This window comes from Neobacillus sp. FW104-15D2 (genome assembly GCF_058790155.1).
Genome location: NZ_JBYTCJ010000003.1, coordinates 57,672 through 114,707 on the forward strand (window position 1 = coordinate 57,672; position 57,036 = coordinate 114,707).

The window sequence follows — 57,036 nt, forward strand, 5'->3', positions numbered from 1 at the left end:
TTATTCCTGTCCCCTTTACCTTCAGTTACCCCTATGGGTATATTTTTATTTAAAAAAATAAAACAATCTAACACGCTTTATACCTTACAGGGTATATATTATATAATCATCATTAAACTGTCAACACCCATAATTTCACAACCGCAACTTTTAATGCCTGCTTAAAATCAGCATTCACTTTCGAGGCAGGAAAAACCTGTTACCCTAAATCCCCGTTTACTTAAAAATCTAACTCCCATGTTTTTCTCGATAGTGTTGGATACAACCAAATGAATAGAGTACTTCGGAATTTCCTGCACATATCTGTTTAAATAGGGAAGCGGAAGATTAATTGCGCCGTTTACTTGATTTTTATAAGAAATGTTATAATCTCTTATATCCAGAAGAACAGTATTTTTAATGGTGATATGGTTTTCTAAATTAACACAAGGAACCTTCACAGGAGCATATCTCTTATATAGTGAAACTGCAATAACTGCGATTATAATTACAGCGAATATCATATTTATCACCCTTGCTCTAAATTTTTTGCTTCACCATGAAAGGCAGCCGATTATTTAAAGCCTTTGTCTTTACATTGCAGTATTTATGATCAAATTTTTTGAAGCCACAAAACATCATAATACCCTTAGTGGTATATCGTCAATAAAAAAATCTGGATGTTTATTTGGAATTCAAAAATGAAAACCCTATCAAATATAAAAATGATAATTATTCACAATAGAATCGATGGTATAAGCATATGGATTATTTAAATTATGGACGTTTTACTATTCCCGCAACTCTTATTTCTTCAATATTGACCTTGCTTTTCAGTGGTTTCATATTTTCTGGAATAAGGAAGATAAAGCCGGGTGAGTGGTATACTAATGCATATCTTCTGTTTTTCTTGCTTTATAAATTAAGCTATATTGTTTTTAACTTTTCATTATTTGTGAAATTTCCTTTTTCCCTTCTTTATTTTAACGGTGGTACAAAAGGGCAAATTATAGCAGCTGGATTTACTGCTTTTTATCTTTTTAGACTGTATAAAAAGACACCTTCCCTTTTAAATAGAGAAATGGTTCCTTTGTATTTTCTCAATTTTGTTGGTTTCCAGGCTGCAGAGGGTTTTTTAGTTGGGGTTTATCATGCGGGTATAGTACAGCTGGCTCTTTTTTTAGTATTAGCTTTCTGTTTGTATAGGACAAGTAGTAAAGTAAATAGCCAAGTGTTTTTGTTTATATTTCTAATTGAACTTTTGATTTTAAGTTTATTTGAGAAAACTTTTATGACGTATAATATTTCTTTTATATTAATTGGGCTTTTCCTTGTTTGGATTCTTTACACAATAAAGGAGGAAAAAAGAAATTGAAGAAGAACAGGCTTTTATCGTATGCCATTATTGCACTTGTGATTGTAATTGTGGCAGTGAACATATGGAATACAGCAGCAAAAAAGGAAAGGGCAGAAGAAGCAAATTCAAAGGAAGCAGCAGCTTTCGAAAATATTCCAGGCACAAAAATCACATCGCTGGATGTAGGTACAAAAGCACCGGATTTTAAGTTATCCGCCATGACAGGTGAAAAAGTTAAGCTTTCTGACTATCGGGGAAAAAAGGTTATTCTTAATTTTTGGGCAACATGGTGCCCTCCGTGCAAAGCCGAAATGCCTCATATGGAAAGCTTCTACAAAGCAAACAAGGATAAAGGAATTACCATTCTGGCTGTGAATCTTACCAGCATGGATAAGGGCAAAGACGAAGTTCAAAAGTTTTTAAATGATAATGGTCTAACTTTCCCCATTCTGCTTGATGAAACAGGAATGATCGGAACTAAGTACCAGGCATTTACTATCCCTACTAGTTATATTATTGATACAAAAGGGGTTATCCAGAAGAAAATGGTCGGTCCCATGGATGAAGCTACAATGAAAGGATTTACAGATAGTATTAATTAATTCTAGGAATGCATCGCTTATTAAAATGAAAGACCTGAATTCTTATGAATTCAGGTCTTTATTAATTCCCACGCAAATAGGAAATAGACGGCAAAAACAAAAAATATAATGATTAAGGATACGGATAAATAGATAACCATCCTCTTTGAAAAACGAAATGTCTGACTATTAATATCTCTTCCTTTTGCAAAATACCTGATTGTTGTGAGGATAATGGTTAAAATTCCGGATAAAATTGATGCAATACCTATTATTTTAGCAAGCACATCACTGATCTCAATCTTTGTAGTCATTGTTGAAAAATGCAGATTAGTAATTAAGAAGCCCACTCCAATAATCGTTATACTTGTCCTAATCCAGGCCAAATAGGTACGTTCATTAGCCAAATGCTGCTGGATATACTTTGAATCAATTGTTTGTTTTTGTTCCTCGTTCATAAAATCTTTATACCTCTTTATTTGTAAGATATCTCTCTGCAGATAACCCTCTTATTCTTCTCAAGATTAACAACAAAATACTGACAATTATAGTGACTATAGAAACCACTTGTGCTATACGCAAATGAGAGGTTAGCATGAGGCTGTCGGTTCTCATTCCTTCAATAAAAAAGCGGCCGATTGAATACCAGATTAAGTAAGTAATAAAGAGTTCACCTTTGCGGAGATTTACCTTTCTTAATGAAATCAAAATGATTACACCAACAAAACTCCAAATGGATTCATACAAAAAGGTAGGGTGATAATATACACCATTAATATTCATTTGATTAATAATAAAAACCGGAAGATGCAAACCTTCAAGGAATGCCCTTGAAACGGGTCCGCCATGGGCTTCCTGATTCATAAAGTTCCCCCATCTGCCTATCGCCTGTCCAAGCAAAATGCTTGGCGCTGTTATATCTGCGAGTTTCCAGAAGGAGATATTTCTTTTTCTTGTAAAAATAATAGCAGTAACTATAGCTCCAATTAAGCCTCCATGAATAGCGATTCCGCCATGCCAGATAGCAGGTATTTCACTTGGATGAGTTTTAAAATAATTCCATTCAAATAAAACATAATAAATTCTTGCACTTATAATAGCTACCGGTAATGCGATTGTAATCAAATCTATAAGAGCATCAGGAGAAACACCTCTCCTTGTGCATTCTCTTGTTGCTAAATACAGGCCCATCAATGCTCCGCACCCAATAATAATTCCATACCAGTGTACGTCTATAGGTCCTAAGTGAAAGGCAATGGGATTTAAAGGACTTATATTATTTTTCATCAGATACCTCTCTCATGTGTTTTTTAATTCTATTATACCATTTTGTAATAGCAGAAACCCCCTTCTTAAACATCCCCTATATATAACCCTTAAATATTATGATGCATTTCAAAAAAGAAAGTTCCTAAAAAATATAGAAAACTTGTCACATTACCAATGACTCTGAATGCAGAATTAGAGTTAGAATTACCATATAGGGTATAAAGGAGGTGTGATCATGAAGAGATTAGTATCCGGTATCTTTGCAGCGCTTCTTTTGTTAGGCTTAGGCACGGGTGTTATGGCAAAAAGTAATGACATTGCCTGTGCTGTAAAGGACTTTAAGGACATGCTGCCGTTTATGCAGGAGAAGCACCCAGAGATGTCTGAAAAGCAGCTAAAAGAAATGCATAAGGATTGCGCGACTGCGGTAAAAAAGGAAAACGCCATGCCTGATTGTTTACTAAATAAATAATTTTGTGGAAAGCGAGTCTTCGGGCCCGCTTTTTTTATGGTTATTATTAGTGAAGTTTTGTTATAGTGATAAGGAAGAGGTGAATTCCAGTGTACCTTACATTAAAAGAAACAGCAGAATACTTATCAGTACCCGAATCCCAGGTGGAAAAATTAATCCGCCAAAAAAGGATCAGGGCTCTTTTTGATGGGGATCAACACCTTGTTTACAAGGATCAGTTCAATACACATTTTCAGCAGCTTGAAAAATATATGAGACTAGTTGAGGAACTTAAAAACGAACCTATTCCAGAAGATATTGATGTGAAGGACGAGGACTAATAACAGAGGCTGTTCCAATAAGATTTGGCAGCCTCTTTTTTTTTGAAACAACCATGACAGATTTCCCATTATTTTGAAGGCTTTATTTCTTCATTTTTTTGGATTTTTCTTGTAAAGTATTAAATTGTGAACCCTTTGGTTCTGAACAATGGACTTCAGCTAGAAAGGATCCTATATATGTCTAAACTTTCACCTTCTACATTGACCCTTGCGTCTCTGCAATGGCTGTTTTTTATCTTTGCTAATACTCTTGTGGTGCCATTATCTGTGGGAGCAGCCTTTCATCTATCTGCAGCGGAAACGGCTATGGCTCTAAGAGCATCTTTTGTTTTCATTGGGGCAGCCTCTATGGTACAGGCTTTATGGGGACATCGGTTCTCATTAATGGAAGGCCACTCGGGGCTTTGGTGGGGATTAATTCTAAGCTTGTGCACATCTGCTTCCGCATCGGGCATGAGTTTAACACGGCTGGGTGGGGCTCTTGCAACAGGAATAATCCTGGCCGGTATTGTGGCAGTCCTGGTTGGCTGGCTGAACCTTATACCTTTGCTTCAAAAATTGTTTACCCCCGTCGTTATGTCTGTTTATTTATTTTTACTGTCATTTCAGCTCATACTGATTTTCTTTAAAGGCATGCTGAAATTAACTCCAAATGGGCATATAAACATACCGGTTAGCCTTTTTTCAATCGGTCTTGTTATTTTAACAACCATTATCAGTGTGAAAGGCAAAGGTCTGGTAAGCAATTTTGCCGTCCTTATTGGAATTATTGTTGGCTGGGTTTTATATACCATTCTTTTTCCTGGTTCTCAACAGCCGATTGCCGCCGGCGATATCAAACTTACATTTTTCCCATGGGGCAAACCCAACCTGGAGATTGGTATCGTATTAACTGCATTTATTACCGGACTAATGAACCTTACAAATAATATTTCCGGACCCAAGGCATCTGAAGGACTGTACGGAAGAGAAATAAGCAAAGGTGAATTTAAGAAATCATTTATTATTTCAGGACTTTTTTCCATCCTATCTCCAGTTTTAGGACTTGTACCTAATACACCCTTTACATCTTCACTTGGGCTGCTTGAAAGCACTAGGATTCTGGATAGGAAACCGCTTATCATTGGCAGTGTACTGTTTGCGCTGCTCGGTTTAATTCCGGCACTCGGTTCTCTTTTCACCACTCTTCCGGCAACAGTCGGTAATGCTGTTCTTTTTGTTGCCTATATGCAGCTGTTTGGAACAGCACTGAAAAGCGTTAAACCGCATAGTTTTGATTCAAGGAGTATCTTCCGGTTTGCTTTTCCTTTGCTGGCCGGAGTTTCAATCATGAATCTATCTCCGGATGTATTGCTAACTGTGCCCTTGCTTATCCGTCCTTTAATCAGCAATGGACTTTTAATGGGGCTTCTGATTGCGATTGTTTTTGAACTTACCGTAAAGTGGGAAAAACTTGATCCTTCTGCTGTAAAATAAAAATAGCCGCCTCCCAGGTCGGGAGCGGCTATTTTTATACTTCTAAAGACTTTCCATCTTCAACAATATGGAATAGCAAGTGGGCCAGATGGTGAACTGGTCCATATTCGTCGTCTTCTTCATTGATTTCTTCATTAAATTCCAAATCATTTAAATATAAAGCCATAAACTCATAAAAATCCTTCATGGCAAATGAATAACAAGCAGTTGGATCCTCATTATCCTCTTCATATTGCAGCATCAGGTAGGACACTACTCCGTCTGCATCCTCCGCATCAAAAAACACAAAAAAGCCAATATTGGTATCAAGTTCAAATAAATGCCTTGTCCCGCCTTCAGAGGCCTTTTCAAAGTCTTCCTCACTTAATTTCTGAACCTGCATAGCATCAACATTATCCTGCTGGTGGAATCCTACTACAAATGACTTCATCCTATCACTCCTCACTTTGTTTTGGCCATCACTGTATACCATTTTACCCAAAATCAGCAATAATAGTCCTGATTATGACCAGCACAAAGCTCCTGAAAGCTGTTTTCCAATAGGAATTACTCTAATCCTACAGCAGTACCAAGGTCCTTTGCAGCCTGAAGCGGTGAAGCAGCCATGCTGATTGCGGTTATAACAGAGACTCCATCCGCACCTGCTTTTACTACAGCACCTGCATTAACTGCTGTAATGCCGCCTATGCCAACAATAGGGATATCCATTCCTACGGCTCTAATTTGTTCAATAAGGGCAGTGCCGCTCTCTTCCTTCGCATCTTCCTTTGTAGAGGTTTGATAAATGGGACCAATTCCTAAATAATCAGCCCCTTCCGAGACAGCCTTTTTGGCTTCCTCGAGGGTATGAACTGACACTCCAAGAATTTTTTCGCCAATCTTGCCGCGAACAATAGAAGCAGGTTCATCTTCCTGCCCAATATGGACACCATCCGCCCCCAGAGCAATGGCTAACTCGATATCATCATTTATTAGAAACGGAACACCATATTCTTTGCATAATGATTTAATATTACTTGCCAGTTCAGCCTTTTCTTCACCCTTTAAAGCGCCGGTTCCTTTTTCACGAAACTGAAATAGAGTAACTCCGCCCTTTAAGGCAGCTTCGACTATTTCTAGTGGATTAACCAGGCAATTATTGCTGCCCATAATAAAATATACCTTTAGTAAATCACGGATTTCTCTTTTGGTCATGCCTTTTCACCCTCTATATTACTTTCAAGCCTGTATGCCCAGTGGTTGGTAGGACCATGCCCATTGCCAATTCCTAAGTCATAGCGGATAGCAGCTTCTATAAACCTTTTTGCCACCTGAACAGCATCATTTACTGATGTTCCTTTTGCCAGCTCCGCTGTGATGGCAGCAGCAAAGGTGCACCCTGTTCCATGAGTATTTTTAGTTTCAAGCCTAGTACTTGTGAAATAGGAGAATTCCTTGCCATCTAATAATAAATCGACCGCTTCCTCTTCTTCACCATGTCCGCCTTTAATAACTACATTCTTTGCACCCATGGAGATGATCATTTCCGCTGCCTGCTTTCGGTCTTCCAGATTACGAATTTCAAGACCGGTAAGGACCTCTGCTTCGGGGATATTAGGTGTTACTACTACTGCAAGCGGCAGCAGATATTTCTTAAGAGCTTTCACCGCTTCATTTTGTAAAAGAGAAGCGCCGCCCTTTGCAATCATGACCGGATCGACAACAAGGTTTGACCAGCCGTACTCTTTGATTTTTCCTGCAGCAGCTTCAATAATTTCACTGCTGAAAAGCATTCCTGTCTTTACTGCATCCGCTCCAAGGTCAGAACCAATTGAATCAATTTGCTGAATAACGGCTTCCACCGACATGGGATAAACACCTTGAACACCTAATGTATTTTGTGCGGTAACCGCAGTCAGAGCAGACATTCCGAATACGCCAAGCTCTTGAAATGTTTTTAAATCCGCCTGAATCCCTGCACCGCCGCCGCTATCTGATCCCGCAATGGTTAAAGCCTTAAACACCTTTTTCATGCTATTAGCCTCCTTACAAAGTTTCAATCTTTCCATGCTTTCTTACATCTTCACTTGTCATGCTGGATAACTGATTTAAAAACTCAATTTGGAAGCTTCCAGGACCTTCTTCAATAGTTTTTTGTGCCGCTTTTTCTGCTGCAACTCCATAGCTCATAAGGGCAGAAGCCGCTGCTTCTGGAAGATTTTTCTCAACAGCTGCAAATGCCCCAATTACTGAAGTCAGAAGGCAGCCGGTACCTGTTACCTTGGTTAAGATAGGATGTCCATTTTTAATAACAAACGTGTTTTCACCGTCTGTTACTACATCTTCTTTGCCCGTTATAGCAACGACTGTACCAAATTGCAAAGCAGATTTCTTGGCAAGGGCGACTACATCCCCGTTTCCTTCTCCTGCGTCTACTCCCTTAATCGCCCAGGCTTCCCCAATTGTATTGGCTATTTCAGCAGCATTCCCTCGAATAATTGAAACCTTTACCTCTTTCATAATCCTCCGGGATGTTTCTGTACGGAAAGAAGTAGCTCCTGCTCCAACCGGGTCAAAAATAACCGGCACTCCCGCTTCATTTGCGGCTTGTCCAGCAAGGATCATGGATTCAACTGTTTCAGAATTTAATGTACCTATATTAAGAACAAGTGCCCCAGCTATTTTTGCCATTTCAGCAACCTCTTCTCTTGCATATGCCATAACAGGTGATGCCCCTAATGCAAGCAGACCGTTAGCCGTAAAATTGGTAACTACCACGTTTGTTATATTATGTACGAGTGGGTTTGCCTTTCGTACAAGTTCTAATAAATTTGCTAATTTAGTATTTTGCATGTCATCTTTCTCCTTTAAATGTTTTATTTCATCACAAGGCCGCCATCAACATATAAGGTTTGACCTGTCATGAATCCGCTCCAGTCCGAAGCTAAAAATAGGACTGGCCCTGCCACGTCTTCAGGTGATGCAATCCGCCTTAACGGTGTCTGAGCAATAATCATTTCTTTTACTTCTTCTCTCGTCTCCCTGCTCGCATCAGTAGGGTAAACAAGTCCCGGAGCCACACAATTGACCCTTATTCCAAAAGACCCCAGTTCCGCAGCCAGATTTCTGCTAAACCCCTGAAGAGCAGATTTGGCTGTTGTATATTCATGATATGGGACAATCGGCCGCTCAATGAGATCAGTTACAATGTTTACGATACTTCCGCCCGCTTGTTTTTTCATTATCGGAACTGCCTTTTGGCAGACGTAATAGGTGGACTTTAGAGCACCTTCAAGCTGGGATTGGTAATCACCCCAAGTAACCTCCCAGGCAAGCTTTCTGGTGTCAGGATTGAAAACATAAGGCTTAAAAGCGTTGTTAACAACCACGTCTATTCTTCCTGTTTCCAGAAGGATTTCCTCAAACATACGATCAATTGCTTCTTCACTTGTAACATCTGCTTTTATTGCCCAAGCATCCCCACCCAATTCAAGACAGATCTGGACAACCAACTCGGCTGCCGTTTGATTCTGAACATAGTTGATAATAACAGTCGCACCCTCTTCGGCAAAGGCTTTAGCAATTGAAGCGCCTATCCCCCGGCTTGAACCTGTAACAAGAACTACTTTATTTTCAAATTTTTTCAAAGTTCTTCACCTCCGTTATTAATCTAGATAAGGCGCATAGATTTCAGCCAATTCTTCAGCAGAATGCTCTATATCCACCATTTGTACAAGATCGGCTAAACTGAAGCGTCCGTCATGGTGCCACCCCGGTTCGGGTGAAGCCATACTTCCCAGTCCTGTTATCCTCGTCACTCCCGCTTCGGCAAGACCTTTAGCCATTTTAAAAAGTTCAGCTGGGCTGCAAGCTACCCCTACGGTTTGAAGAAAACGGCGATGGGGTGCGATCTGAAATAGAATTTCTGCAGGATCATTATATGGAATAACTTTAACTGTTCTGTTAAGACAAACAGGAGAAAATTGTCCGCTCTCCCCTTCATAGACAACAGTCCATGAATGATTGCTATTACCAATCAGCTCCTTACTTTCATCGGTGTACAAAGAAAGTTCTGCACTATTTCTCCAAGCAGCTATCTCGGATTCTTCCTCAAGAGAAAGCGATCTTCGCGGGTATCTTTTTTCAAAATTATCAAGTTCATTTGCTAAATATCTGGCAAACTCCTGAGGGGATACAGCACCGCCTTTTTGGACATAAAACAAATGGGGCGAGTAACAGCCCTGCTGGTCATAGCGAACAACATCAAGGGCAGCACGATGTGCAGTATCCCATGCCTTACGGGAATCAATGCTTATGTTAGACACAATTCCAAAACTTATTTTGTGGCCAAACGGCAGAAAACGAGATGTTATGGGAACTCTTTTAGCTAGGGACTCAAGCGAATAATTGCTGCCGTAAGCAACGATAGCATCGGACTTTCGTAAAACAAGCTTTTCCCTTTCCTCGTCTCCGCCCTTCCACCAGACAACTGCAAGGCAATCGGCTAATCGGGGTTCCATTTCTGCAAGAAGCTGCGCAAACCAACCCGCAAATAGAGGTTCTGCACTTGCTGTTTTCCCGATAGTGCCCGATTTTACAAGTAATCCGGATATAAGACTCCAGAGAGGAAGGGCCGGTACGTTCCCCGCCCATATATGGAGAATCAAATCAGGACCAACAGCCTTAGAAAACCCTCTTTTCACCTGAGGCTGAAATTCATCCAGGACCAAAGGGTTGGGAAAATCTTCAGCTAAAAATCGCTGGAGCTGTGGTTTGCGAAAGTTTTTCAAATAAGAAGTTAATCCTAGGCCAATCATTTCACGATCATAACCCGTAACAATCGGGAGGAGTTCCTCCGCTTTTTTCCGGAAGGCTGAATTTCTGTCCAGCAGTTTTTCAATCACCTGGTCCACGATATCAACGATTTCTGATACTTTAAATCCCTTCAAAACTTCGGCGCTGGACTTTTTCACTTTATCGATAACTAAATCCATTTGCTCATTCGTAAGCAGAGGAATCTCCACTTCAAGTTTTTTATTTTTGCCTTCAAAAACCATTGTTTTTAATTCAAATTGCTCCGTCCCTATATCGGGAATATAACCTGCCCTTTCCCTCATAGAGAATTCCCCTTTGAGGCCTGTATAAATTCTTCAACAGCCAGGGAGCATCCCTTTGCTTCTGTTCCCTGTACCCTGCCAAGCAGAAGGAAGCCGTTTTCCTCCATAATACCCAGGTCTTCAGTCAAAATAGCGGTGACTGAATTAAAATTGGCGAGGTCACAATGCACCAAGACGCCTTTTTGCCCATTAGGTACGTTCTGACCTGTCAGTGGGTTAACAACCCTTGTCCTAATCCAGTGTGGACCTGATTTCACGGATGGTACCTTTTCATTTCCATCGTCATAAAATTGAGTGCAAAGCTCGGTCATTCCGTACATATTAATGCATTCCTCCCTTGGAACTCCGAGGAAGGCAGTAATCAAATCATAAAACTCATTCATTCCCATTTCTTTTGACTGACCTTTAAATCCGCCAGTATCCAGGACTCGGCTTCCTTGAGGAAGTTTAAAGGATACTCTCCGCTTTTCCATTTCTTCGAAAAGATGGACAAAGCTGAACGCAGCGCCTAATAGTACATAGGGCTCACCTGTCTCCTCTGCTTTTCTTAGATCCTCAATAACCTGGGTATATTCTATACCATCCTTGCCCAGCAAATATTTACTTTCATCCGTACCGAACTCCAGCAAAGCGAGATTCAGGTAGCGGGCTAATGATGAGTTTGGCATTTCTTCTTCGGAAGGAAATAAAATGCCCATTTTAATTTGTTCATCATCCTTCATAAATCGCTTCTTAAAATTTGAGATCATAGAATAGTCCCATATTGTCATGGATGGATGATAGTGTTTTCCCTTAACTCCTTTGGTAGTGCCGCTCGTCATGAAGACCCTTTCAGCTTCCTCCGGATTAAAACAGCTTAAAGGCAGCTCTTTGAATGCGTTTATTGGAACAGGGGGTATGTCCTGCCAAGCTTTAACTGTTCTTGGCGTTTTTCCCCTGTGCATGCAAAATTTACGATAGGGCTGATTGTGTGTATATTGGTAGCAAAATAGGCTCAAAGCATGTTTATTAAAACTTTTCTCTGAATTTTCTCCGCTTTGCATATAGGTTAAAATTTCTTCTATTACCTCAGCCTGATTTTCCATATGATTCATTCCTTTCAAGGTAAGAAAAACGAGCAGTACATATTTTTATTAATGTCTCTTTTCGTAAACTTTGTTGTTTATAAAAGCAATAATAGGCTTGCTTTTCCCGCAAGGATCTCGCCTATTTTTGCTGACAGTTCTTCAAATTGCAACAATCCTTATAAAAAAGACACTTCGCGTAAGCAAAGTGTCTTGTCTTGCAGATATATTTCACGAAAACGAAAATATCAACAACGCTTTTCCCTACACTGGCATTACCCAACAGGTTCATTCGGTCTGCGCCAGATTAGCCGCACTCTCAGCCTGATTCCACAGGCTCCCGTTAATATTAAGTTCCTTAAAATCTTACTCCTGCTCTTACTGAAATGCAAGGGAACAGCCCTTTCCAATATTAGAGAAAATCACATAAGAAAAGCGCAAGCGCCCGTTCAGCGACGTATGGCCATTTGAAGAAAGGCTAAGGTCGCCACGTCCGTGTGGCAACGCCTTTCTGACCCGCGTCCTGCGCGCCTCCACTTCGACTGAGATAAAGGATACACGAAATGCAAAGCATTTCGATGTTGACTTATCGTAGGGAGAAGTGGGATGGACACTAGCTGCACCAAGTATCACCTAAAGGTCATACTTGATGCAAGATACTCAAGGAAGCTTTTACAGAGATGAAAACTCGCTGGGCGCTGGAGCTAGACAATTTAAAAGGTAAAACTTTATGCTTTCTTAACCATTTAGAAAAACTTGGCATTCGCCAAGTCCTTTTTGGCGGATGCCTTAGTTTTTCTTATGCGTTCAGAATTTATGGATATAAATTCTGATAAGCTAAAATAAACCTCCCTGTTATAAACAAGGAGGCAAATTTAAACAATCAAATTGGAGGCTGAATTGGAGCTTCAGACGGGGCATCAGAAGAACTGGCTGAATATATACCAGCTCCCCCGCTACTTAATGCAAATACAGCAACAGCCATTACAGATATAATACCTAAAAGTAATTTTTTCAAATTAAAATCCTCCTTAACTGCTTTTATTTAAATATTGAACTACCTTTGAATAAACACCGAGTTGTCTATAATGATCTGAAAGAAGTTTATAGAATCCCATGATTTCTTCCATGTTCCCATTGCTAATCTCAAGGAATGGAATAACCTTTTGTTCAAGAAATAACAGCGATTTCTCTGGAGATTCTAAGTACATAAGATAAAACTCCGCCAGCAGATGATACTTCTTTACACCCATTTCCTTTGCAAGTGAAAAGAGCCTGCTAAAACTTTGCTTTGCTTTTTCCTTATCCTTAAAGGAAAAGTAAATTTCTCCAATTGAATACAAGGTAATAAGATAATGAAGGGTATTTTCCCCCTGAAGGGCCAAGCTTTTTTCATAAAAAGCCAGTGCTTCCGCTTCTTTCTTTATCTTTTGATGGAGATGTCCCATATTATGATAAATTTGCGGAAGGAGCTTCGTCTCATTCATTATTTCTGCATTTCTAATTAAATGCTGAAAGCAGGTCCGTGCCTCTTCATATATTTTTGACTGAGTATAATTAATTCCAAGAAGCATAAGGGTATGAAGAGTTCTTTTAAAGTTATGCTTTTCCATAAAAAACTGAAGAGCCATTTTCCCAAAATGGACCGCATATCCTGCCTGATCCAGCGCACTTTTAATCAGCGCACGGTGATAAAGCACATCTCCGGAGTTAAATTCATGATTTGGGTTGAAATCCAGTCTTTCCATCTCTTCATCGGCCTTTTTATAATCACCCTTCATCATTAAACATATCGCATTATAGTAATCAAATAAATACCTTTCATGTTGGGAAAAATTTTTCTTTTGCTTGCTCAGCAAATTCTTTTGTGTCTCTGCTTCCGCCATTTTTCCTGTAAACATAAAATATCTGTATTTATATAATTCATATGTATAGATGTAAGCAGAGAAAGGGACTATACCCTCAAGTTCTTTAAGCTGTATATATATTTGTTCTGCTTCGTCCTTAAGGTAATACCTCATCTTCTCCTGAAGAGATTTTAGTAAACTGCCAATCTCATTTTCTTTTTCACTAATTCCTTTAGGGTCGACCTGAAGGCGGCCCAACAATAAATTTATTGTTTCCTCATTGGCTTCCTTGCTGTTATTTTCAATTTTGCTAAGATGGGGAACTGAGCATATACCTTGTGCAAGTTCTTTTTGGGTCTTACCTTTTTGAGTTCTGTAATATTTAATTAAGGGACCGTATTCCAACCTGATCACCACCCCGTTTTATATTAATCTATCACGATGGGATATTTTTAAAACATACCAAAAGACCCATTTTTAAACTATTCTGAAAATATTTTTAGAAAAAGCTGGGATTCTCCAGGTACCAGAGGCTGATTCCGGACTTTTTCCTGGTTTATGGACTTAAAAGCCATCCGGCAAATTGGCGGATGGCTTCTTGTTGATTATTTTACTGTTGGGAAACCAAATCCTGAGGCGTTATCGTCGCCTTTTGCTGCACTAATTCCGCCAAGAATGTCTTTTGCCTTTGCCCTATTTTGCAGTTCACTACGAACCTGCACCTGGCTCCAGCTAGGATTGGCTGCCCAAATTTTAGCGGCAAGGCCGGAAACATGGGGAGTAGCCATTGAGGTTCCGCTGATGGTGTTGTAAGCTCCATCGTTCCAGGTCGACTCAACAGCTCTTCCCGGTGCAGAGACTTCAACGTCTCTTTCTTGAATCACATAATCCCCATCCGTTGCAGAATTTCCGCGGGACGAGAAGTCGGCGACCCGGTAGGTTCCATTTTCCTGGACGTTTTCAAGCGCAGCTACCGCTACAACATTCACCAGCCCTCCAGGGTAGCCGATCGTGTTATCTCCCGAGCCATCGTTACCAGCTGCAGCTACTACAAGTACACCTTTACCATAAGCATAATCTACAGCGTCAGATATTAGTGAATCCTTTGAACTTGATCCCAAAGACATAGAAATAACAACATGTGTACCGGTACTTGTTGCCTGGTCTGCAACCGTACGGATGGCACTGGCAATATCATCGGAGTACCCAGACCCTCTGTCATTCAATACCTTATAAGACCAAAGCTTTGCTTCAGGAGCAACTCCGAAAATCCCCTTCCCATCGCTTCCTCCATTTGCAAGAATCGTACCGGAAACATGTGTCCCGTGACCATTTCCATCTGCACAGCTTCCATCAACCAAAGAGGTTTTGGTCTGAGAGAAGTCCTTACATTGAACCACACTGCCTGCCAAATCCTTGTGGGTTTTTAAAACCCCTGTATCCAGCACAGCTACAACTACTCCTGATCCTCCAGAAGTCTTACTAATAGCGGAATCATTGTAAATCGCTTGAATTCCCCATGGTGTCTGGTCACTTGGAACCGCGGATGTTCCTCCGCCTGGTTTGCCTTTAGCAGCATAAACCTCTCCAACTGTTATTTCTGGTACTTTTTCAATCTTTAAGTTTTTATTTTTTAATAATGCCTGAAATTGGCTGTCATTTACGGTAGCTGTAAACCCCTTGTTTCCAAAATCCCAGCGTATATTATAGTTTTGTTTAACTTTTTGTACATCGGATCCCTGGATGTATACCCGGTAAGTATCCTGTTTGGCGGCTGTCTGCCCAAAAGCTCCTGTTGCGAATAGTGAAACCCCCATTGCTAAGCTAAGAAGTGCTGAACCAACTACTTTTCTTTTCGTCATTTGCGTTCTCCTCTCATTTTTGGGAATTCATTAACAACTTTAATTTTATTCTAAATTTTCTGTAAATAGTAAAAGAAAGAGTAAGTTAGAGGTTGGGAAAATTCCTTTAGTGAAAGATTTTTACACGCAAAAAAACCACTCCAGTTAAGCTGGAGCGGTTTTTATAATGCTATTTTATTTTACACGCGCAAATCCAAAGCCTGACGCATAGTCATCGCCTGTAGTGGCACCTGTTCCACCCTTAATATCATACAATTTGGCACGGCGCTGCAATTCAGAACGAAGCTGTGTATTTGTCCATGTTTTGTTAGCAGACCAGATTTTGGCCGCAAGACCTGAAACGTGCGGAGTAGCCATTGAAGTTCCGCTCATAGTAGTATAATTTCCATCATTGGCAGTTGAATAAATACTGGCACCAGGAGCAGATACTTCAATATCTTTTTCCTGGATTACATAGTCTCCATCCGTATTTGGGTTTCCACGTGATGAGAAGTCTGCTACACGATAGGTTCCATTTGACTGCATGTTTTCAAGGGCAGCCACAGCCACAGCGTTGACAAGGGCACCTGGATATCCAATTGTATTGGCATTTGGTCCGGAGTTTCCTGCTGCAGCTACTACTAATACTCCCTTGCTGTATGCGTAATCTACTGCACTAGCAATCATAGAATCTTTTGTACTTGATCCGAGAGACATTGAAATGACAACCTTAGCGCCAAGCCTTGTCCCTTCATCGGCTGCATGGCGGATACCAGCAGAAATATCGTCAGAGTATCCTGAACCGCTGTCAGTCAGTACCTTGTACGCCCATAGTTCTGCCTGCGGAGCCACGCCATATATGCCAAGGCCATCATAACCGCCATCTGCAAGAACAGTTCCTGATACATGTGTTCCGTGGCCATGCCCATCATTACAGGTTCCGTTTACCATCGAGGAACTAGTTTGTGTAAAGTCCTTACATTGTTCCACATTATCTGTTAAATCAATATGGCTCTTGTAAACTCCAGTATCAAGAACAGCTACTTTAATTCCATCTCCACCAGAGGTTTTGGTAATAGTGCTGTCATTATAAATGGCTTTGATTCCCCATGGAACTTGCTGTGTTGGAGTTGTTGACTCTATCGAAACTCCTTTAGGTGAAGCAGCCTGCTCTCTGGAATCAAGAGCTACCTTTGAAACTTCCTCTATCTTTAAGTTTTTATTATTTAATAATGCCTGATACTGTTTAGAATTAACTGTGGTGGTAAATCCATCACTGCCAAAATCCCAACGGTAGCCATATGCACTTTTAGCTTTAGCCTGCTCTGCCTGAGGCCCCATAATATGCACCCGGTAAGTATCTTTTTCAGGAGCCTGCTGTGCAGAAGCCTGCTGTCCAAATGCCCCCGTAGCAAAAACTGAAATCCCCATTGCCATACTCAATAGCGCAGATCCAAATACTCTTTTTTTCTTCATCCTGGTTCTCCTCTCAAAATTGAAAATTAGGCACAGCTCGTTGGCTGTGGCTAAAGTATATTTCATATTTTCAGAGAGTAGCAAAGGATATCCCGGGATTCAGGGTTGGGAAAATTAACACCTGCTCTTTTTAGCATTTTCTTTAAAACCTACACAAAATCACCATGATTTCTGCAAAGTTTTTGCACATTTAACCATTAAAATAAGATTATAAACAAAAGGAGCTGATTAATATGAAAAAAATGATTTTCAGTATCATGGGAGCAGTCATAATCCTTGGAACTGGCACAGCTGTATTTGCTGCTGAATCTTGTGATTTAAGCAATATTAATTTTGGTCAAATGAAAAAGCATATGGAAGAAGTACATCCAGGCATGACTACTCAGGAAATGAAAGATATGTACAAGGATTGCCATGGAACGAACGGAGCCATGCAAAGCAAAAACTTTCAGATGATGGATGGCCCCGAAGATATGATGAGCCAGTTCTAATACAAGAACAGCTGCCCAGGGATACCGGGCAGCTGTTTTTAATTAGGCATGAACTTTTTGTATGAGATGGATGTTTAGAAAGACTATTGAATCATTTCATCTTTTGTTTTGCTTCAATATGATGTTAAGGAAGCCTATTGCCATTAATTCATCTCTTTTTTTGATCGGTTTGATGTTTAGAAAAACTGTAGCCGCATCATTTTTAAATCAGTTTAACCTAACCTTTTCACCTCTAAAAGTAGCTTCCGCTGAACGGGCTCCTATTAAAACGATATCATTGCTCCTCTTTCATCGAATACTGAGGTCGGATTCCACGCAACTTCCCATAAGTTGTTTTCTGGGTCCGCAAAATAAGCCGTACGTCCGCCCCAAAAAGCATCGCTTGGTTCTCTCAATACTTTGGCACCGGCATCCTTCGCCAAACCGATACATGCATCTACATCTTCAGGCTTGTCTACATTGACAGCAAGCGTGAAGGCTGAATATTTACCCTCTGACTTTTCTATTTCTACACCTGCATCCTTCATAAGTTCTTGGAGTGGAAATAACGTCAGCATAACCCCTGCAGTTGTGAAGGCGGCATAGTTGTCGGAACTAATGGCAGTTTCTTTCCATCCCATTTTTTGATAAAAAACACGAAGCCTTGGCAGGTCTATTGCACCTAATGTTACCAAACTAACTCTTTGCGGAACCATAAAGAACCCTCTTTCCAAAAATTTTCTTAATAGTATAATAATACAAGATCATGTTAAAATAATAGGTTTTTGGAGGATGTATGCGAACTTTACTTTTAGCTGACGGACAAAAAGTAGAAGTAGAATGTCTCAGCTGTGCTCTGACAAGCGGTTTAATAAAACCCGAGGGTGGAGTGATTGTGGAAACTGAACATTTTCATGCCCATCAGGATGTTGCCTACCCAATTAAAGGGCTGGTCATTCTTGCTTCTAAAAGGCATTTTAAATGCCTGGATGAAATGACTGAAGAGGAACTCTCGGATTATACAAGCATTTTAAAAAGAATTCGTGCCTCTCAGCGAGAAGCTTTGGGAATAGAGTATGTTTATTATTTTTACAATGAAGATACCACTCACCATTTCCATACATGGATGGTACCCCGCTATGAATGGATGAATTCATTTGGGGGGTCCGTAGAATCTGTGAGGCCCGTACTTCTTCATGCTAGGAATGAAATGAACAACGAGGAAAACCGTAGAGATATGCATGAGGGAATTAGAAAATTGTCTGAATATCTGGAAATTAAATAGTAAAAAAGAGGGTGGCCGTTTTTTCCGGCATCCCTCCTTAAATTTAAAAGTATCTCTTTTTCCAAAAAATAAGGGCAGTCATACATGTAAGAAAAAGTGCAAAAGACATAGTTATTAAAAATGCATGAGGGCTGTGCTGGAAAGGAAGATTTACGTTCATTCCATAAATGCTTGCTACCATTGTTGGGAAAGAAAGAATAATGGTTACGGATGTCAAAAATTTCATAACAATATTAAGGTTATTCGAAATGATAGAGGCAAAGGCATCCATCATACCACTAAGGATGGAACTGTACGTGTCAGCCATCTCAATAGCCTGCTGTTTTTCTATAATTACATCTTCCAAAAGGTCCTTATCTTCATCGTACATTTTCAAATAATTAAAACGTAAAATTTTATCAAGAACTACCTTATTCGATCTAAGCGAAGTTGTAAAATAAACTAAACTTTTTTCGAGGGCCAGGAAGGCATACAATTCTTTGTTCTTCATTGATTGATGCAATTCCCGTTCAATTTCATTTGTTTTTTTGTTAATTTGTTTCAGGTACCGCAAATAATAAGTAGAAATAACAAAAAGAATTTGCAGGGCAAACCTAGTTTTCTTAAAAGTAAAGAATTCTTTTACCTTATTGTTTTTAAAGTCCGCCAGAATGGGGGTGTCCTTTAAGGAAACAGTAATGATGCAGTCATCCGTTAAAACGATCCCAATTGGAATGGTTTCATATATCGGAAATCCCGAATCATCATGAGTAATATACGGATAGTCAACGATAATATAAACTTGGCCATTATCCCGTTCAATCCTTGGCCTTTCTTCATCATCCAAAGCATCTTTTATAAAGTCGACAGTGATTTGAGTTCCCTCTGTCACGCTGATTATTTCCTGTTCAGTTGGGGCATATAGATTCACCCAGCAGCCTTTGGAAATCTCATTTGTTTTTTCAAGCTGTCTAAATTCGTTGCTTTTAAAAATCTCAATCATGATAAAACCTCCTCTCACATTTTTCGAGGAAGCCATCCTACCTTTTCTAGAGCTGATATTCTTGCAGAAATCAATTCGATCTTTTCAAAGATAAACGTGACTTCCCCTAGCCTCTCGGGGTCTGGGTCAAACGAGTAACACAAAAATATCAACTCCTCCCGTACTTTATTCCAACCTTATCATAAACCCTAAACCCTAAAAGCACAAACCTGTTTTTTACTGGTATATGCCTACTTCTCAGGGAAATATGGGTTAAGATGAATCAATACTTCATCGATATTGTCGTATTTACCAATCAGACTATCTTTTATCGCTCTTGCCAGATCGTGACCTTCTTTTATTGTTTTAAAATGGTCTATGGAAATTCTCAAGTCGACCAGTATATAGTGGCCAAGCTCTCTTGCCCTGATCCGGTCTATCCTGCGGACCTCGGAAAATTGCGAAATGACTGTTACATATTCATTCAATGTCTCCGTATCGATATTTCTTTCAAGAAGAATATCAAATGCCTCTGTAAGCATTTCTTTGGCAATTTTAAAAATAAGATAGGCAACAAAAATACTGGCTACCTTATCGCCATAAAGAAGAAAATGGACATTAAACCATGCTCCTGCAAGTGAGAGCAGCACCCCGATTGCCGCTGCAATGGACGCAACAATATCTGCTTTATGGTCAAAGGCAATCGCCTCAATTGCTTTGCTGTTTTGCTGATTGGCCACTTTAAGAGAAGAGCGATATAAAAGCAATTTTGCCACGAATGAAAAAACGGCTACCCACATAGCTAATATGCTAGGCGTTTCAACAGGATGGAAAAAGCCTGATATTCCTTCATAAACCACATAAAAGGAAACTAGTAAAAGAAGGATCCCCACAATTTCTGATACAATGACTTCTGCCTTTCCGTGTCCATAGGGGTGTTCTTTGTCAGCTGGTTTATTGGAAATTTTAATCACAAGCAAAACAATGACGGACGCAAACACATCTGCGGCAGAGTGTATACCGTCTGCAAAAACAGCATCAGATTTCCCGTAAAGACCAATAGTAATTTTTCCGAAAGTTAATAGGATGTTGCTAACTAGACTAATCCAGGCGATTTTTCTTGCTAAAGTTTCTCTCATTCCAATTTACTCCACTCCATATAAAAATGCTTGTACTCCTGCCCAAAAGCCAGTATTAAGTACATCGGAAGCAAATATATATTGCTCACTTCCCAATAAATTTCCCTTTTAAAAATCCATTTGAAAGCATAACAAATAAAATGCAGGTGGGTCTAGAGAAAAATTATTGCCTGCTTGACCCTTTTTAGAATGCAGGAAAAAATGTTGCTCAAGGGAATCTTACCCTTGTTTATTATGGGCATTTGCTTCATTATCCACTTCCTGTTTCATTTGTTCTTCTTCCTCATCGACTGTTATTCTTGTAATTTGATCCTGAAGATCTGTAAATGCCTGATCAAGTCCTTCACGTGTTGGTAAATTTTTTTCTTCCTTCATTTTTACCTCTCCTTCCTATTTGAGCCATGAGTAATTATTAGATAATGGCGGAAAATACATCTGAACGAACATATTTCTTTAAAGGAGTGTTGATCCGTGGAATCTAAAACGCCAAAAGATTCAACTAAAATTGCCGGACGTATTTATCATACTGAGGATTATAAAAAGCAGGATGATTTGTCCTCTGGCTTGGCAACTACCCATGAACAAGTAAGCGACGCTTACATGGAAGGTGAAATAGGGGCAGTTATTGATGATGTGAACGGCAAGGACCTTAAAATTCCTCAAAAAGGATATGAGGAATAAAATACTCCGCTTAAATGTTGAGAAAACAGCTTCAGATGAAGCTGTTTTCTTTTTTAGCTAATCAAGAATTTATATCCATAAATTCTGAACGCACGACCGACAGGATAAGGAAGGCTTCTTCAGCAATATCATCGCACGAAGGAAAAGCACTAGCTTTTCCGAGGAAGCCCTAGTCAGGCGAAAGGCACAGGACAAGGAAAGCTACGTCAGCTTTGCCTCGCACGAAGAAAAAGCATAGCTTTTTTGAGGATGTGCCGATTTGAGCGTGATAAGAAAAACTAGAGCATCCGCCAAAAGGACTTGGCGAATGCCATGCTTTTCTAATACCCATAACTTAATCATTTTCAACATATGGATCATGTTCAAATGCAGGTAAATCTCCAAAGGTTGTCATTATTCCCTCTTCATCCAGTTCAGCTTCATATAGTTCATGCTGGGCATTTGGATAGACGGTTACATTTTTCCCATACATATCATTGCCCGTAAAGTTCTCAAAGTCCTCAACATATCCCAAATTTTCATCTGCTTCAACATACATATCATGGTAGGCATCTTCGGAAAATGCCAAATCGGAAGGGGTTTCCGAAGTTCCGTAAACAGCAACATCCTGCCAGCTGTCTTCTGCATCATAGGCGACAGATTCATCAATTTCATCAAGATCAAATTTACCGAAAGGTTCCATAAGAACCCCTTCCTCCACAGGGCGGTCATGAGATACAACTTGATCGGGACTATGCTCCTTACAAAATAAAGTCGTGGGGAGAGCATCAAGCCTTTCCCTTGGAATGTCCTTTCCACAAACATGGCACTTTCCATAATCGCCTTTAGCAATTGCATCTAATGCTGCATTAATATTTCTTAATTCCAGATTATAATGCTCCCTTAGGGCAATATCTTTTTCACGCTCGTAAAGTTCAGTTCCATCATCAGCCGGATGGTTATCATAGCTTGATAATTCTCCCATGGATTCATGATCAAATCCACGGTTGAAACCCATTTGGTCATCTTCTTTTAAAAGGTCCTGGAGCTCACTTTTTTCCTTTGACAATCGTGTTTGTATTTCGGCCATTTGCTGTGAGGATAGCATGGTAAAACTCCTTTCTCATATATGAGTAACTGCAGCCATAAAACCGAATGGAGCCGATTGGAGGCAAAATACAGTTTGGTTTCACTTCTCATATTGTTCCACTTTTACCGACTTTCATTACGTCTTTTAGTTTTGGTGGGAAAATTTGTACCGAATTAAACCTTTGTGGGTAATACAATCTATTGAATGAACCATGCAAAAGAAAGCGGGGATATTAATATGGTAAATGAAAACTGGAAGCAATTTAATAAAACACAGAAAAAGCATATTGGCTCGTATATCGGAACTGGACATGATCAAACACCAGGTATAAACGATGCAGAATATAACAACCAGAGCAATACCGATAAATCAGTTGGGGCAACCGGCAGAGAATTGAAATAAAAAAGGCTGGGGTTCCCCCCAGCCTTTTTTAAAATACTATTTATTAAACCAGTACCTTTATGGCTTCAATGCCAAAATAAATCCCAAAGCCGATTAAAGATAGTCCCGATATCACAGAGATAAAAAGAATTAGGCCAGAAGTCAAAAATCGTTTAAAGGAACTGGCAATGCTCGCCATGGCAATGTCCCAAATTAATAATCCTATTATGATGGCTGTACTGTAAATCATCAGCTGACGATGCCCGTATGCAGAGGCTGTTTCTGCCAAAACAGATCCATATATACCCAGCCAAAAAAGGATTGTTAGCGGGTTGGAAATAGACATAAAAAATCCAGCAAGAAAGGATCTAAATAAAGGTTCACTCTTCTTTGTCCTATCCAGTGTTACATCGGAAGCTTTAACAAGCGTTTCTATCCCTGTATAGATTAGAATGAAACATCCAAAAAATAGCAAAAAGGTTTTCATAAATGGAGTATCAATAAACTTTACCACACCAATATATACAATTAGCATGTACACAATATCAGCAGCCATTGCCCCCAAACCAATCAGCCAGGAATGCATAAAGCCACTTCTGATACCCTTTTCAATTTGGGCAGCATTTATTGGCCCGATGGGAGCAGCAAGCGAAAGCCCCAAAAGAATATAGCTAAGGAATACACTCATACGATTCTCTCCCCGTTTGTAATAAAACCCGTCTACAAATCTTTATTCAGAAAATCGTGCTTGTACTACTAAAAAGTAAAAAAGCTTTAGAAGTTTTTTGGAAAAGAGCTCAAAAAAAACCCGTCAATAGACGAGTTTTTAGGATAGATGATTTATCACTCTACTTGTTAAAAATGCTCTGATAAACCGGACTGTTGATTATCACTCACGGCGCTTGCTTTCCGCGGCGAACCGGGAACCTCCCTAGTGGTTGCACTTCATAAACAAAAGGATTTTCTCGGAGTATTTACGCTTTCTTTTCAGGCAATTGAAGCTGCTCCAGCTGCTTCAACTCCTCATGCCGAGATAGATTCATTTTCATTCTTTCAGGAACGGGTAAATGGAAGAAATCTATATCGACAATATACTTGGGACGACTCTTTGATTCCTTATAAATTTTACCAACATACTCTCCTATCAGGCCAGCTGCAATCAGCTGGAGGCCCCCGATAAGCCAGATAGAGGTGATAAGGGATGTCCATCCTGTTTGGGTGCTTCCGGTAAATTTCAAAAAGAGGAAATAGGCTCCAAAAACTATACTTGCCATAAAGGAAATAAAGCCAATAAGCAATACCATTCTGATTGGCGTGACTGAAAAGGATGTGATCCCGTCAAAGGCAAAGGAAAGCATTTTTTTCAAAGGATACTTAGTCTCCCCTGCCTGCCTTTCAAGGCGGTCATAATAGACCTTGTCTGTCCTGAGTCCTATCAAAGGAACAATCCCGCGAAGAAACATATTTACCTCTTTAAAGCTTTCCAGTTCCTCTACGGCTCTCCTGCTCATAAGGCGGAAATCAGCATGATTATATACAAGATCTACGCCCATTTTTTTCATTAAAGTATAAAATCCCTGTGCAGTCCACCGCTTAAAAAATGTATCTGTTGTACGTCCTTTCCTTACACCGTAAACAACCTCGCATCCAGCGTTGTACTTTAAGATAAAGTCACGAATTACCCGGATGTCATCCTGAAGGTCCGCATCAATAGAAATAAGACAGTCTGAAACATCTCTAGCAGTAAATAATCCAGCAAGAAGGGCATTTTGGTGACCTACATTTTTTGCAAGCTTAAGACCCCGGATAACATTGTTCTTTAGACTTTCTTTATAAATAATCTCCCACGTCCGGTCTTTACTCCCATCATCCACAAACAATAACTTACTATTTTTGGATACTAGTTCTTCGCTTATCATGTCCTCCATAAGGTTTCCAAGCTGTTTGAAGGTTTCAGGCAAAGCTTCTTCTTCATTGTAGCAGGGAACTACAATCGTCAAAGTTGGTTCAAGCATATTCTGGATCCTCCTGGTGTTTATAATGCCCGGTACAAATAAATATTCCAGGCAGCTGACCTGGATTTAAAAACCTTCATGAGTACCAGTTTATTTTCAGTTGCATTATCGATAGGCAGTGCGGAAAAGATATACTTTCCTCCCATTTTTTTAAAAAGAGCCGTATCGATTTGCAAGTGTTTTAAATGTCTTTTGGACGTTTTTTTTATCATGTATCGCTTGCCCAATTCCGCTGAAAATAAATAGCACCTGCCTCCCCAGTGATCAAAATAGTTTTGCACTATCTTGTTCTTAGAAAGCTCCTTCTGGATTATTTGGCGAAATTGGTGTTTGTACTTTAAGGGATAGAAATTATTATAGGTATCCAATGTATAAAAACCGTTATATTGAGCAATGGCCGGATGGATACCGATACTGACCACACGATACTCCTTTGTCGGCTCAGCAATATAATTTTTTATACCGGTAAATAAATTTTCTGCATAAAACTCTTTTACTGTAGGTTTATCACGATAAACTATTTCTTCATTAAAAAGGCAAAGAAGAATGATTTGTGCCGTAATTAGCCCAATGGCAATCCTTTGCAGGTAAGCTTTTTGTTCAAAAATAATTTTTACGGCTAAAGCAAAACCTGCATAAATAACAAGCGGACGCAGGAAGTGGAATCTGGCAAAATTAAAGGTATCCAAAAAGTGAAAACGTTTTGTAACGGGGAGCCAGCCTTTATAAAACCAAAACGCATACCATACCGAAAGAAAAAAGTTTAGAAAGAAGAGAAAGACAAATGTCTTTTCTTTTTTCCATAAGTCCTTGGATAGCACGAAATACATTGCTGCAAGAGTTGCTGGCAATATAAAAAGTGTATGAACAGTCATTACATGGTTATGGCCAAGCAGGTAATTCTTAAATACAAGCCTCATGGTCTGCCAAAAAGGCAATGTAGCGTGCATATATTCATCCCTGCTGTTAGGCGCACCCTTAAACATGAAAGAAAAAACCAGCCGGTACTCCACAATCAAGTAAACAGTTATCATATATGCTAAAGCTGATAGGAATGGGAGATTCCAACTCTTCTTCCTGACGGCATCCCTGACCCAAAGGACCCCCATTGCAAATAAAAAGAAGAAAAAACCAAGCACAATACTTGAATAGAAAGGCAATAGAGTAAATACAGTATAGTTCTTAAGTGACTTTTCACCATTCCTTACATTGAGAAATGCCCAAAGTGCAAGTGGCATTCCAAGTGTGCTCAGCATTCCGGATGGCCAAAAAGGTGTAAGTGCAAAAGCCAGAGCAGTACCAATGTTTATAAAAATCCATTTTTGATCAGGAAGTAAATGCTTCTTTAGGAGCAAGTACATTCCAATAAAAGCTACAATTCTTGTGATCGCCTGACTTATTGCATATGCCATCATGGTTGGGAGCAATGAATACAGCCAAACAATTCCGCTCATTTCTGTCCCAAATGCATTTCTCGGAAGCCCGTTTATGATTTGAGGAATGGTTCCGTTAATTGGCCCAAGAAGTTCCCCGCTTTTCGCCAAAACCCGGTACCATGCAAGATTAGAGTCTAAATTATCATGTACTCTTATATGGGCGTTTTCCTGCAGCAGAAATAATGGCGAAAGATAGCAGGCGATAATGAAGATGGCAAGGATTAGGAGTCGTTGCTCTTTCACATTGTTCATATTCACACCCATAACACCTCAACTATTTTTTTATCACGGTATTTATGTTTCGCTACTGTTTGGAAATTATTCCATTTGTTTCTAAAGAAAAATATTCTTCGACAAAAATAGATACTTTACATATATTTACAAAATGTGTTTTTTCCATTAAAATTATTTTTATCATTAAAATTATTTTTAACGATAAATTAATTTATAAAGGGTGATTAGATGTTTATTATTTTAAAAAATGCCAGGTATTTGCGATTTTGGCTTGGGCAGATAGTTTCTCAGCTTGGGGATGGGATAACAAGGACCGCTATAGTCTATTTAATTGCTATTTTGTCAAAGGATCCTCTAGCTATTGGCCTGGCCCTATTTGCCCAGCTTCTTCCCAATGCGATTTTTGGGATAGTGCTGGGGCCGCTGGCAGACAAATATAATCGAAGGCATCTTATGGTTGCCGCTGATCTTTATCGTTGTATCATCGTTTTACTAATGATTCCTTTTCATCACTCTGTTACAGCTTTAATTATTCTAATTGCCTTCCAGGGCCTTGGTTCTGCCTTATTTGACCCAGCCAGATCATCTTCCATACCAGACCTTGCAGGTGAATCGAACATACAGGAAGCCATTTCCCTCTCCCAGTCAACCCGTGCAGCAATGGATATTATTGGACCTTCCCTAGGGGCTTTGCTCATGGTTTCGAAAAACTTCAAATTAATCTTCCTTTTAGATGCAGCCACCTTTATCATTTCGGCTCTATTCATTTTTTCCATCGCCTCATTAGGAACAGTTAAAAGTAAAGATTCCACATCCAAAGAGAAATACATCGAAGCAATCCGTTCAGGAATAAAAGAGGTAACCAGAATGCCCGCTCTTCGTTTTCTCCTGATCCTTCTTATGCCGATTACTCTAGTTATTGGTGTATTAAATACAAACTTAATTGCAGTGCTGACGAATGTATTTCATGTCTCTGCCTTTCATTTTGGTACTATTGAAGCCACCATGTCGGTTGGTGTTATTTTAGGGGCCGCGGCAGCAGCACCCTACTCTTTAAAAAAGCTTAAGCCGGCTGCGGTTCTATTAACTGGTACAGCAGCAATTGGCTTTTGGATGGCCTTTATTCTCCCTCTCAATACACTAAGGCTTGAATTTGGAATTGCTCCGGTGTATGTTTGGTGTATAATATCAGGTCTTCTAAATGCTTTTATAAATGTTCCATTAAGCAGTCTATTTTTACAGTCAACACCAGCGGCTTTTAGAGGCAGGGGCTCTTCATTACTCGGATTTGTAGCAAGCAGTTTCCAAATGGCAGGAATTTTGGCAGGAGGATGGATAGCAAGGGAAATCGGCGTCCTGAATGGGACTGCTTTGGCAGGGTGCCTACTTATTGTTACCGCTATCCTGCTGCCTTTATTAAAAGGATACAAAACTTTGGCCGGCAGCTTAGGAGGGAGTGCAAGCCCTGTTTCACCGACAATAAATTCTAATTCTGCGGGAGAAATATGATGAAAAAAATTGATGACATTGAAATAGCCAAAATGCTTCTTGACCCGAGAAAGAAAAGTATTCTTGATATCGCAAAAACACCAGTAACAGTCAGCCAGCTTGCTGAAGAATTAAATGAGAAGCCTTCACGGCTTTATTATCATGTAAAAAAGCTTGAGGAAGCGGAACTAATAGAGTTGGCTGATACCCGGCAGCATGGAAACTTAATTGAAAAATTCTATCAGACTACCAAATCGGCAGGGCAGCATATGCTTGAACTTGACGAAAAACTGTTAGAAACACACCATGAAACTGTTATGAATGAAATTATGAAAATACTTCAGCCCGGATTAAAGCTGCTAAAAAAGGAACTTGAAAACTCCCCCGACAACGAAGGAAGCCACCCCCTAAATCTTTTGCTCCGGTTCAGCGAGATGACAGGACAGGAATGGGTTCTTTCACAGGAAAAAATAATGAAGACATTTAATGCGGAGAATGATTTGAAGGAAGTACCTATCCCTTCCTTAACAGAAGAGCAATTAAATAATAAATCTAAATATGCCTACTTCCTCCTAAGCTATCGAATTCCAGAGGAAGATTAATTTCATACTGATGGGACAATGTGAGGTTATCTGCCCTCACTAACATCAATTGATTTAAAATATAGAGACAACGGGAGGTTATTTGACCCTGCTGCCATAAATTTAATTCCCAAAGGAAATCCCTATCGGATTTCCTTTTTATTTTTGTCTATTTTGTGACAAAATATTTGAAGTTTTTCTCTTTTCCTCCTATATTTAACTTAAAAACTTTATTTATATACTTTTATGTTGAATTTTGCCGAAAATATTGAGCGGGGGAAGGAAATGAAGAGGAAAAAATTTATTTTATTACTATTGTCTCTTTTGCTTCTAGCAGGCTTTCAACCTTCAAATATTCCAGCCTCACAGCAGGATTTTACGACTCAAATAATCGAAGACATTTCTTTAATGCGAAATGAAAAGCACAATCTCTTTACAGTCATCTCCTACCATTTGATTAAAACAATACACAAAAACCCCAATCTGCTTCCAAGTAAAGTCATCCAAAGTGATGATCCCGAAATAAAAAAAATCGCCGCTAAAATAACAAGCGCAAAAAGAACAGATTCAGAAAAGTCCATGGCTATATTTGACTGGGTTACAACCAATATCAAATATGATGCGGATTTATACCAGCGAGTCCAGTACAGCAATGATTTTAAATTTAAAACTGCAGTTGAGACCCTTCATACTAAAATAGCAATGTGTATGGGGATTTCCCACCTAAACGCAGCCCTTCACCGCGCGGCCGGGATTGAGGCAAAGGTAGTGTACGGAGGAGACCATGCCTGGAATGAGGTCAAATTAGACGGCTACTGGCAGGAACAGGATGCAACAAGAGGGGCTGGATATATAAATAACCGGACACTGAAATTTGTCCCTCAGCGAGCCTTGAAATATTTCTCCTTTACTGATCTGCCAAAAGAGGGAGAGTATTTGTGGTAGTGAAAATAAGAAAAGCGCAATCGCCCGTTCAGCGAAGCAACTACCTGAGTAAACTTCCTGTAACGGCTCCTCTGAAAAGGCGACATGAAGCTTTACGACGAGCTGCACATAAGCTTCTTTGAAAAAGCTGTGGCGCAGGAGCACTTGAGTTCGATGTTGACTTATCGTAGGGAGAAGCGGGATGGACACTAGCTGCACAAAGTATCACCTAAAGGTCATACTTTGTGCAAGATATTCAAAGAAGCATTTTTAAGGCTGAAAACTCGCTGGGCGCTGGAGCTAGACAATTTAAAAGGTAAAACTTTATATTTTCTTACCAATTGAAAAAGCAGCCGTCCGGCTGCTTTTCTTTTGGGTCTGACTCCAATCTATTATGAAAGATTCTTTTTTCGTCCATACTGAAGGTGAATATACGCGGGAGGTTGAAATAAGAAGATGCCAAATCACATATATATAAAATTTTTAAGGCTTCCCCTTTTGGCCCGAATTCTGCTGATTACACTGCTCTTTGTAGTTATCTTTGGAATTTTAATTCATTTATTAGAGCCGCGGACTTTTCCAAATATTTTGGACGGCATCTGGTGGGCGATCATCACAGCCTCGACTGTCGGCTATGGCGACTATGTTCCCCATACTATTGCTGGAAGGGCTGCAGCCATTATTCTTATTTTAATTGGCGCTGGATTTGTTTCTTCCTATTTTGTTACTTTATCAGCTGCTGCGGTTACACGTCAAAATGCTTTTTCTGAGGGAAAAATTACCTACAAAGAAAGCGGGCATATTATCATAATTGGCTGGAATGAAAGATCAAGGGAATTAATTCAGAAGATCACGAATCAGGATTATCCTCAGCCACTTGTCCTAATTGATGAAACGCTTAAAACCATTCCCATTCACTCAAGATATGTACATTACATTCAGGGGAAACCCCACTTGGATGAAACTTTGAAAAAGGCAAACCTCGCAGAGGCTGACAGGGTACTAATTACCGCCGATCAGGGGAATGAAGAAATACAGGCAGATATGTACAGTATCCTCACTCTTTTGGCGATAAAGGGACTCAGTCCTAAAATTCCGTGCATCGTTGAAATCCTGACATCTGAGCAGGTTATCAATGCAAATCGTGCAGGTGCCGACCTTGTTTTACAATCCAATAAATTAACGAGCGTTTATATGCTGAATAGCCTGCGTTCAGCAAATGCAGGTCTTATCCCCGAAGTATTCGAGCAGCTTCAGGAAAATAGGCTACTGGAAATAACTCCGGAATCCGAGCACCTCAATAAGAGTTTTATTGAAACAGCCAACGCCATTTCCATTGATAAAAAAATTTTGATCGGGATTAAGAGAGAGAAAACTATTCTTCTCAATCCTCCTCCCGATCTGGTCATTAAAGAAAGCGATCTGCTCTTAGCTATTAAGTGAGGAGAACCGTTTCCAGCCTCTCAACTATACGTTTCCCGGCATCTACTGCTTGTCCTGGAATATCACTGTCTTTTTCAATTGGCTCGGAAAACTGGTTAAGTGTGCCCGAAAAGGTACCCGTATCAGCATGATCATCAAGCTCGCCCTGATATACGTGAGATAAAATAAACGGCCTGCCGAGTTCAACTGTACAATTCCTCGAATCAAGCTGGCCGTCAACAGATGTAAACGGGACCCTTACAAATTGGTAACTTCCTTCGTCATTGATTTTATAATCAAAGGCACCATGATCATAATCCCAGTTGCCGCCTATTGTGTAACCAATTGGCTTTAGCTTTTGTTCAAGTTTATATAAATCAAACTGCATGCCTTCAATTTTTGATTGCAATTCATGCATGTTCTAACCCCCCACTTTGTTTTTTATATTATCTTTCACTAAAAGTGGGAAATTGATGTAAAAAAACTGTGAGGGGATAAGAAATCAAGTACTAGAAGAAAAAATACTTTACTAAAGAGTGTTATTGAGTCAATGAACAGGGTATGCAAGCTAGAGCATCTACAAAATAGCGGTAGTTAAAGTAAAAAGCCTTATCCAATTTATTATCTGGATAAGGCCTTTAAATGCTGTATAGACAATGGAAAGTCTTCCAATTTGCTAGTAGCTTTTAACTTGTAGGAATCTAGGAACTAGTGTTACCAATTAATTGAAGGAATTCTTCACCATATCGCGAAATTGTTGAACCAGCTCTTCCTTGTCTAATAATTAATAAACCTAGCTCTTGAAGTACTTCCATTCTCATTCGTAATTGCTGTTCAGTGAGAAAAATTCCCTTTTTTTCTAATAACTTTTTAAGACTTAACCTTCCATATGAGGTCCGTTCACGTTTGCCATTCTCATAAACTTTAAGAACTTCAATACTATCTTCTAAAAAGCCATGTTCTTCAATTTTCATTATAACTTCTCTTAAATTAATCTCCGGCTGTCGCAAATACTGAAATTTATTCTCTTCTTTTCGTATACTTAAGGGCAATACTTCTATCTCTATTGTTTGCTCACCCAAGAAGGAAAGGTAGGTAATTGTATTATAAAGTTCTGTTACATTCCCTGGCCAATTATACATAAGTAACTGATCAATTGCCCCTGTGGTGAATCTGATATCTTCTTTATTCAGCTTTCGTTTAATATCCTCAATTAAAGGAACAATATCTTCCCTTCTCTCCATCAAGGATGGGACCCTTAGAGACAGAGAAGTTAAAGCCTCATAAAATGAATCATTAATCTTTCGGTTATCTTTAACATTTTTTAATTCTTCTTTACTGCAGGAAATCAATCTTACCTGCAATGGAATGGTTTTGGATCCGCCAACTCGCTGAAATTCTTTTTCTATTATTGCCCGTAATATTCGTAGTTGAATTGGAATGTACAACTCGTCTACATTCTCTAAGTATACGGTTCCATTATTAGCGATTTCAAAAGCACCAACCGTAATCGTGTTACCATCTTCTGACCCAAACAACTCCTTTTCCAGCATGTATGCAGATTTTGAAGTGCAATTCACGGATATAAAAGGATAGTTAGAATGTATGGAATGTTGATGAATGGACTGAGCTAGCATGCCTTTTCCAGTTCCTCGTTCACCACTAATGTGAACTGAAAGAGGCGTTCTAGCAAACTCCATTGCAAGATGAACAGTTTTTTTCATAGACTCACTTACTGCTATTACATCTCGAAATGTATAAAGAGCAATATTTCGGATATCTTTTGTATGTCTAACGCTTAGAGTTTTGGTATCTACATTTTTATCTACTGAAAGGGAAACCAAAGATTTAATATACCTTTTGACAATTTGAGATGGGTTATAAGGCATACTAATTGCATTTACTATTTCATAAAAAGTCTCGATATCCAGAAGTCTAGACCCGATATCAATCACTTGTGGTAAACCTCCAGGTAACAAATCTAATTCCCCTGGTGTTAGTATATAATCTATTGCATTTGGTATTGACTCATCGGGGTTATAGGAATAATATTCATGCTCGAAAACTGTTTCCCGTAGAGAAGCAACAGTTTCTTCAATATTGGATTTTGTATCATTAATAACCAATATTTTTTGGCCTTGCGGAAGATTGAGTAAATCTCTAGAATTAGCATAATTAACATCTCTTTTAGCAATAATACAAGAGCATTCGGCAGGGATAAATTGGTTTACAAGGCCTCTAATCATCTTATGCGATAAAACAACTATATCATCAGCTTTTACCATATTGGTTCGCAATTCTTTTAATGTTGTAGGCCTAATAGCAACATGATTACCAAGAACGTCTTTCATTTGTTTTGTAATTTCATCTAAGTACTTCTCTTGTATAGCAATAATATGAACTATCCTTTCCAGCATTTTTCGAACAACCCCCGAGTTAACTTAAGTATATCTAATACACTAGTATAAATGACACGATACAAAATGCCCGTTAGAAATTTCTTTGAGTTTAGGAGCAACTTTTTTACACTTATCATTTGCATACGGACATCTGGTGTGGAAAGTACAGCCACTAGGAGGATTTGAAGGACTTGGAATATCTCCTTTTAAAATAATCCGTTCTCTTTTTAACCGCGGATTCGGAATTGGAACTGCTGACAGCAACGCTTTTGTATAGGGATGAAGAGGGTCATTATATAAAGTTTCTTTATCAGCTAATTCTACAATTCTCCCCAGGTACATAACACCTACCCGGTCACTAATATGTTCCACAACACTTAAATCATGAGCGATAAATAAATAAGTCAACTGAAATTCTTCCTGTAGATCCTTTAAAAGGTTTAAAATTTGAGATTGGATAGACACATCAAGTGCAGAAACAGGTTCATCTGCTACAATTAATTTTGGATTTACAGCCAGAGCACGGGCAATCCCTATTCGTTGCCGTTGCCCTCCGCTAAATTCATGGGGGTACCTGTCTGCATGATAGCCATTTAAACCTACCACTTCCAATAAGTGCTGTACACGTTCCAGTCTTTTCTCTTTTGGGTAACCGTGGACGATTAATGGCTCCGCAATAATATCTCCCACCTTCAGTCTTGGGTTTAAAGAAGCATATGGATCCTGAAATACCATTTGAAATTCTTTTCGCAGTACGCGGATTTTATTCTCTCTTAAACTGCTAATGTCTTCACCCTCAAATAAAATTTGTCCTTCTGTTGGGTCAAGCAATCTCATGATCATTCTTCCAGTGGTAGACTTTCCACAACCACTTTCCCCTACAAGTCCCAGTGTTTCCCCCTTTTTTATCGAAAAGGAGATATCATCAACGGCCTTTACAAATGTCTTATTCCCTCCAAGAAATCCTTTGTTTTTGGAGAAGTACTTTTTTAAATTTCTTACTTCGACTAAAGGTGCTTCCATCGATTATACCTCCAATACTCCGCTTTTCTCATATAGCCAACATCTGCATGTATGCTCTTTATCTATTTGGATTAATTCCGGATCCTGATTCCTGCATATATTCATTACCATACTGCAACGCGGAGCAAATTTGCAGCCTTGCGGCATGTTTCCTGGAGTTGGAACATTCCCGGGAATTGAATCTAATCTTCCTATTTTTTCACCTAGTTTGGGAACAGAATCAAGTAATCCTTTAGTATATGGATGTTTAGGGTCTTCAAAAATGGTAAAAACATCTGCTTCTTCAACTACTTTTCCGGCATACATGATAACAACCCGATCACACATTTCAGCAACAACACCCAAATCATGGGTAATCAACAAAATAGCGGTTTCACTTTCTTCTCTTAAATTTCTCATTAAATCCAAAATTTGTGCTTGAATTGTCACATCAAGAGCAGTTGTTGGCTCATCTGCTATTAATAGTTTAGGATTGCATGCCATTGCCATTGCAATCATGACACGCTGCCTCATTCCTCCTGAAAGCTGATATGGAAACTCATCAACAATTTCCTCTGCTCTAGGGATTCCAACTAACCTTAACATCTTTATTGCATGTTCTTTCGCTTGTTTATTGTTATATTTTAAATGAAGCTGGACAGCTTCTTCTATCTGTCTTCCAATTTTATACACTGGATTTAAAGAGGTCATTGGTTCCTGAAATATCATTGCAATTTCATTTCCTCTTATCATTCGCATTTCTTTTTCAGATATAGTCAGAAGGTTTTTTCCCTCGTATTGAATACTTCCACCTGCAATCTTTCCTGGTGTATCCTTTAACAAGCGCATAATTGATAGGGAAGTGACACTTTTTCCACAACCCGATTCGCCAACAACTCCAACTGTTTCTCCTTTATTGACCGTTATGTTTACACCATCAACAGCCTTTACTATACCCCGGTCACTTGTAAAGTGCGTCTGAAGATTCTTTATTTCGAGTAATTTATTGGTCATCCCCGTACTCCTTTCGGATGGTTAATCTTGTATTTTGGGATCAAGGGCATCCCGAAGCCCGTCACCTAAAAGGTTAAACGCCAATACAGTCATGAATATGGCTAGCCCAGGAAAAAATGTTACATGCGGAGCATTGTTTAAGTAATCCCTTCCGCCGCTAAGCATTGCTCCCCATTCAGGTGATGGCGGCTGGGCACCTAGACCAATAAAACTTAAAGAGGCAGCTGTTAAAATTGCTGTACCAAGCCTCATTGTAAAATAGACGATAATACTGGAGACGGTCCCAGGGAATATATGCTTCCAAATTATTCTTCTGGGCTTAGCACCTATCGATCTTGTTGCTTCAACATAAACCGTTGACTTTACAGCTAAAGTACTGCTTCTTACAATACGCGCAAAGATAGGAACGCTGAAAATAGATATCGCGATAACTACGTTTCCCAATCCAGGACCTAGAATTGCAATAATCCCTATCGCCAACAATATCCCAGGAAATGCAAACAATACATCACAGAATCGCATTATAAGATTGTCAATCCATTTCCCATAATAGCCGCTTATTAGGCCAAGGATAGTTCCGCCGACTGCTCCCAGGAAAACAGATAATAAACCAATAACCAGTGATATTCGTGTTCCAATAATAACTCGGCTGAAAATATCACGTCCGTATGCATCAGTTCCCGCCCAGTGTGCAGCCGAGGGGCCTTCAAGAATATGTTCGTAATCAAATTCAGCCGCACCATATGGAGCAATATATGGCCCAATAATACCCAAAATAATGAGGACACCCACAAACACACCCGCTGTTAACGCCATTTTTTGTTTTTTAAATTTCCGCCAAAACTCGGAGAATGGTGTATTCTTTTGCAAATTTACTGTTTGAGGAAGTGGTTGCCGAATTACTTCTTCCACTTTGACTTCCGCCATAGTTCATTCCTCCCTTTTCTTCCTCATTTTATTCATATCGAATTTGTGGATTTAAAAAACCGTATAACAAGTCTACAATTAAATTGATTAAGATGAATTCTAAACCGAACAATAGCATCTCTGCCTGAATAACCGGATAATCTCGAAATGAAACTGAATCAATTAGCAGCCTTCCTAATCCAGGCCAGCTAAATACTGTTTCTATAACAATGGAACCTCCCAGCAAAAATCCAAACTGTAACCCAGTCATCGTAATGACAGGAATCATAGAATTTTTTAAGGCATGTCCCCAAACTATATTATTTTCCTTTAAACCTTTTGCCCGTCCAGTTCTGATATAGTCTTCTTTCAGAACATCCATTAAGGAAGAACGTGAGAACCTCGCAATGACTGCTGCAACACCAGCTCCTAGGGTAATGGAAGGTAATATATAACTCTTCCAGGATTCCAATCCACCAGTGGGAAACCAGCCTAATTTTACAGAAAATACTTGGATTAACATAAGACCTAGCCAGAAGGATGGCAGGGAAATCCCTGATACCGCCCCAAACATCCCAAGATAATCCTGCCACTTGTTTCTTTTGGTTGCAGAAATTACGCCGACAAGCAGACCAAATACAATAGCCCAAGCCATGCTCCAAACTGTTAGCCAGAAAGTCGGCATGAAGCGCTGGGCAATTTCATTATAAACGGGTCTTTTGGTTTTTAAAGATGTGCCCAAGTCCCCCTGGACAATTTTTGTTATGAAATTAACATATTGTGAATACAAAGGTTTATTTAAACCAAGCTCTCTTTCTATAGCTTTAACATCTGCCAAGCTGGCATCAGGACCCGCAACTAATCTGGCTGGATTCCCTGGGATCATATGGACAAACAAGAAAATAAAAATGGAAACAAAGAATAGAATAGGTATGATTCCAATTAATCTTTTAAAAAAGTAACTTAACAATTGGACCTCTCCCTTACAGATAATAGATGAGCGCTATATATAACTATAGCGCTCAACCTTTCTTATTGTTTGATTTCAATATTTTCTACACTTAACGCACCATCGGGCAGCAAATAAATTCCTTCCAAATAATTTTTCTTTCCTCCCATAGTGTCGTCGATAGAAAGGAATCCCCATGGAGCATCTTTCCATATGGTTTCTTGAACTTTTTCATATGCTGCTTTTCGCTTTTCAGGGTCAGCTGTAGCCAACGCCTCTTTTATTTCCTGATTAACTTCATCGTTATTATAGTAAGCTGTGTTATAGGATTTTGGAGGGAATGCCTGACTGCCTCCCAAAAGTGGTCGGATACCCCAATCTGCATCGCCAGTTGAAGGTGACCATCCACCATAATACAATTCAATCTCTGAGGATTTAGGATCTTGAACGGACCAAATTTTATCAGACATCGTTCCCGATTCCATAGGAACTATTTCAACCTTTATACCGATTTGAGTAAGCTGTTGTTGAATAAATTCCATTCCCTTAATCGAACCTGTATTGTTGTTACCCCATAATTTTGCTGTAAACCCTTTTTCAAGTCCTGCTTCCTTCAACAATCCTTTAGCTTTTTCAATATTAAATTGGTACGGATTTTGTTTCGAATAATATTGAACGTTTGGTGCAATAACAGAATCTAGCGGGGTTGCAAATCCATTCATCACAACTTTTCCAAACGCCTCCTTATTTATGGCATAGTTAATTGCTTGACGAACTCGTGGATCGCTATATGGTTTCTTCATTGTATTCATTGATAAATAGCGAACAATAATTGATTGTGCGTTTTCAACAACGATACCATCCTTACCGTTTATGCTTTCCGCCTGCTCTGTTGGAACTGGATAAATAAAGTCTGCTTCACCTGTTTGCAACATAGCCACCCGTGCCCCATTTTCTGGCTTCGGCTTAAATGTTATCGAGTCTACCTTTGGATATCCTTTTTTCCAGTATTGATCATTTTTTACAACTTTCAAGTGATCACTATGGTCCCATTCAGCAAACTTAAATGGCCCCGTTCCTACTGGGTGTTGTGATACTTCCTTCCCGTAGGTCTCTAACGCTTTTGGGCTGATCATCATCGCTGCTGGGTGTGCGAATGTGTTAATCATGGCGCCAAAAGGTTCACTTAAGACTACTTTTACTGTATTTTCATCCACAACTTGAGTTTCTTTTACCAGAGAAAATAAACTATGGCGTTTTAAGTTATTCGAAGGATTTGCCAAACGGTCAATATTCACCTTCACTGCTTGGGCATTAAAAGGAGTACCGTCATGAAAAAGGACACCCTTGCGGAGTTTAAAAGTGAATTCTGTCGCTGCATCGTTTGCCGAATAACTTTCAGCAAGGACAGGGACGACCTTCATATTTTTATCAAATCCTAAAAGGCCTTCCAGCATTGTTTTTTGAGCAGAATAAGACAATGTATCATTAGTATCATGGGGATCCATACTAATAAAATTATCTGCAACTGCAATTGTTACACCTTTCCCCTGTTTTTTTGCTAACTGTTGAGATTGGGCTGGCTTAATATTCTTTTTGCCTTCTTTTGCCTCATTGCTTGTCTTATTATTGCTGCATCCGATCAAAAATAAGCTACACATTACAAAAACCGAGATTATTACTTGTAAATAACGATTTTTCATCTTGCTTCCCCCTTTATTTTTTTAAATTCTAGACTTGCATTGTTTCTGAAACTTCAAGCTTGAGGTTAGGGACTAGTTCACCAATCACTTCATTACGGGCATTACGCAATTTTGGGTGATAATAGTCATTAAGCTCTTCAAGTTGTTGTTCTGTTAACAAATTAAGCTGCTTCAATACTTCCACTGCTGCAGGGTAAACAGCCCGGGGATTCCCATCTTCCACTTTGATTGCAATTCCAATTCCGGTTATAAGATCACCTATACAATAAACACCTTCGGCTCCTGCCTTTCCAAAAAATCGTCCCCTGCCAACTACCATAAAATCAGTACAAAACCGGTCTGTTCCGCCAACCATTTCGGGTGCGTTCACCATAGCTGTTGTAATTCGTTTTATAGTATTACGACGTTGTTCCGGCAATTCATCGGGCTTGGCCATTCTTGCATAACCATAAGCAAGCCTTTCAAGGGGCACACCGTGAACTGGTACTCCACATCCATCAATTCCTATTTCAATACCTTCTTTCGGGTATTCGGTCATCTCGCTAACTGCTGAAAGAATCCGCTGCTGGACAGGATGCTTTAAATCATAATAATTTTCAATTGTTTCATTCATATGTTTTGCTGTGGCAAGCATTCCCGTGTGCTTACCTGAACAGTTGTTAAATAAAGGGGTAACATCTTTCCCATCAATTATTAGTTCCTTGTATGTATCTTGCCAGCGTGGTATATGGGTGCCGCATTTTAAGCATGTATCGTCCATATTTGCTCTTGTAAGTATGGATAAGACTCGATCTGTATGCATTTTTTCCCCGTTATGTGATGCACAGCATAAGGAAAGATCGGCATCACTAAAATGATAGTGATCAGCAGCCCCCGTTTCTACAACTGGTATTGCCTGAATTGGTTTCATCGATGAACGAGCAAAAACTTTAGCTTTAGGATTTCCTGCATAATAAAGTATTTTTCCTTTACAATCTACAACTGCAATATGCCCCTTATGCGAACTTTCAATTAAATTACCCCTGGTAACATCCACAAGTTTTGTAGAGTCCATTCCACCACCCCTTTAATTTCAAAATAATTAAATAATTCTAAATAATTATAAAACACATTTCAACCTATAACAACCTATTATTTTAAATTTTCCGACTATTTTATTTTTTCCTCATCCTATTAAAACCAATTATAAAAAATTTTTCTTTTTAGAAAGTTTTCATCTTAGCACATAGGGATTATAGTTTTTGAGTTTGGGAAAACGAGAATTTTATTATCAGATAGCAGAAACCATCAGGGAGGAAATAAAAAATATGGAACCAGTATGGGCACAAAGTAAAGAGTGCCGGCCACATGGCCGGCACTCCTACTATTATTTAAGTCTTTTTTCCAGTTCAGCTTTCTTTTCTTCAAATCCTGGTTTCCCTAATAGAGCAAACATGTTCACCTTATAAGCTTCTACGCCAGGCTGGTCAAATGGATTTACACCAAGAAGGTATCCACTCATGGCACATGCCTTTTCGAAGAAATAAACTAGATATCCAAAGGTATACTCGTCCATCTTAGGGATTGTAACAATCAGATTCGGCACCCCTCCGTCTGTATGAGCTAACAGAGTACCTTGGAAGGCTTTATTGTTAACAAAATCAATGGTTTCTCCGGAAAGGTAATTCAAGCCGTCCAAATCGTTTTCTTCCTTCTCAATTTTCAGCTCATGGCGTGGGTTTTCAACCTTAACGATTGTTTCGAAAAGGTCACGTCGGCCTTCTTGTACATACTGGCCAAGAGAGTGCAGATCAGTTGAGAAGTTTGCAGAAGAAGGATAAATTCCTTTTTGGTCTTTTCCTTCACTTTCGCCGAACAGCTGCTTCCACCATTCAGAAAAGTATTGTAAACCTGGCTCATAGTTAATGAGCATTTCAATCGTTTTGCCTTTGTTATAAAGCACATTTCTTACGGCAGCATACTGGTAAGCCTGATTCTCTTCCAATTCGGAATAGCTGAAGTCCTCTCTTGCTTGGGAAGCACCGTTCATCATCTTTTCAATATCGGCTCCGCTTACTGCAATAGGAAGCAGACCAACTGCTGTTAATACAGAATATCGGCCGCCGATATCATCCGGAATAACGAATGTTTCGTAGCCTTCTTCATCAGCTAGTGTTTTTAAAGCGCCTCTCGCTTTATCCGTGGTGGCATAAATGCGTTTGCGAGCTTCCTCCACACCGTATTTTTCTTCAAGCTGCTTGCGGAAAAGACGGAAAGCAATGGCAGGCTCAGTTGTTGTTCCTGATTTTGAGATGACATTAATGGAGAAATCCTTGCCATCAAGAACGTCCATTAAATCTCTCATATAAGATGAACTGATGTTGTTTCCTGCAAAAATGACTTGAGGTGTGCTGCGTTTTTCTTTTGGAAGGACATTGTAAAAGCTGTGACTAAGCATTTCAATCGCTGCTCTGGCGCCAAGATAGGATCCTCCGATTCCAATTACAATTAAAACATCAGAATCTGATTTAATTTTCTCAGCAGCCTTTTGAATACGTGAAAATTCTTCTTTATCATAATCGACAGGCAGGTCAATCCAGCCTAAAAAGTCATTTCCTGCTCCTGTTTTTTCATGAAGTGAGTGGTGTGCCACTTTAACAGCGTCACGTAAATAAGTAAGTTCATGTTCTCCAAAAAAGGAGAGTGCTTTTGAGTAATCAAAACGAACATGTGTCATGTATGATCCTCCATAAATTTATTTTTCAATACCACTTTAACCAAAGCGGGCATGATTATCAAGAAGCCGCCACCTATGAAAGCGTGTCCAATTTCGATATTTTTTTAACATTTACATAGTAAAAAAGTTAAAAGACCCGGACTATGGTGTCCGGGCATTGCTCATTTATTATAGTGAAGCGCGTAAAATAGCAAGAGTGTCCTCGCGGTTCAGCTTTTTAAAATTACCGAACTCACCATTTACCATTGCTTTATCTGCTATCACATCAAGCTTGCTGTCATCTATATTGTAATCAGCCAGGCGAGTAGGTGCTCCAAGGCTTGACCAGAATTCACGAAGCTTCTCAATTCCTTCTAGTCCAGCCTCTTCGTCTGTTTTACCTGTAGGATCTACCCCAAATACTCTGACAGCCAGCTGCTTAAAGCGGGCAGGATTTTCTTTCAGGTTATGCTTTGCCCAGTTCGGGAAAAGAATAGCCAATCCTCCTGCATGAGGGATATCATAAACTGCCGAAACTGCATGCTCGATATTATGAGATGCCCAGTCTCCGCGATAACCCATTTGCAGCATTCCGTTAAGAGCAATTGTACCATTGTATAAAATAGTTTCACGGTATGCGTAATTTTCAAGATCATTGATCAGCTTTGGTGCCGTTTCAATAACAGTTGTTAAAACACCTTCACACATACGATCCTGAAGAGCAGTGTTTTCCACCTGGTGGAAGTACTGTTCAAACACATGTGTCATCATGTCGACCATACCATAAATAGTGTGGTCCTTCGGAACAGTGAAAGTGTTAACCGGGTCTAGAATTGAAAACTTAGGGAAAGTAGCAGCGCTGCCCCAACCATACTTTTCGTTAGTCTCCCAGTTGGTGATAACAGAACCGCTGTTCATTTCAGAACCCGTTGCTGCCAATGTCAGTACAGTTCCAAAAGGAAGAGCTTCGGATGCCATTGCTTTTCTAATAACCAAATCCCAGGCATCTCCATCATACAAAGCTCCTGCGGCAATCAGCTTGGTGCAGTCAATAACGCTGCCTCCGCCAACTGCAAGAATGAAATCAATACCTTCATTCTTACAAATTTCTACACCCTTACGTGCAGTTGCAATACGCGGGTTAGGTTCTACTCCAGCCAATTCGAAAATCTGCACATCTATTTCATTCAGCTGAGCGATAACCTTGTCGTAAAGGCCTGAACGTTTAATGCTTCCTCCTCCATATACAAGCAATACCTTTTTGCCGTATTTAGGAACTTCCGTTTTTAATTGATCCAGTTGATCTTTTCCGAAAATTAATTTCGTTGGATTCCAGAAAGTAAAGCTTTGCATGCGATCAACCTCCTTGTTTTAGTCAGTTTTAATTATTATCCATTTAAGAAGCATTTGCAAAGAACAAGTACTTAAATCCTGGAATTAAAAAAATTTATTAGAAATGAATATTTTTTAGATTTATTTATCATTCTATTATTGAATCCATCTATTAAGGAGGAAATATATATGAGTGCTATTCAGCGAATTGCACTGGTACTTACCATCATTGGTGCAATCAATTGGGGATTAATTGGATTTTTTCAATTTGATCTTGTTGCAGCTATCTTTGGCGGCCAGGACTCGGCTCTTTCCCGCATTGTCTACGGTTTAGTAGGTATTGCAGGACTAATCAACCTTGGCCTTTTATTTAAGCCAAATCAGGAACTTGAAAGAGAGCCTGAAGCTGGTACCACAAGATAAAAAAATATATGTAAAAAATCCTTGCAGCTAGTGCAAGGATTTTTTGCGTTGAAAGAAAAGCGGCAGCTCCCGTCTAGCCTCGTACATTGTATTTCTTCTGCTTTAAATCTACATCTTGCAGCTTTGCTGTTGCACTGAGAGAAGCTTGCACAAATAAGCTATGGCGCAGGAGCACTAAGAAATACTCATCACTAAGCAAAGCGATTCGATGTTGACTCATCTTAGTGAGAATTGAGAGGGATACTAGCTTCATCAAGTATCACCTAACGGTCATAAGAGATGCAAGATACTCAGGAAGTTTATCAAAGATGAAAACTCGCTGGGCAATGAAGCTAGACAGCTCCTTTAAATCCAGCCTCTAAAACGGGAGGCTTCCGACATTTTCCTTACTCCTACCATATAAGCTGCAAGACGCATATTAACTCGTCGGGTCTGTGCTGTATCATAAACATTATTGAAGGACTGTACAATCTTTGTACGGAGTTTTTCATTGACTTCTTCTTCAGTCCAGTAGTAACCCTGATTATTTTGAACCCACTCAAAATAAGAAACCGTCACACCGCCTGAGCTGGCCAGAACATCTGGGACTAGAAGAACTCCCCGTTCTGAAAGTATTTTTGTAGCTTCCAGAGTGGTTGGACCATTTGCGGCCTCTACAATAATGGAAGCTTTAATATTATGGGCATTTTTAACGGTAATTTGGCTTGAAATAGCAGCAGGAACCAGGATATCACAGTCGAGTTCAAGCAGTTCCTGATTGGTAATTGTATTATCAAAAAGGGTAGTAACTGTTCCAAAGCTGTCACGGCGATCGAGCAAGTAGTCAATATCAAGTCCATCAGGATTATAAAGTGCACCATAAGCATCAGAAATACCAATTACCTTTGCCCCTGCATCATGCATAAACTTTGCCAGGAAGCTTCCCGCATTGCCAAATCCCTGAACTACAACACGGGCCCCCTTGACGGAAATGCCCTTCTTCTTCGCGGCTTCTTCAATACAGAATACAACACCCTGGGCCGTAGCCTTTTCACGTCCCTGTGATCCGCCAAGGACAATAGGCTTCCCTGTAATAAAGCCTGGTGAATCGTACTCCCTAAGCCGGCTGTATTCATCCATCATCCATGCCATAATTTGCGAATTCGTATATACGTCAGGTGCAGGAATGTCCTTTGTCGGTCCAACAATCTGACTTATTGCCCTTACATATCCCCGGCTAAGTCTTTCAAGCTCTCCCATGGACATGGTTCTTGGATCACAAATGATACCACCTTTTCCTCCGCCATATGGCAAATCCACGATTCCACATTTCAGGCTCATCCACATGGAAAGTGCCTTTACTTCATCCTCATCTACCTCGGGGTGAAAACGGACTCCACCTTTCGTTGGGCCCACTGCATCATTATGCTGTGCACGATAACCGGTGAAGATTCTTACGGAGTCATCATCCAAGCGGATTGGTATCCGGACATTCAGCATTCTTAATGGTTCCTTTAATAGTTCATACATTTCCTCAGTGTATCCAAGCTTTTCCAAGGCCTCTTTAATAACGACCTGGGTTGATGTTAATAGATTTAATGACTCATCTACCCGATCTGCTTTTTGGTTAGAAACCGTTACAGTCACTGCTCCTGCACCCCTTAGTTTGTTTTGAAGGTTCTAGTCCTTCCTTGCGTTCCTTATTCTATTATCCAAGCACTTTGGAAATGCGTTCAAGCGCCCAATCTAATTCTTCTTTTGTAATAACAAGAGGCGGTGCAAACCGGATTACAGTATCATGGGTTTCCTTGCACAGCAGTCCATATTCCTTTAATTCCTCACAATATTTACGGGCAGTTTCCTTTAATTCAACCCCAATAAACAGGCCTCGGCCGCGAACCTCTTTGATCATCGGATTTTTTAATTCTTTTAATTTATCTGTAAAATATTTTCCAAGTTCCAATGATCTTTCTGAAAGCTTTTCATCAATTAAAACATCCAAAGCTGCAATGGATACCGCACATGCCATTGGATTGCCGCCAAAAGTTGAACCATGGGATCCTGGATTAAATACTCCCAGAATTTCTTTGTCGGCTACGATGCACGAAATAGGGAATACCCCGCCGCCCAAAGCTTTTCCTAGAATGTACATATCAGGTTCGATACCTTCCCACTCACAGGCAAACATTTTTCCTGTTCGTGCTAAACCTGCTTGAATTTCATCCGCAATAAAAAGAACATTATTTTGCTTACATAGCTCATAAGCCTGTTTCATAAACCCTTCCGGAGGAATGACAATACCGGCTTCACCTTGGATTGGCTCGATTAGGAAAGCAGCTGTATTAGGAGTAATTGCCTCTTTTAGAGCTTCAAGGTCACCATATGGAATAAGCTTAATACCTGGGAGCATTGGCCCAAAGCCGCGCTTATATTCCGGATCTGATGAAAGAGAAACAGCGGTCATAGTTCGCCCGTGGAAATTACCTGTACAAGCTATAATTTCCGCCTTGCCTTCTGCTAAACCTTTCACATCATATGACCATCGTCTTGCAGCTTTTACTGCAGTTTCAACTGCTTCAGCACCTGTGTTCATCGGAAGTACCATTTCTTTATTGGTCAATTTGCTTACCTTTTCATACCATGGGCCAAGTTGATCGTTATGAAAGGCACGGGATGTAAGCGTAACCCGATCTGCCTGATCTTTTAATGCCTGTATGATTTTCGGATGACGGTGCCCCTGATTGACAGCAGAATAAGCACTCAGCATGTCCATGTACTTATTTCCTTCTGGATCCTCCACCCATACCCCTTCAGCTCTTGAAATTACAATTGGCAGCGGGTGATAGTTATTTGCCCCATACTTCTGTGTTTGTTCAATCAATGATTTAGTTGCAGCTTCCTGTAACATATTCCATTTCCTCCGTTCGTGTTTGTTTTCTATTTATTTTAGCGAAGCGTCTTGCTATAGAAAATCTCCGCAATAATTAGCTATAGGGTAAAGGTGAATTTTTATATTAACAGTGAAGGGATCTTCTATCCCTTCTTTTCCTTTCACCAAAACTTTATATTGCAATTTTCATGCCAAAAGGAAAAACCCTTTATAACAAGCTTCTCCATTTAAGACGCAAAAATATTTTGCTCCAATTCACATATTTGTTCTTTTTGATGCAAAATTTCATTGCACTATGCGATTAACAATATTAAAATTCTTTTATGACAGCACATAGGGGTAGAGAAAATTGAAACCAGATAATTATACAGAACAGCTCAAGAGGAACGTCTTTTTAGAGAAAATTATTAATGAAATCGACATTGGTGTACATGTCATCAATTCAGAGGGTAAGACCATTATTTATAATAGAAAAATGAGGGAAATTGAAGGAATGGAAATAGAGGATGTCCTAGATAAGAACCTTTTGGATGTCTTCTCATTTAACCAGAACGAAGACAGTACCCTTCTTGAGGCCCTCCGTAAAGGAATTACGATACGAAACGCTAAACAAACTTATTTTAATATTAAAGGACAGGAAATTACCACTGTTAATGATACTTTTCCTATAATTGAAGACGAGGTAAGAATGGGTGCTATAGAAATTGCGAGAGATATAACAAAATATGAAAAACTGGTCCGTGAAAACCTGCTAAAAAAAGGATCACCAAAATTCACCTTTGAAAGCATAATAGGGGCCAGCTATAAGATTCAGGAAGTAATCGATGCCAGCAAACGGGCAACACGCACCAATTCCTCCGTACTGATCATTGGTGAAACCGGAACAGGGAAAGAATTGTTTGCTCAGAGTATTCATAATGGAAGCAGCCGTTCTTTAAAACCATTTATCTCTCAAAACTGCGCAGCCCTTCCTGACACACTAATTGAAAGCTTGCTTTTTGGCACTAAAAAAGGGGCGTTTACCGGTGCGATTGAACGCCCTGGCTTATTTGAACAGGCGGAAGGCGGAACCATTCTCCTTGATGAGATTAATTCATTAAATCCAAACCTTCAGGCTAAGCTGCTACGTGTCCTTCAAGAAAAAATGGTCCGTCGTATTGGGGATACGAAGGACAGAGAAGTGGATGTTAGAATTATTGCAACTATTAATGAAGACCCTATAGAGGCAATTGGAAAAGGGATTTTAAGAAAAGATCTCTATTATAGATTAAGTGTTGTATCACTTTTCATTCCCCCTCTACGGGATAGAAAAAGTGACATTCAGGAACTGGTTAACTTTTTTATAGATAAATACAATCATCTTTTTGGCATGAAGGTCAAAAAGATTGATCAGGAAGTTTTAGAGACCTTTGAACAATATGATTGGCCGGGCAATGTTCGCGAGTTGGAGCATATTATTGAAGGTGCGATGAACTTGCTGGAACATGAAGACGAGATAACTTTTCAGGATTTGCCCATTCAATTCAGAAATAAACCACTTATAAAAACTGCCGGAGGTCAGGATAGCGGCCTTGACGAGCTTTTGATACAAAAAGGCCGCCCGATTAAACCTCTAGAGGATTACATGACCGAGGCTGAGATATATTATTTAAAGAAAGTTTTACTCCACCATGGCTATAACATTACGAAAGCAGCTCAAACATTAAATATGAGCAGACAAAATCTTCAATATCGCATAAGGAAGCATGGAATCTTAAAGGTCAAATAAGAAAAGCCAAGGCCACGTTCAGCAGCATACGAAAGATGAAAAAGGGCTTAATTCGCCACGTGGGTCAACACCGTTGTAACCTGGAAAAGATGGTGTTTGATACCGCTGGGGAGGAATTCCTTATCCTGTCCGTTGTGCGTTCAGAATTTAGCGATATAAATTGTGAATAGCTAAAAAAGGATGTCCCTACGTGAGGGACATCCTTTTTGCTTAATCTTTTTATTAACGCTGGGATTGTTCAATCCATTCTTGAAGCTTTTCTTTTAAAGTGTTGAAGCCTTGTTGGCCATCATCTTCCTGAACAATTGCTGCAGCCTGGCGTTTGCGAGGCTTTTTGTTTTTAGCTGCAGGCTGTGCAGGTGCTTCTTCAGTTGCACGGATAGAAAGTCCAATTTTTCCGGCTGCTTCATCTACAGAAAGAACTTTCACTTTCACTTCATCGCCGACTTTAAGATGCTCATTAATATCCTTTACAAAACCATGTGTGATTTCGGAAATATGAACAAGACCTTGTGTATTTTCATCCAATGCTACAAAAGCTCCGTAAGGCTGAATACCGGTCACCTTACCTGTTAAAATGCTGCCTGTTTCGATTTTTTCTGACATGAAAACACTCCTAAATATATAATTATTTTATCCTCTGTATACGCATTATAATATTATATCACAATGCTCTATATATATCAAAAAACATTCTATTAACTAAAAATGATTTTGGCCAAATCTTTTTAACCAAAGTCAATTACATTTAACAAAATATTCACAAAAATGCCGAAACTGAATGGGCCTTCAGTGGTATTATAATGGTATCATTATATCTTTTAAGGATGGTGATCATTATGAATCAGATTGGAAAAAACATTAAGGAGTACCGGGAAAGAAAAGGAATTAGCCAGCAGGAGCTTGCTTTAAAAATCAGGGTCGGAAACGGAACTATTGAGAAATACGAAACAGGAACATCCATCCCAACCCTCCAGACCATCTTAAAAATCTCCACTGTACTTGACGTTCCCGCCGCTGAATTGATGGACCATGCCTTTCCAAATCCAAGACAATAATAAGCAAGTAAAAAAATTTCAAAACTATCTTCCACCAAGGAATAAAGTCCACTAAATTTGGTTAATCTGCTTTTATAAGGCTTTCTAGGCTATTCAGAACTTTGACCTAACCGGAGTTCTAAATAGCACCAAAGGCAAACTGGCAATGCCATCCGCTAAGGACCTGGCGAAGCTCGATTTCCTTTAAACTCCCCCTTTTTGAAGTGGACAAATCTTTATCCGATTTGTCCTCTTTTTTTTGATTTTCAAGGTGTGAACTTGTAAATATTGGGGAAAATTAAAAGTTAAACATGAGGCGCAGGGGGAAGGGTGCATGGAACAAACCGTTTTTAATGAAAAAAAACAAATAAATGATATAGAAGTCTATTATGAATGGTATCCCAATGAAGCCTCAAAAGGAACGATTGTCTTATTACATGGGTTTCTTTCTTCTACCTTCAGTTTCCGCCGTCTTATTCCGCTGTTAAATAAAGAATACCAGGTTCTATCTATCGACCTCCCTCCCTTTGGGAAAAGCGGGAAATCGAACCGGTTTATATATTCCTATAAAAATATGGCCTTAACAGTAGCTGAACTCCTTGAAAATATGGGGCTAAAAAATGTCATCCTTGCTGGACATTCAATGGGTGGACAAATTGTCTTAAACATCCTTCACTATAAACCGGGACTTGCGGAAAAAGCGGTGCTTCTTTGCAGTTCCAGTTATTTAAAACGCTCAAAATTGCCATTGGTTTTCGTCAGCTATATCCCCTTTTTTCACTTATACGTCAAGTTTTGGCTTGCTCGTTCCGGGGTGAAGCAAAATCTGCAGCAGGTAGTTTATGACCATTCTCTTATTACAGATGAAATGCTCTATGGTTACCTTCAGCCCTTTTTAGAAGATGATATATTTATGGCGTTAACCCGGATGATCCGCGATCGTGAAGGCGACTTGTCCAGCGCCGTTTTAGGGAAAATTGACATCCCCTGCCTGTTAATTTGGGGAGAACAAGATAAAGTTGTCCCTTTAAGTATAGGAGAAAGACTCCAAAAGGATTTAAGAAATTCAGAACTAATTGTACTTGAGGATACAGGACATCTTGTACCAGAGGAAAGGCCCGAAGACGTCTATCAGTATATGCGTAATTTCCTGGAGAATTAAGCGGCAAAACGAGCATATCGATTTTCTTCTGGCAAACGAGTCTCGTTCGGGCATTAATTTTAGCAAGCGGGGCATACAATAGTTGAAGTTGGGCATTTCTTGATTAAATTCGTGCCTACCGTGTTCAACGTTGTGCATTTCTTATTCGGGCATTTCTTAGCCAATTTGTGCATTCCTTATTCGGGCATTTCTTTGCCAATTTGTGCATTCCTTGACCAATTCGTGCTTTCCATGACCCAATTCGTGCATTCCTTGACCCAATTTGTGCATTCCTTGACCAATTCGTGCATTCCTTGATCAAATTCGTGCATTCCTTGACCCAATTCGTGCATTCCTTGATCAAATTCGTGCATTTCTTGACCAAATTCGTGCATATATGTTTCTTAAGAGGGGATTTCAAGCTTAAAGGTGTCGCCCAAGCGGCTTTCATAATAAAAACGAACTAAAAAAATCGCTTTTCTTTTAAAAAAACAAAAAATACAAACCTTTTTATGGGGTAAACGACTAAAACGAGGACCTCTTCTCTCGAGTTACCCCAACTGGTATGTACTTTCTATTTAAAACAAAAGAGCTTATCCTCTGGGGACAACCTCTTTTCATGAGCAGCTTTTATAACGAACAGGAAGAGTCCGATTTTATCAAAAGCAATTGATTTGAAACTTTTAAGCAGCTTTCCATTGGGATTACTTCCTCAAAGGAAAACTCATAGATACTCTGAATTCTTTCTGCAAGCCTTACTGAGTCGTCAAGTTCATAGACAGCCTGAATTATATCAGCTATTTCTGTATCATAACGTCCGTGGCCTATCTCGAAAGGGTCCCAATCATTCAATTCATCGTAAAGAAGAAGATTAACTTGTTGTGTTTCCATCTCATCACCTAATATTTCAACATTTGATTGCTTTATTTTATCATAGGATCATGAAGTTAAAAATAGGAAGGAGCTGGCGAAAGTATGAAATGGTTTGATGAAAGGATAGAAAGGCTAAACACTTCCTCTGTAAAATGGGAAAGAACAAAAGAAGTATTTGGTACTGATGATGTACTGCCAATGTGGGTAGCTGATATGGATTTCCGGCCACCACAGGAAGTTACAGAAGCTCTAAAGGAAAGAATCGATCATGGGATTTTTGGCTATACCTTTATCCCCCCTTCTACATACGAGGCTATAACAGAATGGCAGAAAAAACGGAATGGCTGGGATGTCCATTCCTCCTGGGTCCTCTTTTGCAGCGGGGTTGTACCTGCCATTGGAGTAGCAATCCAGTCTTTTACCGAACCCGGAGATAAAGTTTTGCTTCAATCACCAGTCTATACTCCCTTTTTTGAGATGGTTAAAGTCAACGGACGAGAAGTAGTAAATTCACCACTTGTGTTAAAAGAAGGAAGATACGAAATTGATTTTACTTCCTTCGAGCAGGCATTAAAGCAGGGATGCAAACTCTTTCTCCTCTGTAATCCGCATAATCCCGGAGGAAGGTCCTGGACAAAAGAAGAACTGCTCCAAATTGGTGAGCTTTGTAAAAAATACGATTGTCTAATTGTATCAGATGAGATCCATTCTGATCTGGTTTATAAAAATCGAAAGCATATTCCAATAGCTTTCTTAAATGAAGATTTAGCCAACCGGACGATTACCTGCATTGCCCCGAGTAAAACATTCAACCTTGCAGGACTTCAGGCCTCAGCACTAATCATAAAAAATGAGAATTTACGTGATAAATTCAATCATATTTTAAAACAGCAGGGATTTTTCACTCTTAACCTATTCGGAATAGTGGGCATGGAAACGGCCTATCGTTACGGAGAAAGCTGGCTAAACCAATTGCTGGATTATTTACAAGGAAACAAGGAGCTTGTTCAAAACTACCTGGCTGAAAATCTTCCCCAAATAAAATACATGGATCCAGACGGAACTTACTTACTATGGCTGGACTGCCGAAACCTTGGGTTAGGGGATAAGGAAATAAGGAAACAGCTGCTTGAAAAAGGAAAGCTCGCCCTAGAGCCGGGTACAAAATACGGATCTGGCGGCGAAGGATTTGTTCGAATGAATATCGCTTGTCCTCGTGAAACACTAAATGACGGGCTTGAGAGACTGAAAAGGGCCTTTACTTAAGAATCTTTGCTAAAATAGCTTCAGTGAATGAAGGGAATGTTATACTTACCTAGTGAACATCAAAACAAATGGTTTTTGTTTTAAAAGGGGAAGAATGTAAACATGGACTCACTCCAAGCTATTCAATATGAACTCGCCTTATTGGTTCGCCTAATAACTTCTCACAGCCCGCAATTGGGCAGTTTGGATAGATCTGAATATCTTATTTTGTGCGAGCTGGAGGACTCTGGCCCTTTAGCCATCAATGAAATTGCCGAGAAATTGATGTTAAATATATCAACAGCCAGCCGGCAGGTGGGAACTTTGGAAACTAAGAAATATATTCGCCGATATCCGGATCCCACCAATGGCAGGATAAGTTTGATAGAAATTACTGCTGCTGGTCTGGAAGTCTTACAGAGGGTTCAAAATGCGCGCTATGATTTCTATAGGGAGATTCTGCATGAATGGTCTCCGGAAAAGTTAAAAGACCTGGAATCCAACTTATCCCAACTAAATTTTGATTTAAAAAAAGGAAAAAGAAAGAATTAAATACCAAAGACTGCGGAGTTTTTTCGCAGTCTTTTTTTATACAAAGGTTTTTTTGAGGGGTTAGAAAAAGTTTCATATTGCCTTTTTTTTTATATATTGTATAATACAACTTGTTATTTACAAGTTAATCATGTTGTTAATATGACATTTGTTTTATAGGTATTTCTATTTTATTCATGGTTTAACAGAGATAACTTATTTCTGAAAGGAGGAAGCATGATTGAGCACACAGATAAACACATCCTCATCAGAGACCGAAAAAGTAGCTGTCCCCCAATATTTGATAATATCCTTTTTAACTATTTTTGCTATTGGGTCTCAGTATTTTTCGAATCTTTCTTACACGCTCAACCAGGGTATTGTTCAAAACGGGCTTAACCTAAGTTCAAATTATTTACTTTTCCCCTCGACACTATCCAACTTAGCCTTTGCTCTAGGCGTGCCGCTGGGTCCTGTGCTTACTAGAAAGTTTGGTTTGCGGAGGAATTATTTGACATTTATCTTTATTTTTTTATGCGGTTCTATTGTTGCTGCAGTTGCTCCTAACCTGTTAATACTTATAGCTGCAAGAGTAGTACAGGGTTTAAGCGCAGGATTTTTATTTTTAACCATTTTACCTGCCAGCTTAAGATCTTTCCCAAACAAAATACGTAATTTCTTTTTACTGATGATTATTACGGGCTTGTTTGGAGCCAGTGCACTTGGGGCATTATTTGGATCCATATCTTTAAACGCCGATGCATGGCGCTGGTTATTTGTACTAAATGTTTTGGCTTCCTTCCTGTGCCTGATCGTCGGATTTCTTGGTCTGCCTAAAAATGAGGAACATCAGCATGACCACACCCCAGTAGATAAAACTGGAGTATTTTTATGGATTTTGTCTATGGCTGTTCTGGCATTTCCGCTTTGTAATTTAATGCAGAATGGATTTTCTTCCATTTATGTATGGCCGTTTCTTGTAGGGGCTTTTATTTTATTAGTACTTTTTGTTCTAGTAGATATAAAAGCAGAAACGCCTTTAGTTCCTTTTCGGACATTAAAAGCAGCAAAACCAATATCAGGAACCATAATGGCGGTTGCATCCCATGTTTCCTTAATCTTTGCTATAGCAGGGATCAACGGCTTTTTAAGAAATGATATGGATCTTCCGTTTAAATACTTATCACACTTTTATTTCTGGTTCTTTGTAGGAGTAGTGGTGACTGCTATTCTCAAAACTTTGCTTTACGATAAGCTGGGAGCAGGAATTCTCGGTTTCATTGGATCACTTGTGGTTATTTTTGTAAGCATTCAGTGGAGAACAATCGAGGCTGGAGCTTCTCTGACATCTTTATATTTTCAAGTTGCTTGTCTTGGTGGCGGTGTAGCTATGGTACTGGTATCAGGAGCTTTAGGCACAGCGTTAGCCGGTGATATACACCAGGCATCCATGAGGTCGGTGACACTGCACTCTATTCGTAACTTTACAGGTGCAGTCATATCCCCAATAATCGGCTGGTACCTGACAAGACAAAATGCGGCTAACTATGAAGGTATTAGAGGCCATCTTGACCAAAATGGTTCTGAATTCAAACTTGAAATGACTAAGCTGATCAGACACTTTATGGAAAATGGACATTCCCTGGCAAGCGCAAAAAGCCTGGCATCCTATGAACTAATAGTGAATGCAAAGAAATCCGCTATTCTAGGTGCCTATCATAATTTGTTTACCATTTTACTTGTATTGGGAGTTATCATGCTCTTGGCTTCTATTGGTAAAATCGTTACCGGAAAAGGCCGATCTTTGGTTCAAAAACCAACACGTATCCTCTTGCCTGCTCCTAAGGAAAAGGAATTAACAGATAAAACAGCTTAATAATAATACCTAATTATTTATTGATGGGAGAGAAAAGATAATGAGTAAAGGCGGCTTAATTTTAACAAATATTATTGGGCTCGTTGTGATTGTTGCTTTAATTGCTGCGGGTGCCTACTTTTACTATGAAAATGAAAACTATGTAAAAACTGACGATGCAGTTGTATCGGCCGATATGATGCAGGTAGTTGCCCCCACTTCTGGTTTGTTAACGGAATGGGATGTCAAAGAGGGCAACACTGTTGCTAAAAAGGATGCCTTGGGAAGCATTTCAGATGGAAAAGAAAGCCTTCCTGTAAACTCTATGATGAGTGGAAAAGTAATAAAAAATGAAGCAAAAGCAAATCAGATGGTGCAGGCAGGACAGGTATTAGCCCAAACTGCTGATATGGATCACTTATATATAACAGCAAATATTAAGGAATCAGACTTAAAAGATATCTCAGTTGGCAGCAGTGTTGATATTACTGTTGATGGAGATTCAGATGTGATATTTGATGGAAAAGTTGAAGAAATTGGGTATGCTACTAATTCCGTATTTTCTGCCCTTCCTTCACAAAATTCAACCGGCAATTACACAAAAGTTACTCAAAAAGTTCCAGTGAAAATTTTAATTCAGAATCCCTCCGAAAGGGTTCTCCCTGGAATGAATGCAGAAGTTAAAGTTTCAATTTAATCATTTAAGAAATCATGCCCCCTATTGCGTCTGTGAATAGGGGTTTCATTTTTAAACGATCAAGGAGGAAACAAAAATGAAAATCTATGTTGTCTATGATAGCGAGGGAGAACATACAAAAGCACTAGCCCATTCTATAGCTGAAGGTGCCGGAAAAGTAAAAGGTGCGGAAGTATTTATTGATCATGTGGACCAGGCTGACGTTTATAAGCTGCCGGAAATGGATGCCATTATATGGGGCTGCCCGGGGCATTTCGGCACAATTAGCTCCGGATTAAAGTCATGGATTGACCGCCTAGGCTACTTATGGGCTGAAGGTAAACTCATCAACAAAATCGGCGCCGTTTTTTGCACAACTGCAACTACCCATGGCGGGTTGGAAGCTACTATGCTTAATCTTATTACACCAATGCTTCACCAGGGTATGATTCTAGTTGGGCTGCCAGGAAACATCCCTGAAAATGCTCTATATGGTTCTTATTACGGAGTAGGTATCACCTGTCCAGTCGAAAGCACGGAGCTTATATCGAGGGAAGGCATAGAGTTAGGGAAAGCGCTGGGAGAACGTGTAGCCAATGTGACAAAGGCTTTTACGAATCAGCCATTTGGAGATGATAATTAATGTTCATACTCATCGCATTTGGTGTTATTGCAGTTATCGCCTTAGTGGCTTTAACCATATTTAATATGAAAGCAGCTTCTGCCATGAATAAGACAGAACCGGTTTTAGTCAAAAGCGAAAATGAACAAATGCTTTTAGAACACCATTCCAACAATGTTGGAGACACTGGAGTTCAGAATAGTACGGAACAGAGAAATGTTTCTGAAGAAAAGAATATGACTATTGATGATAATGCCTATCGAAATGCATTAAAATCCTTCCAAACAGAAAATAAAAAAATGGATACTACTGAACAGCAATCCAATAAAATGAACGATAATGATTTTCGCAAGGCATTAAGGTCAATGTCTGAGAAACCTAAGGATATTGAGTAATAAGAAAAGCCCAAGCGCCCCTGCAGCGAAGCAACTACCTGAGTAAACTCCCTGTAACGGCTTCTCTGAATTGACGACATGCAGCTTTACGACGAGCTGAACATACGCTTCTTTGAAAAAGCTGTGGCGCTGGAGCACTTGAGTTAGATGTTGACTTATCGCAGGAAGAAGCGGGATGGACACTAGCTGCACCAAGTATCACCTAAAGGTCATACTTGATGCAAGATATTCAAGGATGCTTTACAGAGGTGAAAACTCGCTGGGCGCTGGAGCTAGACAGTTACAAGGGTCAAAAATTTTATACTTTCTGATCTTTTGAAATAAAAAATGGGCAGCCAGAGCGGCTGCCATTTTTTTATTTAAGGACATATTCTGCCAGAACACTTTGAAGTTCATAAATGTTAAGGCTTTTGTTAAATTGCTTTTGTAAAGGCAAAGCATTTCCTGAAATCCAGATTTTTAGCTCTGCATCCAGATCAAAGTTCCCTGCGGTTTCAATACTGAAATGAGTAATGCTTTTATAGGGAATGGAGTGATATTCCACCTTTTTACCGGTTATGCCTTGCTTGTCCACAAGGATTAGTCGTTTATTCGTAAAAATAAACAAGTCCCTTATAAGCTTATATGCTTTTTCAATTCGTTCATTTGGAGAAAGAATTTGAACAAAATCCCTTTGTATTTCAGAAACACTCACTTCCGAAGCATTTCCCATTAATCCGTTAAAAAGCCCCATTGCA

General features: G+C 39.5%; 62 protein-coding genes (1 of these 62 cut by a window edge). 23 read left to right on the forward strand and 39 right to left on the reverse strand.

From position 1 onward, the window contains the following. Both AC3WR0_RS03645 and AC3WR0_RS03650 read right to left on the reverse strand, forming a co-directional pair. Position 1, reverse strand: partial view of a DsrE/DsrF/DrsH-like family protein gene (locus AC3WR0_RS03645; RefSeq protein WP_492551029.1) — a 1-nt sliver only. It extends 479 nt beyond the left edge of the window; just 1 of its 480 coding nucleotides falls inside the window; the start codon is cut by the window's left edge — 1 of its three bases falls inside, at position 1; the stop codon falls past the left edge of the window. 166 nt (positions 2-167) lie between these two features. Beyond that, positions 168-503 (reverse strand): rhodanese-like domain-containing protein, encoded by a 336-nt coding sequence (locus tag AC3WR0_RS03650; RefSeq protein ID WP_492551030.1) that lies wholly within the window; start codon positions 501-503, stop codon positions 168-170. Positions 504-742: 239 nt separating this feature from the next. On the opposite strand from AC3WR0_RS03650, the gene AC3WR0_RS03655 reads away from it, so the two are divergent. Beyond that, on the forward strand, positions 743-1,354 hold the full coding sequence (locus tag AC3WR0_RS03655) for a hypothetical protein (protein WP_492551031.1): 612 nt from the start codon (positions 743-745) through the stop codon (positions 1,352-1,354). Further along, positions 1,351-1,938: a peroxiredoxin family protein gene (locus AC3WR0_RS03660; RefSeq protein ID WP_492551032.1), complete on the forward strand. Its 588-nt coding sequence runs from the start codon at positions 1,351-1,353 to the stop codon at positions 1,936-1,938. Before AC3WR0_RS03655 ends, AC3WR0_RS03660 begins: the two co-directional genes overlap by 4 nt. Before the next feature lie 50 nt (positions 1,939-1,988). Here the strand turns inward: AC3WR0_RS03660 and AC3WR0_RS03665 are convergent, their stop codons facing one another. Together AC3WR0_RS03665 and lgt are read right to left on the reverse strand one after the other, a co-directional pair. Continuing rightward, the gene (locus AC3WR0_RS03665; protein ID WP_492551033.1) at positions 1,989-2,375 is read right to left on the reverse strand and encodes a YidH family protein; all 387 of its coding nucleotides are present in this window, start codon (positions 2,373-2,375) and stop codon (positions 1,989-1,991) included. A 7-nt stretch (positions 2,376-2,382) separates the two neighbouring features. Further along, on the reverse strand, positions 2,383-3,204 hold the full coding sequence (lgt, locus tag AC3WR0_RS03670) for a prolipoprotein diacylglyceryl transferase (RefSeq protein ID WP_492551034.1): 822 nt from the start codon (positions 3,202-3,204) through the stop codon (positions 2,383-2,385). Between the two features lie 217 nt (positions 3,205-3,421). Here lgt and AC3WR0_RS03675 point away from each other — a divergent pair, with 217 nt between their 5' ends. The 3 genes from AC3WR0_RS03675 (at position 3,422) to AC3WR0_RS03685 (ending at position 5,454) form a co-directional block, all read left to right on the forward strand. Further along, entirely contained in the window at positions 3,422-3,658 is a 237-nt protein-coding gene (locus AC3WR0_RS03675; protein ID WP_492551035.1) for a hypothetical protein, read from the forward strand. 89 nt (positions 3,659-3,747) lie between these two features. Then, the gene (locus AC3WR0_RS03680; RefSeq protein WP_492551036.1) at positions 3,748-3,978 is read left to right on the forward strand and encodes an excisionase family DNA-binding protein; all 231 of its coding nucleotides are present in this window, start codon (positions 3,748-3,750) and stop codon (positions 3,976-3,978) included. A gap of 177 nt (positions 3,979-4,155) precedes the next feature. Further along, positions 4,156-5,454, forward strand: a complete 1,299-nt coding sequence (locus AC3WR0_RS03685; RefSeq protein WP_492551037.1) for a uracil/xanthine transporter — start codon at positions 4,156-4,158, stop codon at positions 5,452-5,454. A gap of 34 nt (positions 5,455-5,488) precedes the next feature. On the opposite strand, the gene AC3WR0_RS03690 is transcribed toward AC3WR0_RS03685, so the two are convergent. The 11 genes from AC3WR0_RS03690 to AC3WR0_RS03740 form a co-directional block, all read right to left on the reverse strand. Continuing rightward, a complete protein-coding gene (locus AC3WR0_RS03690; protein WP_027321672.1) occupies positions 5,489-5,884 on the reverse strand; it encodes a hypothetical protein in 396 nt (131 codons plus the stop codon). Positions 5,885-6,000: 116 nt separating this feature from the next. Next, positions 6,001-6,648, reverse strand: coding sequence for a thiamine phosphate synthase (gene thiE / locus AC3WR0_RS03695; RefSeq protein WP_492551038.1), 648 nt, complete (start codon positions 6,646-6,648; stop codon positions 6,001-6,003). Continuing rightward, positions 6,645-7,466, reverse strand: a complete 822-nt coding sequence (gene thiD / locus AC3WR0_RS03700) for a bifunctional hydroxymethylpyrimidine kinase/phosphomethylpyrimidine kinase (protein ID WP_492551039.1) — start codon at positions 7,464-7,466, stop codon at positions 6,645-6,647. Before thiD ends, thiE begins: the two co-directional genes overlap by 4 nt. Before the next feature lie 13 nt (positions 7,467-7,479). Further along, a complete protein-coding gene (gene thiM, locus AC3WR0_RS03705) occupies positions 7,480-8,286 on the reverse strand; it encodes a hydroxyethylthiazole kinase (protein ID WP_492551040.1) in 807 nt (268 codons plus the stop codon). Positions 8,287-8,309: 23 nt separating this feature from the next. Then, complete coding sequence (locus tag AC3WR0_RS03710) at positions 8,310-9,080, reverse strand: 3-oxoacyl-ACP reductase (RefSeq protein WP_492551041.1); 771 nt, start codon at positions 9,078-9,080, stop codon at positions 8,310-8,312. A gap of 18 nt (positions 9,081-9,098) precedes the next feature. Beyond that, positions 9,099-10,550, reverse strand: coding sequence for an acyl-CoA reductase (locus tag AC3WR0_RS03715; protein WP_492551042.1), 1,452 nt, complete (start codon positions 10,548-10,550; stop codon positions 9,099-9,101). Further along, entirely contained in the window at positions 10,547-11,635 is a 1,089-nt protein-coding gene (locus AC3WR0_RS03720) for a LuxE/PaaK family acyltransferase (protein ID WP_492551043.1), read from the reverse strand. The genes AC3WR0_RS03715 and AC3WR0_RS03720 overlap by 4 nt, the downstream gene beginning before the upstream one ends. Before the next feature lie 862 nt (positions 11,636-12,497). Further along, positions 12,498-12,632 (reverse strand): hypothetical protein, encoded by a 135-nt coding sequence (locus AC3WR0_RS03725; protein ID WP_492551044.1) that lies wholly within the window; start codon positions 12,630-12,632, stop codon positions 12,498-12,500. Positions 12,633-12,645: 13 nt separating this feature from the next. Beyond that, positions 12,646-13,866: a helix-turn-helix domain-containing protein gene (locus AC3WR0_RS03730; protein ID WP_492551045.1), complete on the reverse strand. Its 1,221-nt coding sequence runs from the start codon at positions 13,864-13,866 to the stop codon at positions 12,646-12,648. 200 nt (positions 13,867-14,066) lie between these two features. Further along, positions 14,067-15,323 carry a S8 family peptidase gene (locus AC3WR0_RS03735; protein ID WP_492551046.1) on the reverse strand — a complete coding sequence of 419 codons (1,257 nt, stop codon included), beginning with the start codon at positions 15,321-15,323 and terminating at the stop codon, positions 14,067-14,069. Positions 15,324-15,497: 174 nt separating this feature from the next. Next, positions 15,498-16,778: a S8 family peptidase gene (locus AC3WR0_RS03740; protein WP_492551047.1), complete on the reverse strand. Its 1,281-nt coding sequence runs from the start codon at positions 16,776-16,778 to the stop codon at positions 15,498-15,500. Between the two features lie 233 nt (positions 16,779-17,011). Here AC3WR0_RS03740 and AC3WR0_RS03745 point away from each other — a divergent pair, with 233 nt between their 5' ends. Then, positions 17,012-17,269 (forward strand): hypothetical protein, encoded by a 258-nt coding sequence (locus AC3WR0_RS03745; RefSeq protein WP_492551048.1) that lies wholly within the window; start codon positions 17,012-17,014, stop codon positions 17,267-17,269. A 263-nt stretch (positions 17,270-17,532) separates the two neighbouring features. Here AC3WR0_RS03745 and AC3WR0_RS03750 read toward each other — a convergent pair whose 3' ends face one another. After that, positions 17,533-17,964 (reverse strand): VOC family protein, encoded by a 432-nt coding sequence (locus tag AC3WR0_RS03750; protein ID WP_492551049.1) that lies wholly within the window; start codon positions 17,962-17,964, stop codon positions 17,533-17,535. A gap of 80 nt (positions 17,965-18,044) precedes the next feature. Between AC3WR0_RS03750 and AC3WR0_RS03755 the strand changes: the two genes are divergently transcribed. Continuing rightward, positions 18,045-18,533: an HIT family protein gene (locus AC3WR0_RS03755; protein WP_492551050.1), complete on the forward strand. Its 489-nt coding sequence runs from the start codon at positions 18,045-18,047 to the stop codon at positions 18,531-18,533. A 43-nt stretch (positions 18,534-18,576) separates the two neighbouring features. Here the strand turns inward: AC3WR0_RS03755 and AC3WR0_RS03760 are convergent, their stop codons facing one another. From AC3WR0_RS03760 to AC3WR0_RS03770, 3 genes are all read right to left on the reverse strand, one after another. Continuing rightward, the gene (locus AC3WR0_RS03760) at positions 18,577-19,515 is read right to left on the reverse strand and encodes a magnesium transporter CorA family protein (RefSeq protein WP_492551051.1); all 939 of its coding nucleotides are present in this window, start codon (positions 19,513-19,515) and stop codon (positions 18,577-18,579) included. 230 nt (positions 19,516-19,745) lie between these two features. Beyond that, positions 19,746-20,633, reverse strand: a complete 888-nt coding sequence (locus tag AC3WR0_RS03765; RefSeq protein WP_492551052.1) for a cation diffusion facilitator family transporter — start codon at positions 20,631-20,633, stop codon at positions 19,746-19,748. Between the two features lie 219 nt (positions 20,634-20,852). Further along, positions 20,853-21,008, reverse strand: coding sequence for a hypothetical protein (locus AC3WR0_RS03770; protein ID WP_492551053.1), 156 nt, complete (start codon positions 21,006-21,008; stop codon positions 20,853-20,855). Between the two features lie 96 nt (positions 21,009-21,104). Here AC3WR0_RS03770 and AC3WR0_RS03775 point away from each other — a divergent pair, with 96 nt between their 5' ends. Continuing rightward, positions 21,105-21,314 (forward strand): YozQ family protein, encoded by a 210-nt coding sequence (locus tag AC3WR0_RS03775; RefSeq protein WP_492551054.1) that lies wholly within the window; start codon positions 21,105-21,107, stop codon positions 21,312-21,314. Positions 21,315-21,648: 334 nt separating this feature from the next. On the opposite strand, the gene AC3WR0_RS03780 is transcribed toward AC3WR0_RS03775, so the two are convergent. Then, positions 21,649-22,401 (reverse strand): TraR/DksA C4-type zinc finger protein, encoded by a 753-nt coding sequence (locus AC3WR0_RS03780; protein WP_492551055.1) that lies wholly within the window; start codon positions 22,399-22,401, stop codon positions 21,649-21,651. Positions 22,402-22,620: 219 nt separating this feature from the next. Between AC3WR0_RS03780 and AC3WR0_RS03785 the strand changes: the two genes are divergently transcribed. Then, a complete protein-coding gene (locus AC3WR0_RS03785; RefSeq protein WP_492551056.1) occupies positions 22,621-22,785 on the forward strand; it encodes a hypothetical protein in 165 nt (54 codons plus the stop codon). Positions 22,786-22,828: 43 nt separating this feature from the next. Here the strand turns inward: AC3WR0_RS03785 and AC3WR0_RS03790 are convergent, their stop codons facing one another. From AC3WR0_RS03790 to AC3WR0_RS03800, 3 genes are all read right to left on the reverse strand, one after another. After that, positions 22,829-23,452: a LysE family transporter gene (locus AC3WR0_RS03790; protein WP_492551057.1), complete on the reverse strand. Its 624-nt coding sequence runs from the start codon at positions 23,450-23,452 to the stop codon at positions 22,829-22,831. Positions 23,453-23,738: 286 nt separating this feature from the next. Continuing rightward, complete coding sequence (locus AC3WR0_RS03795) at positions 23,739-24,779, reverse strand: glycosyltransferase family 2 protein (protein WP_492551058.1); 1,041 nt, start codon at positions 24,777-24,779, stop codon at positions 23,739-23,741. Positions 24,780-24,799: 20 nt separating this feature from the next. Continuing rightward, positions 24,800-26,467 (reverse strand): DUF6044 family protein, encoded by a 1,668-nt coding sequence (locus AC3WR0_RS03800; protein WP_492551191.1) that lies wholly within the window; start codon positions 26,465-26,467, stop codon positions 24,800-24,802. Between the two features lie 210 nt (positions 26,468-26,677). Here AC3WR0_RS03800 and AC3WR0_RS03805 point away from each other — a divergent pair, with 210 nt between their 5' ends. The 4 genes from AC3WR0_RS03805 (at position 26,678) to AC3WR0_RS03820 (ending at position 30,885) form a co-directional block, all read left to right on the forward strand. Then, positions 26,678-27,958 (forward strand): MFS transporter, encoded by a 1,281-nt coding sequence (locus AC3WR0_RS03805; protein ID WP_492551059.1) that lies wholly within the window; start codon positions 26,678-26,680, stop codon positions 27,956-27,958. After that, positions 27,958-28,539: a winged helix-turn-helix domain-containing protein gene (locus AC3WR0_RS03810; RefSeq protein ID WP_492551060.1), complete on the forward strand. Its 582-nt coding sequence runs from the start codon at positions 27,958-27,960 to the stop codon at positions 28,537-28,539. The genes AC3WR0_RS03805 and AC3WR0_RS03810 overlap by 1 nt, the downstream gene beginning before the upstream one ends. 264 nt (positions 28,540-28,803) lie before the next feature. After that, positions 28,804-29,463: a transglutaminase domain-containing protein gene (locus tag AC3WR0_RS03815; protein WP_492551061.1), complete on the forward strand. Its 660-nt coding sequence runs from the start codon at positions 28,804-28,806 to the stop codon at positions 29,461-29,463. 435 nt (positions 29,464-29,898) lie between these two features. After that, entirely contained in the window at positions 29,899-30,885 is a 987-nt protein-coding gene (locus AC3WR0_RS03820; protein WP_492551062.1) for a potassium channel family protein, read from the forward strand. On the opposite strand, the gene AC3WR0_RS03825 is transcribed toward AC3WR0_RS03820, so the two are convergent. The 10 genes from AC3WR0_RS03825 to AC3WR0_RS03870 form a co-directional block, all read right to left on the reverse strand. Then, positions 30,878-31,282 (reverse strand): YugN-like family protein, encoded by a 405-nt coding sequence (locus AC3WR0_RS03825; RefSeq protein ID WP_492551063.1) that lies wholly within the window; start codon positions 31,280-31,282, stop codon positions 30,878-30,880. The two genes, AC3WR0_RS03820 and AC3WR0_RS03825, sit on opposite strands and share 8 nt — an antisense overlap. A gap of 283 nt (positions 31,283-31,565) precedes the next feature. Continuing rightward, a complete protein-coding gene (locus AC3WR0_RS03830; RefSeq protein ID WP_492551064.1) occupies positions 31,566-33,281 on the reverse strand; it encodes a sigma 54-interacting transcriptional regulator in 1,716 nt (571 codons plus the stop codon). A 42-nt stretch (positions 33,282-33,323) separates the two neighbouring features. Beyond that, positions 33,324-34,286, reverse strand: coding sequence for an ABC transporter ATP-binding protein (locus AC3WR0_RS03835; protein ID WP_492551065.1), 963 nt, complete (start codon positions 34,284-34,286; stop codon positions 33,324-33,326). A 3-nt stretch (positions 34,287-34,289) separates the two neighbouring features. Beyond that, positions 34,290-35,279, reverse strand: a complete 990-nt coding sequence (locus tag AC3WR0_RS03840) for an ABC transporter ATP-binding protein (RefSeq protein ID WP_492551066.1) — start codon at positions 35,277-35,279, stop codon at positions 34,290-34,292. Positions 35,280-35,300: 21 nt separating this feature from the next. Next, entirely contained in the window at positions 35,301-36,206 is a 906-nt protein-coding gene (locus AC3WR0_RS03845) for an ABC transporter permease subunit (RefSeq protein WP_492551067.1), read from the reverse strand. Positions 36,207-36,234: 28 nt separating this feature from the next. Then, positions 36,235-37,155, reverse strand: coding sequence for a glutathione ABC transporter permease GsiC (gene gsiC, locus AC3WR0_RS03850; protein ID WP_492551068.1), 921 nt, complete (start codon positions 37,153-37,155; stop codon positions 36,235-36,237). Between the two features lie 62 nt (positions 37,156-37,217). Then, a complete protein-coding gene (locus tag AC3WR0_RS03855; RefSeq protein ID WP_492551069.1) occupies positions 37,218-38,837 on the reverse strand; it encodes a glutathione ABC transporter substrate-binding protein in 1,620 nt (539 codons plus the stop codon). 28 nt (positions 38,838-38,865) lie between these two features. Next, positions 38,866-39,891 carry an asparaginase gene (locus AC3WR0_RS03860; protein ID WP_492551070.1) on the reverse strand — a complete coding sequence of 342 codons (1,026 nt, stop codon included), beginning with the start codon at positions 39,889-39,891 and terminating at the stop codon, positions 38,866-38,868. A gap of 312 nt (positions 39,892-40,203) precedes the next feature. Further along, the gene (locus AC3WR0_RS03865; protein ID WP_492551071.1) at positions 40,204-41,553 is read right to left on the reverse strand and encodes a glucose-6-phosphate isomerase; all 1,350 of its coding nucleotides are present in this window, start codon (positions 41,551-41,553) and stop codon (positions 40,204-40,206) included. Between the two features lie 168 nt (positions 41,554-41,721). Then, the gene (locus tag AC3WR0_RS03870; protein WP_492551072.1) at positions 41,722-42,885 is read right to left on the reverse strand and encodes an iron-containing alcohol dehydrogenase; all 1,164 of its coding nucleotides are present in this window, start codon (positions 42,883-42,885) and stop codon (positions 41,722-41,724) included. Positions 42,886-43,053: 168 nt separating this feature from the next. On the opposite strand from AC3WR0_RS03870, the gene AC3WR0_RS03875 reads away from it, so the two are divergent. Beyond that, positions 43,054-43,287, forward strand: a complete 234-nt coding sequence (locus AC3WR0_RS03875) for a DUF378 domain-containing protein (protein WP_027321638.1) — start codon at positions 43,054-43,056, stop codon at positions 43,285-43,287. Between the two features lie 345 nt (positions 43,288-43,632). Here the strand turns inward: AC3WR0_RS03875 and AC3WR0_RS03880 are convergent, their stop codons facing one another. Continuing rightward, positions 43,633-44,913, reverse strand: a complete 1,281-nt coding sequence (locus AC3WR0_RS03880) for a Glu/Leu/Phe/Val family dehydrogenase (protein WP_492551073.1) — start codon at positions 44,911-44,913, stop codon at positions 43,633-43,635. A 61-nt stretch (positions 44,914-44,974) separates the two neighbouring features. Further along, a complete protein-coding gene (locus tag AC3WR0_RS03885; RefSeq protein ID WP_492551074.1) occupies positions 44,975-46,174 on the reverse strand; it encodes an ornithine--oxo-acid transaminase in 1,200 nt (399 codons plus the stop codon). Between the two features lie 331 nt (positions 46,175-46,505). On the opposite strand from AC3WR0_RS03885, the gene AC3WR0_RS03890 reads away from it, so the two are divergent. Beyond that, entirely contained in the window at positions 46,506-47,924 is a 1,419-nt protein-coding gene (locus tag AC3WR0_RS03890; protein WP_492551075.1) for a sigma-54 interaction domain-containing protein, read from the forward strand. A 222-nt stretch (positions 47,925-48,146) separates the two neighbouring features. Here AC3WR0_RS03890 and yugI read toward each other — a convergent pair whose 3' ends face one another. Continuing rightward, positions 48,147-48,530: a S1 domain-containing post-transcriptional regulator GSP13 gene (yugI, locus tag AC3WR0_RS03895; protein ID WP_027321634.1), complete on the reverse strand. Its 384-nt coding sequence runs from the start codon at positions 48,528-48,530 to the stop codon at positions 48,147-48,149. Between the two features lie 233 nt (positions 48,531-48,763). On the opposite strand from yugI, the gene AC3WR0_RS03900 reads away from it, so the two are divergent. Further along, on the forward strand, positions 48,764-48,982 hold the full coding sequence (locus AC3WR0_RS03900) for a helix-turn-helix domain-containing protein (RefSeq protein WP_492551076.1): 219 nt from the start codon (positions 48,764-48,766) through the stop codon (positions 48,980-48,982). A gap of 313 nt (positions 48,983-49,295) precedes the next feature. Further along, a complete protein-coding gene (locus AC3WR0_RS03905; RefSeq protein ID WP_492551077.1) occupies positions 49,296-50,123 on the forward strand; it encodes an alpha/beta fold hydrolase in 828 nt (275 codons plus the stop codon). Positions 50,124-50,299: 176 nt separating this feature from the next. Here the strand turns inward: AC3WR0_RS03905 and AC3WR0_RS03910 are convergent, their stop codons facing one another. Then, complete coding sequence (locus AC3WR0_RS03910) at positions 50,300-50,497, reverse strand: hypothetical protein (RefSeq protein ID WP_492551078.1); 198 nt, start codon at positions 50,495-50,497, stop codon at positions 50,300-50,302. A 235-nt stretch (positions 50,498-50,732) separates the two neighbouring features. Beyond that, the gene (locus AC3WR0_RS03915) at positions 50,733-50,993 is read right to left on the reverse strand and encodes a DUF1871 family protein (RefSeq protein WP_492551079.1); all 261 of its coding nucleotides are present in this window, start codon (positions 50,991-50,993) and stop codon (positions 50,733-50,735) included. An 84-nt stretch (positions 50,994-51,077) separates the two neighbouring features. Between AC3WR0_RS03915 and AC3WR0_RS03920 the strand changes: the two genes are divergently transcribed. The 6 genes from AC3WR0_RS03920 to AC3WR0_RS03945 all read left to right on the forward strand — a co-directional run bounded on the left by AC3WR0_RS03920 (position 51,078) and on the right by AC3WR0_RS03945 (position 56,299). Further along, the gene (locus tag AC3WR0_RS03920) at positions 51,078-52,241 is read left to right on the forward strand and encodes a MalY/PatB family protein (protein ID WP_492551080.1); all 1,164 of its coding nucleotides are present in this window, start codon (positions 51,078-51,080) and stop codon (positions 52,239-52,241) included. Positions 52,242-52,343: 102 nt separating this feature from the next. Continuing rightward, positions 52,344-52,772 carry a MarR family winged helix-turn-helix transcriptional regulator gene (locus AC3WR0_RS03925; RefSeq protein ID WP_492551081.1) on the forward strand — a complete coding sequence of 143 codons (429 nt, stop codon included), beginning with the start codon at positions 52,344-52,346 and terminating at the stop codon, positions 52,770-52,772. Between the two features lie 220 nt (positions 52,773-52,992). Next, entirely contained in the window at positions 52,993-54,627 is a 1,635-nt protein-coding gene (locus AC3WR0_RS03930; RefSeq protein ID WP_492551082.1) for an MFS transporter, read from the forward strand. Positions 54,628-54,667: 40 nt separating this feature from the next. Then, positions 54,668-55,303, forward strand: a complete 636-nt coding sequence (locus AC3WR0_RS03935) for a biotin/lipoyl-containing protein (protein WP_492551083.1) — start codon at positions 54,668-54,670, stop codon at positions 55,301-55,303. A 76-nt stretch (positions 55,304-55,379) separates the two neighbouring features. Further along, positions 55,380-55,925: an NAD(P)H-dependent oxidoreductase gene (locus AC3WR0_RS03940; RefSeq protein WP_492551084.1), complete on the forward strand. Its 546-nt coding sequence runs from the start codon at positions 55,380-55,382 to the stop codon at positions 55,923-55,925. After that, positions 55,925-56,299, forward strand: a complete 375-nt coding sequence (locus AC3WR0_RS03945; protein ID WP_492551085.1) for a hypothetical protein — start codon at positions 55,925-55,927, stop codon at positions 56,297-56,299. Before AC3WR0_RS03940 ends, AC3WR0_RS03945 begins: the two co-directional genes overlap by 1 nt. 355 nt (positions 56,300-56,654) lie before the next feature. On the opposite strand, the gene AC3WR0_RS03950 is transcribed toward AC3WR0_RS03945, so the two are convergent. Next, a complete protein-coding gene (locus AC3WR0_RS03950) occupies positions 56,655-57,032 on the reverse strand; it encodes a PH domain-containing protein (protein ID WP_027320558.1) in 378 nt (125 codons plus the stop codon). Positions 57,033-57,036: the final 4 nt, after the last annotated feature.

Excerpts from the sequence above, each read along its gene's own strand:
- thiE (WP_492551038.1), bottom strand. The coding sequence starts at position 6,648 with ATGACCAAAAGAGAAATCCGTGATTTACTAAAGGTATATTTTATTATG.
- AC3WR0_RS03740 (WP_492551047.1), bottom strand. The coding sequence starts at position 16,778 with ATGAAGAAAAAAAGAGTATTTGGATCTGCGCTATTGAGTATGGCAATG.
- AC3WR0_RS03655 (WP_492551031.1), top strand. The coding sequence starts at position 743 with ATGGATTATTTAAATTATGGACGTTTTACTATTCCCGCAACTCTTATT.
- AC3WR0_RS03835 (WP_492551065.1), bottom strand. The coding sequence starts at position 34,286 with ATGGAAGCACCTTTAGTCGAAGTAAGAAATTTAAAAAAGTACTTCTCC.
- AC3WR0_RS03795 (WP_492551058.1), bottom strand. The coding sequence starts at position 24,779 with ATGCTTGAACCAACTTTGACGATTGTAGTTCCCTGCTACAATGAAGAA.
- AC3WR0_RS03945 (WP_492551085.1), top strand. The coding sequence starts at position 55,925 with ATGTTCATACTCATCGCATTTGGTGTTATTGCAGTTATCGCCTTAGTG.
- AC3WR0_RS03690 (WP_027321672.1), bottom strand. The coding sequence starts at position 5,884 with ATGAAGTCATTTGTAGTAGGATTCCACCAGCAGGATAATGTTGATGCT.
- AC3WR0_RS03900 (WP_492551076.1), top strand. The coding sequence starts at position 48,764 with ATGAATCAGATTGGAAAAAACATTAAGGAGTACCGGGAAAGAAAAGGA.
- AC3WR0_RS03855 (WP_492551069.1), bottom strand. The coding sequence starts at position 38,837 with ATGAAAAATCGTTATTTACAAGTAATAATCTCGGTTTTTGTAATGTGT.
- AC3WR0_RS03790 (WP_492551057.1), bottom strand. The coding sequence starts at position 23,452 with ATGAGTGTATTCCTTAGCTATATTCTTTTGGGGCTTTCGCTTGCTGCT.
- AC3WR0_RS03760 (WP_492551051.1), bottom strand. The coding sequence starts at position 19,515 with ATGATTGAGATTTTTAAAAGCAACGAATTTAGACAGCTTGAAAAAACA.
- thiD (WP_492551039.1), bottom strand. The coding sequence starts at position 7,466 with ATGAAAAAGGTGTTTAAGGCTTTAACCATTGCGGGATCAGATAGCGGC.
- AC3WR0_RS03875 (WP_027321638.1), top strand. The coding sequence starts at position 43,054 with ATGAGTGCTATTCAGCGAATTGCACTGGTACTTACCATCATTGGTGCA.
- AC3WR0_RS03820 (WP_492551062.1), top strand. The coding sequence starts at position 29,899 with ATGCCAAATCACATATATATAAAATTTTTAAGGCTTCCCCTTTTGGCC.
- AC3WR0_RS03840 (WP_492551066.1), bottom strand. The coding sequence starts at position 35,279 with ATGACCAATAAATTACTCGAAATAAAGAATCTTCAGACGCACTTTACA.
- AC3WR0_RS03720 (WP_492551043.1), bottom strand. The coding sequence starts at position 11,635 with ATGGAAAATCAGGCTGAGGTAATAGAAGAAATTTTAACCTATATGCAA.
- AC3WR0_RS03675 (WP_492551035.1), top strand. The coding sequence starts at position 3,422 with ATGAAGAGATTAGTATCCGGTATCTTTGCAGCGCTTCTTTTGTTAGGC.
- AC3WR0_RS03920 (WP_492551080.1), top strand. The coding sequence starts at position 51,078 with ATGAAATGGTTTGATGAAAGGATAGAAAGGCTAAACACTTCCTCTGTA.
- AC3WR0_RS03650 (WP_492551030.1), bottom strand. The coding sequence starts at position 503 with ATGATATTCGCTGTAATTATAATCGCAGTTATTGCAGTTTCACTATAT.
- AC3WR0_RS03830 (WP_492551064.1), bottom strand. The coding sequence starts at position 33,281 with ATGCTGGAAAGGATAGTTCATATTATTGCTATACAAGAGAAGTACTTA.
- AC3WR0_RS03925 (WP_492551081.1), top strand. The coding sequence starts at position 52,344 with ATGGACTCACTCCAAGCTATTCAATATGAACTCGCCTTATTGGTTCGC.
- AC3WR0_RS03735 (WP_492551046.1), bottom strand. The coding sequence starts at position 15,323 with ATGACGAAAAGAAAAGTAGTTGGTTCAGCACTTCTTAGCTTAGCAATG.
- AC3WR0_RS03815 (WP_492551061.1), top strand. The coding sequence starts at position 28,804 with ATGAAGAGGAAAAAATTTATTTTATTACTATTGTCTCTTTTGCTTCTA.
- AC3WR0_RS03800 (WP_492551191.1), bottom strand. The coding sequence starts at position 26,467 with ATGAACAATGTGAAAGAGCAACGACTCCTAATCCTTGCCATCTTCATT.
- AC3WR0_RS03870 (WP_492551072.1), bottom strand. The coding sequence starts at position 42,885 with ATGCAAAGCTTTACTTTCTGGAATCCAACGAAATTAATTTTCGGAAAA.
- lgt (WP_492551034.1), bottom strand. The coding sequence starts at position 3,204 with ATGAAAAATAATATAAGTCCTTTAAATCCCATTGCCTTTCACTTAGGA.
- AC3WR0_RS03905 (WP_492551077.1), top strand. The coding sequence starts at position 49,296 with ATGGAACAAACCGTTTTTAATGAAAAAAAACAAATAAATGATATAGAA.
- AC3WR0_RS03770 (WP_492551053.1), bottom strand. The coding sequence starts at position 21,008 with ATGAAGGAAGAAAAAAATTTACCAACACGTGAAGGACTTGATCAGGCA.
- AC3WR0_RS03950 (WP_027320558.1), bottom strand. The coding sequence starts at position 57,032 with ATGGGGCTTTTTAACGGATTAATGGGAAATGCTTCGGAAGTGAGTGTT.
- thiM (WP_492551040.1), bottom strand. The coding sequence starts at position 8,286 with ATGCAAAATACTAAATTAGCAAATTTATTAGAACTTGTACGAAAGGCA.
- AC3WR0_RS03785 (WP_492551056.1), top strand. The coding sequence starts at position 22,621 with ATGGTAAATGAAAACTGGAAGCAATTTAATAAAACACAGAAAAAGCAT.
- AC3WR0_RS03685 (WP_492551037.1), top strand. The coding sequence starts at position 4,156 with ATGTCTAAACTTTCACCTTCTACATTGACCCTTGCGTCTCTGCAATGG.
- AC3WR0_RS03715 (WP_492551042.1), bottom strand. The coding sequence starts at position 10,550 with ATGAGGGAAAGGGCAGGTTATATTCCCGATATAGGGACGGAGCAATTT.
- AC3WR0_RS03780 (WP_492551055.1), bottom strand. The coding sequence starts at position 22,401 with ATGCTATCCTCACAGCAAATGGCCGAAATACAAACACGATTGTCAAAG.
- AC3WR0_RS03810 (WP_492551060.1), top strand. The coding sequence starts at position 27,958 with ATGAAAAAAATTGATGACATTGAAATAGCCAAAATGCTTCTTGACCCG.
- AC3WR0_RS03750 (WP_492551049.1), bottom strand. The coding sequence starts at position 17,964 with ATGGTTCCGCAAAGAGTTAGTTTGGTAACATTAGGTGCAATAGACCTG.
- AC3WR0_RS03935 (WP_492551083.1), top strand. The coding sequence starts at position 54,668 with ATGAGTAAAGGCGGCTTAATTTTAACAAATATTATTGGGCTCGTTGTG.
- AC3WR0_RS03825 (WP_492551063.1), bottom strand. The coding sequence starts at position 31,282 with ATGCATGAATTGCAATCAAAAATTGAAGGCATGCAGTTTGATTTATAT.
- yugI (WP_027321634.1), bottom strand. The coding sequence starts at position 48,530 with ATGTCAGAAAAAATCGAAACAGGCAGCATTTTAACAGGTAAGGTGACC.
- AC3WR0_RS03885 (WP_492551074.1), bottom strand. The coding sequence starts at position 46,174 with ATGTTACAGGAAGCTGCAACTAAATCATTGATTGAACAAACACAGAAG.
- AC3WR0_RS03765 (WP_492551052.1), bottom strand. The coding sequence starts at position 20,633 with ATGAGAGAAACTTTAGCAAGAAAAATCGCCTGGATTAGTCTAGTTAGC.
- AC3WR0_RS03755 (WP_492551050.1), top strand. The coding sequence starts at position 18,045 with ATGCGAACTTTACTTTTAGCTGACGGACAAAAAGTAGAAGTAGAATGT.
- AC3WR0_RS03805 (WP_492551059.1), top strand. The coding sequence starts at position 26,678 with ATGTTTATTATTTTAAAAAATGCCAGGTATTTGCGATTTTGGCTTGGG.
- AC3WR0_RS03860 (WP_492551070.1), bottom strand. The coding sequence starts at position 39,891 with ATGGACTCTACAAAACTTGTGGATGTTACCAGGGGTAATTTAATTGAA.
- AC3WR0_RS03665 (WP_492551033.1), bottom strand. The coding sequence starts at position 2,375 with ATGAACGAGGAACAAAAACAAACAATTGATTCAAAGTATATCCAGCAG.
- AC3WR0_RS03845 (WP_492551067.1), bottom strand. The coding sequence starts at position 36,206 with ATGGCGGAAGTCAAAGTGGAAGAAGTAATTCGGCAACCACTTCCTCAA.
- AC3WR0_RS03940 (WP_492551084.1), top strand. The coding sequence starts at position 55,380 with ATGAAAATCTATGTTGTCTATGATAGCGAGGGAGAACATACAAAAGCA.
- AC3WR0_RS03910 (WP_492551078.1), bottom strand. The coding sequence starts at position 50,497 with ATGCACGAATTTGGTCAAGAAATGCACGAATTTGATCAAGGAATGCAC.
- AC3WR0_RS03865 (WP_492551071.1), bottom strand. The coding sequence starts at position 41,553 with ATGACACATGTTCGTTTTGATTACTCAAAAGCACTCTCCTTTTTTGGA.
- AC3WR0_RS03745 (WP_492551048.1), top strand. The coding sequence starts at position 17,012 with ATGAAAAAAATGATTTTCAGTATCATGGGAGCAGTCATAATCCTTGGA.
- AC3WR0_RS03915 (WP_492551079.1), bottom strand. The coding sequence starts at position 50,993 with ATGGAAACACAACAAGTTAATCTTCTTCTTTACGATGAATTGAATGAT.